The organism is Actinoplanes sp. KI2, assembly GCF_025630775.1.
Taxonomy (GTDB): domain Bacteria; phylum Actinomycetota; class Actinomycetes; order Mycobacteriales; family Micromonosporaceae; genus Actinoplanes.
In genome coordinates this window covers 1-57,671 of record NZ_JAOSZE010000052.1, presented here as the reverse complement: position 1 = coordinate 57,671, position 57,671 = coordinate 1, and the positions used below count along the sequence as shown (strand labels likewise).

The window sequence follows — 57,671 nt, the reverse complement described above, 5'->3', positions numbered from 1 at the left end:
CCCTTGAGCGCGAGCAGTCGTCCACCCGTGCGAGCAAGCGGCAGGCACCAGCCGGCCAGCCGGTCGAGCGGAGCGACCGCCCGAGCGGTGACGACGTCGGCGCCGGCGGGGGTCCCGTCGACGACGTCCTCCGCGCGGCCCCGGACGACCGTGACGGTCGATTCGAGGCCGAGGGCGATCACCGCCTCCGACAGGAATGCGGTTCGTCGTGCCAGTGGCTCGACCAGGGTGATGCTGAGATCCGGCCGGGCTACTGCCAGCACGATACCGGGCAAACCAGCACCAGAACCGACGTCTACGACGGAAGCACCTATAGGTATCATCTCGCCCACAACGGCACAATTGACGAGGTGCCGCTCCCAGATCCGCGGCGCCTCCCGCGGGCCGATCAAGCCGCGCACCACCCCATCGGTGACAAGCAGCCGTGCGTACGCGACAGCCAGCTCCCGCCGCTCCCCGAAGACCCGCGCCGCGGCCTCGGCAATCTCCGCCGACGGCTCGACACCGACCAGCTCGGCAGAGGACGCAGACGAAGCGGAGGAAGCGGAGGAAGCGGAGGAAGGCGACCGCACAGAGGCAGCCGGCGGGGAGCCGGACGAAGACGAGGACGAGGACGAGGACGGCGACGATGACCGCCCAGGAAACGCGATAGGCCGCCGAGGCCCCCGCCGAGAAGACCGGCCCGGGAAAGACGACGGCCCGGACGACGACTCGCCCGGGCCGCTCTCACCCGCGCCGAAGCGCGGCTCGCTCATGCTCAGTCCGCCGCCCGAACCACGATCCGGCGGTTCGGCTCGACGCCCTCCGACTCGCTCTGCACGCCGGGGATCGCGTTGACCACGTCGTGCACGCATTTGCGCTCGAACGCCGACATCGGCTCGAGACGCACCGGGTCGCCGTGCTCCTTCACCTTCTCCACGGCGTTGCGGGCCACCGCCGCCAGTTCCTTGCGGCGAGACGCGCGGTACCCGCCGATGTCCAGCAGCAGGCGGCTCGGCGACCCGGTGGCGCGGAAGATCGCCAGCCGGGTGAGTTCCTGCAGCGCCTCCAGCGTGGCGCCGCGCTGGCCGACGAGCGGCTGCAGCCGGCCGCCGACCACCTCGACCATCGGGCGCCCGGCCGACACGAGTTCGTCGATGTCGCCGTCGTAGTCGAGGATGTCGAGCAGACCCTCGACGTAGTCGGCGGCTATCTCGCTTTGCCGGAACAGGTCACTCTCGGAGGTGACAGTCTCCGACTTCTTGGTCTCCTCGGTCGTCTCGTCCGGGGCCGAAGCCTCGGTCGACGTCGCGGCGGAGACCGTGGAGTCGGGCGTGCTGGTGTCGGTCACGGTCTCATCTCCGTACTCACTCGGGCCGGACCTGCGCGGTCCGCTGTTCCCGCGGCGGCACCCGCGGGCAGGTACTTGGGGTGCAAGGGGAGCGCCGGGGCGCCTTTCGACGCCCGAGCCGCGATCATCCCTTGGGTTTGCTCGCCGGTCGGGCGCCCTTCTTCGGATTCACCGGTTTGGCGCCGGGCCGCGGCGCCAGCTTCTTCGACGTGTCGACGACCGGCGTCTCCGGCTCGGGCTGGGCCTTGCGGCCGAACAGGCCACCGGTGCGGCTGGGCTGCACCGGGCTCTTCGGGGAGTTGTCACCGGACTTCTTGGCCGGGGTGCTCGCGGCCGGCTTGGCCGACGAACCGGTGCCCTTCTTGCCGGCCATCTGCGGCGGCGGGAACTTGCGGAGCACCCACTGCTGCTGGGCCAGGGTGAAGCCGTTGTTCGTGACCCAGTAGATGATCACACCGATCGGGAACAGCGAGCCGGAGACGAGCAGCGACAGCGGGATGCCGTAGAGCATCAGGCGCTGGATCATCTTCTGCTGCGGGTCCTCGGCCCAGCCGGTCTTGAGGATCATCTGGCGGCTGGTCGCGTAGGTGGTGGCCATCATGACCAGCACCAGGATGCCGGCGACGACCTTCACGGTCGTGCTGTTCGCGTGCAGGGCGGCAAGCTCCTGCGGGGTCGAGCCGAACTTCGAGGCCAGCGGGGCGTAGAACAGCGACGCGTGGGTGGCGTCGTGGAACTGGGCGTCGGTCCAGCCGTACAGCGTGGTGTTGGTGTTCGTCGGGCTGAGCCGGCGCAGCACGTGGAACAGGCCCAGGAAGACCGGGATCTGCAAGAACATCGGAAGGCAGCCCATCAGCGGGTTCGCCTTCTCCGTCTTGTAGAGCTCCATCATTTCTTTCTGGAGCGTCTCGCGGTCACCCTTGTGCTTCTCCTGCAGAGCCTTGACCTTGGGCTGCAGCGCCTGCATGGCGCGCTGGCTCTTGATCTGCTTGACGAAGACCGGGAACAGGATGACCCGGACCGTCACGACGAGGCAGATGATCGCGAGCACCCAGGACCAGTTGGTCCCCAGCACCTTTTCGTCCGGGATCCCGAGGGTGTCCCAGAGGGATTGCCAGCGCAGGAGGATCCACGAAATCGCGTAGTAGATCCAGTCGAGGCTCAATTCAGGCTCCAGTCACATCGGCAGGACGGTGACGGATCGGGTCAGGCACCGGGTCGTACCCACCAGGGTGGAAGGGATGGCAACGCAGGAGGCGCCAGATCGTCAGTCCCGTCCCTCGGATCGCACCGTGTTTCTGCAGCGCCTCCAGGGAGTACGCGCTGCACGAGGGGTAGAACCGACAGCGGGCCGGCAGCACCGGGCTCACATAACGACGGTACGCGACGACCATCGCGATCAGCATCCGGGCGAGCACGCTCATCGCTGCCGCCTGGGCCGCCGGGCCGCCGCCAGGGCCGCCTCGAGGTCGGCGCCGAGCGTCGCGAAGGACGCCTCCGCGGCCGCCGGCAGGGCCCGGACCACCAGCGACGTTCCGTCCGGCAGGTCGCCGAGCAGCGGCCTGACCAGGTGGCGCAGCCGACGGCGGACCTTGTTGCGGACCACCGCGTTGCCCACGGCCTTGGACACAACGAAGCCGGCGCGTGCCGTGGAGGCTCGCGCCGGCTCGTCGAGAAGCAGATGAACGACAACCGTGCCCCGGCCGACTCGCCGACCGCCGCGAATCGTGGCGGCAAAGTCGGCACTACGCCGCATGCGCTGCGCCGCGGCCAGCACGACTACCTGGGCATCCCGGCCCGCAAGCGGTCGGCTCAGGCCGACAGCTTGGCGCGGCCCTTGGAGCGGCGGCCGGCGAGGATGGCACGGCCGGCACGGGTGCGCATCCGCAGCCGGAAGCCGTGGGTCTTGGCACGCCGGCGGTTGTTCGGCTGGTAGGTGCGCTTGCTCACGTCAAAACTCCGTCTTCGATACGACGTCTCTAGAAGGACAACGTCGGAGGACAACGTCCAGGGGCATCAGGCTGCAAGACGCCACTTTATCAGAACGCGGCGGAGCAACCGCTCGACCCTACGCAGGGCAGCGATGCAGGTCAACTATACCGTCGGAGGCACGCCGGTCGGCGAGACGACGGCCACACGGAAGGACTCGTCTTTCTGCGCGGGTAGTGAATCTTTTCCGCTCCCGCGTGCTTGTCGACCGGTGGGACAGTTGTAGCTTCGGCGACCTCGCTGTTAGCGTGCCCGTTTGCTGGTCATCACTGCTCTGTGCATACCACGATGTACCGGACCAAAACCGGACAAGCAGGTGAATCGTTCGGCACGGTGAGCCTGTCGAAACCGCGCCGTTTCAGGCTCCGGTAAGTCTGCCGACCGTCCGGCCGGGGAGCGACCATCGGCAAGTGCACAGGTTGTGGATAACCTGTGGACAACCGGTGGCGTCGAGCGTGTTCAGCACGTTGAATGTGGTGCTGGACGGGGGCCGTCGGGCGCCTGAGGTTGGGCGACGGCGGGGCAGAGACGGTAAGCCGGACAAGGTCCACCGGGGGTCGGTGGCGATGGGGGTGGCGCGGCGGTGGCCGATCAGGTCGACCTGGCGGATGTGTGGAAGGCGACGCTGGAGGAGCTTGCCGACGAGATCTCCTCTCCCCAGCAGCGCGCCTACCTGCAGCTGACCAAGCTGCGCGCCATCGTCGAGGACACCGCGCTGCTCGCCGTTCCGGATGCCTTCACCCGGGACGTGATCGAGTCCCGGCTGCGCCCGGCGATCACGGAGGCGCTCAGCCGCCGGCTCCACCGGCCGATCCAGGTCGCCGTCACCGTGAAGCCCCCGGAGGACGGCACCGGCCTGCCCGGCACCGTCTACGGCACCCCGGTCGAGGCCGCGGCCGCCGAGGAGCCGCAGCCTCGGCACTACGCCGAGCCCGAGCCCGAGCCGATGCGGCAGCCGGAGGTCCCCGCGTACGCGCACGACGCGTACCCGGAAAGCCGTCCCTCCTACCGCAACGTGCCCGCCGCCCGGGGTGGGCAGGAGGCCCTGTTCGCCGAGCCGGCCCCGGCCACGATGCCGCCGCCGCAGATCCCGCCGGCACAGATCAGCCCGATGAGCCGGCTCCCCGAGCCGCCGGCCGACTCCAACGAGGCGCCGCCGCATCGGATGGCCACCGACCCCACACAGCTGCGCGACAACCAGCGCCGCCCGGACGATCGCCCGACGCTGATCGAGGACGCGCTGCCCACCCGCGGCGACAACGGCCCCGGCCGGGCCCCGATGGACATCCGGCCGGCGAGCAACCCGCGAGGCACCAACGACGGCAACCGGCTCAACCCGAAGTACATGTTCGAGACGTTTGTGATCGGCTCGTCCAACCGCTTCGCGCACGCCGCCGCCGTCGCCGTCGCCGAGTCCCCCGCGAAGGCGTACAACCCGCTGTTCATCTATGGCAGCTCCGGGCTGGGCAAGACGCACCTGCTGCACGCGATCGGCCACTACGCCACGACCCTCGGCCACGCGCGCGCCGTGCGCTACGTGTCGACCGAGGAGTTCACCAACGACTTCATCAACAGCCTGCGCGACGACAAGACCCAGGCGTTCCAGCGGCGCTACCGCGACGTCGACATCCTGCTGATCGACGACATCCAGTTCCTGGAGAACCGCGAGCGCACCCAGGAGGAGTTCTTCCACACCTTCAACACGCTGCACAATGCCAACAAGCAGATCGTGATCAGCTCGGACCGCTCGCCGCGCCAGCTGTCGACGCTGGAAGACCGCATGCGTACCCGCTTCGAGTGGGGCCTGCTCGCCGACATCCAGCCGCCCGATCTGGAGACGCGCATCGCGATCCTGCAGAAGAAGGCCGCCCAGGAACGGATGTACGCCCCTGACGACGTGCTGGAGTTCATCGCGTCGCGGGTCTCCAACTCGATCCGCGAGCTGGAGGGCGCCCTCATCCGGGTGACCGCGTTCGCCAGCCTCACCCGCTCCGCCGTCCAGCTCTCGCTGGCCGAAGAGGTCCTGCGCGACTTCATGCCGGACGGCGCCGGCCCCGAGATCACCGCCGACCAGATCATGATGTCGACCGCGGACTACTTCGGCGTCAGCCTCGAGGACCTGCGCGGGCATTCCCGCAGCCGCGTCCTGGTCAACGCCCGCCAGGTCGCCATGTACCTCTGCCGGGAGCTGACCGACCTCTCCCTCCCGCGCATCGGCCAGGCATTCGGCGGCCGCGACCACACCACGGTCATGCACGCCGACCGCAAGATCCGTCAGCACATGGCCGAGCGGCGCTCGCTCTACAACCAGATCGCCGAGCTGACCAACCGCATCAAGCAGAACACCTAAGACCCTTTTCGCGTACGCGCAGACGCCGTCCCCAACCGCACGGCGCCCGTCCCGCCCGCGCCACCCCCGCCAGCTGCATCATCAGCCCGCGACGGGCGCATCCGGGCAGAGCTGCCGCTCCCGTGCCCCCAACCGCACGAGCGGAGCCCTCGGCTATCCACAGGCACAGACACCCGAAAGAGTGTCATTTGCCGGTTTTCCATACCTTTTCCCACAGCCTGTGTATAACTCCGGCCGATCGCCCGCCGTCGCTCGGCCGACCCCGATCCACGCTCAGCAGGCGTTGTCAACGTCAGAACGCAACTGTTCCGTGCCAACGTTATCCACAGTAATTCACAGGCGTTCACAGGCCTTTATCCCCAGCAGTGGACAACTCTCGGCGGCGAACTCCACAGATGTGGACGAGCCCTGGGGAAATCGATGTGGACAGACACTCTCCGTGACTTTTCTGTCCACGGCCTGTGGAAGAGTGTGGATTTCCTGTTGAAGGATCTGGGGACGACGAGCCGGTAGCGTCCCGACGCTATGCACAGGCCGGGGGACAAACCCGGTGGATATCCGGTGGATAGTCGGTGGACAACGGTGGACAACCGAAGTCAGGACGACGACTGTGGACACAGACCGGGGTTTGTACCCTGGTTGCCCACATGTGAATCACCGGTGGATAACCCGTTGACCTGCACCAACTTGAGTTCTCCACACTTTGCACAGCCCCGATGAAGACGACTAGAGATTTTTCTAAGACAACAAAAATCAATCAACGGCGTTGGGGAAGGTGTGGATGGAGCCGCCGACGGCTCCCGCCTCCCGGCACCGGCAGGCCCGGGCACACGCGGACTTGCCCGGCGCAATAAAGTTCGTGGGGGTCTCACGCCCTTGAGTTGAGGAAGCGACCGGAGGACAGCATGAAGTTCCGGGTGGAGCGAGACGCACTCGCCGACGCCGTGGCCTGGACGGCGAAGAGCCTGCCGAGCCGGCCGTCGGTGCCGGTGCTCGCCGGCGTCATGCTGCGAGTCACCGACGGCCGGCTGCACGTCTCGGGCTTCGACTACGAGGTCTCCAGCCAGGTGAGCGTCGAGGTGCAGGCCGACGCGGACGGGGCCGCCCTGGTCTCCGGCCGTCTGCTCGCCGAGATCACCAAGGCCCTGCCGAACAAGCCGGTCGACATCGCCGCCGTCGGCGCGCATCTCGAGCTGGTCTGCGGGAGCGCCCGGTTCACGCTGCCGACGATGCCGGTGGAGGACTACCCGACCCTGCCGGAGATGCCGTCCAGCGCCGGCACCGTCGACGCCGCCGCGTTCGCCGCCGCGGTCGCCCAGGTGGCCATCGCGGCCGGTCGCGACGAGACGCTGCCGATGATGACCGGCGTCCGCATCGAACTGAACGGCTCGTCGATGGCGATGCTGGCGACCGACCGCTATCGACTGGCCATGCGCGAGCTGGAGTGGAACCCGGACGACCCGGAGATCAGCCTCAACGCGCTGGTCCCGGCGAAGACGCTGAACGACACGGCCAAGACGCTCGGCCCGCTCGGCGGCTCGGTGACGCTCGCGTTGTCCCAGGGCAACGCCGGCGAGGGCATGATCGGGTTCGCCGGTGGCACCCGGCGCACCACCAGCCGGCTGCTCGACGGCGCAAACTATCCGCCGGTGCGTTCGCTCTTCCCGGCCAGCCACAACGCGGAGGCCCGGGTCGGCGTGGCCGCCCTGGTCGAGGTGGTCCGCCGGGTGGCGCTGGTCGCCGAGCGCACCACCCCGGTGTTGCTGAGCTTCAGCGAGGACGGTCTCGTCGTCGAGGCCGGTGCGACCGAGGAGGCGCGGGCCAGCGAGGCGATGGAGGCGACCTTCACCGGCGAGGCGCTGACGATCGGCTTCAACCCGCAGTATCTGATCGACGGACTGCAGAACCTGGGCGCTCCGCACGCGGTCCTGTCGTTCGTCGACGCATTCAAGCCTGCTGTGATCTCCCCCGCAGGCGAAAACGGCGAAATCGTGCCGGGTTACCGCTATCTGATCATGCCGATCCGGGTAACGCGCTGATACTGAGCGAGGAAGAACCGCACATCTAGGGGGAACACCATGCAGCTTGGCCTGATCGGTCTGGGGCGGATGGGCGGCAACATGGCCGACCGCGTTCGCTCGGCCGGGCACGAGGTGGTCGGTTTCGATGCGCAGCCGGGGAAGAGGGACGTCAGCTCGCTGGCCGAACTGGTCGAGAAACTCCAGCCGCCGCGGGTCGTGTGGACCATGGTGCCGGCCGGCGAGATCACCGAGAGCACCATCGACCAGCTCGGCGAGCTCCTGTCCGAGGGCGATCTGGTCATCGACGGCGGCAACTCGAAGTTCACCGACGACCGCCCGCGCGCCGAGCGGCTCGCCACCAAGGGCATCGGCTACCTGGACTGCGGCGTCTCCGGCGGTATTTGGGGCAGCCAGAACGGTTACGCCCTGATGGTCGGCGGCAGCGCGGCGGACGTGGCGAAGGCCATGCCGATCTTCGAGGCGCTCAAGCCGGCCGGCCCGTACGGCTTCGTGCACGCCGGCCCGGTCGGCGCCGGCCACTACACCAAGATGGTCCACAACGGCATCGAGTACGGCATGATGCAGGCCCTGGCCGAGGGCTGGGAGCTGCTCGAGGCGTCGGAGTACGTGGAGAACGTCCCCGGCGCGATCAAGAGTTGGCGTGAGGGCTCCGTCGTCAAGTCGTGGCTGCTCGACCTGCTCGACCGCGCCCTCGACGGCGACCCCGAGCTGGGCAAGCTGAAGGGCTACGCGGAGGACACCGGCGAGGGCCGCTGGACGGTCGACGAGGCCGTGCGTCTCGCCGTTCCCGCCCACGTCATCGCCGCCTCGCTGTTCACCCGGTTCGAATCGCGCCAGGTCGACTCCCCGGCCATGAAGGCCGTCGCCGCGCTGCGCCAGCAGTTCGGCGGCCACGCCGTCGTCGGCTGAGCGGGACAATCTCAGGATGTACGTCCGCCGGGTCGAGCTCACCGACTTCCGGTCGTACGAGCGGGTGGCGGTCGATCTCGAACCCGGCGTGTCCGTGCTGGTCGGTCAGAACGGCATGGGCAAGACCAACCTGATCGAGGCGCTCGGCTACGTGGCCACACTGGACAGTCACCGGGTGGCCACGGACGCCCCGCTCGTCCGGGCCGGCGCCGGCGCCGGCGTGATCCGGTGTGCGATCGTCCACGAGGGACGCGAGCTGCTGGTCGAGCTGGAGATCGTGCCCGGCAAGGCCAACCGCGCCCGGCTCAACCGGTCGCCGGTTCGCCGCCCGCGCGAGGTGCTCGGCGCGCTGCGGATGGTCCTGTTCGCCCCCGAGGATCTGGAACTGGTCCGCGGCGACCCGGCCGCCCGCCGCCGCTACCTCGACGACCTGCTCGTCGCCCGCCAGCCCCGGTTCGCCGGCGTCCGGAGCGACTACGACCGGGTGATCAAGCAGCGCAACGCCCTGCTCCGGACGGCCTACCTGACCCGCAAGGTCGGCGGCACCCGCGGCCAGGACCTGTCCACCCTGATGGTCTGGGACCAGCACCTCGCGCACCACGGCGCCGAGCTGCTGGCCGGCCGCCTCGAGCTGGTCGCCGCGCTCAGCCCGCACCTGACCAAGGCCTACGACGCGGTGGCGGCCGGGCGGGCGGCCGCCACCATCGCGTACGCCTGCGGCCTCGGCGACGCTCTCGCGCCGGATCGGGTCGCGCTCGAGCAGGCGCTGCTCGCAGCCCTCCAGGAGCGGCGCACCGCCGAGATCGAGCGCGGCGTCACGCTGGTCGGCCCGCACCGCGACGACCTCACCCTGGCCCTGGGCGACCTGCCCGCGAAGGGCTACGCGAGCCACGGCGAGTCCTGGTCGTTCGCGCTGGCCCTGCGCCTGGCCGCGTACGACCTGTTGCGCTCCGACGGCATCGAGCCGGTGCTGGCGCTCGACGACGTCTTCGCCGAGCTGGACGCCGGCCGCCGGGACCGCCTCGCCGCCCTGGTCGTGGACGCCAGCCAGCTTTTGGTGACCTGCGCCGTCCCGGAGGATGTGCCGCCGGCGCTGCGCGGTGCCCGCTTCGACGTGACCCTGGGTTCGGTGACCCGTGACTGACGACCGCCGCTACGACCCGATGGCCGAGCGCTTCTTCCCCAAGGGGGACTTTCCCCAGGCCGATCCACACCTGACCGGCGGCGACTCCTGGTACGACACGCCGCCGCCGGACGAGCCGTACGCCGCCGATCGCCGCGGCGAGCAGCCGGGCGACCGGTACGACGCCCCGTCGAGCTCGAAGCGGCCGGAGCGCCCCGCTACGCCTGGGTGGACTCCGGGGGCAGGAGTGGATCAGGGCGGGGGCGATTCCGCGCCGCAGAGAGGCGCTGAGGGCGCTTCCGGGCCACCGCAAACCTCCGATGGCGGTGCCCGGCGGCGAGGCAGCGCCGGCCGCGCCGGGCGGCAAGGCCCCGGTGATGACGTCGAGCGGCAAAGCGCTGATGGTGACGCCGGGCCCGCCGAAGCCGCCGTCGGTCCGCACGCGGCGGGTTCCACCGACCCGGACGCGGCGGGTTCCACCGACCCGGACGCGGCGGGTTCCACCGGCCCGGAGCTGGCGCGGGCCGTGCTCGACGCGGCGCTCGCCAAGCGCCGGGCCGCCCAGACCAATCCGCGTCGCCGCACCGGCGAGGGCGGCAGCACCGGCCGGCGGCCGCGGGGCTACTCGGGTCCCGGACCGGACCCGCGCGATCCGCAGCTGTTCGGCGACGTGCTGGGCCGGCTGATGAAGGCCCGGGGCTGGGAGAAGCCGAAGGCCGAGGCGACCGTCTTCGGCGCCTGGGAGCGGGTGGTCGGGCCGGACATCGCCAAGCACAGCCGGCCGGTGAAGCTCGACGCCGGCGTGCTGACGGTCGAGGCCGAGTCGACGGCCTGGGCGACGCAGCTGCGCATGCTCGCCGCCACCCTGCTGCGCAACATCGCGTCCGAGGTCGGCCACAACGTCGTGACCAAGCTGAACATCCACGGCCCGGCGGCGCCGTCGTGGAGCCGCGGGCCCCGCCGGGTGCAGGGCCGGGGCCCACGGGACACGTACGGCTGACCGGAACGCAGAGTAGCGCCGGTGCACCCTTCGTGCGGGATTGCGAGTTTGCTCAGTAATCGGCGAAAACGGCGAAGCCCCGGTCCGCGCAGCGACGGTAGAAACCCGCCAGGATTGCCAGCTCGGACCGGGCAAAGGTCCAGTGCGGCGCGTTGCCGGCGTCGTCGCGCAGGGCGGACAGCCGGTTGTCCAGCCACCGCAACTGCTGGTCGGCGAGGCGGCCCTGGGTGACCGCGGCCCGCATCACCTCGGCCACGGTGTCGAAGGTGACCAGGTCGCCGTGCTTCTCGTGGCCCTCGACGAAGCGCTCGAGACCGCCGGCGATCCACGCGCAGCCGTCCGGGTCGATCACCGGGTCCTCGTCCTCGGCCGCGGCGTCGGTCGCGTAGAGGACACCGTCCAGGCCCAGGAGCAGGTCGACCAGCTCGGTGTACGCGGTGGCGCGTACCGTTCCGGTCTTCGCGATGTGCAGGGCCAGCGCGCCGGTGGGTGCGGCGATCTCGGGCGCGTCGGCGATCGCCCCGAAGTCCACGAACTCGGCGGGAGCCACCGGGTCGTAATACTGGTTCGTCCGCGGCCAGTGCACCGCGACGTTCTCCAGCCCCTTGTCATGCGCCATGTTGGGGGCCACCCCTCCTCGACCTGCCACGCTGAGCTTGCCCGCGGCGGAAAACCGAAGCAACTTCGCGATGTGAGTTCGGCTCGCACACCGTCCGCGCGGGCGAGGTTACGACACGACGGGCCGGTGTTGTGAGGCAGTGTCGCAGCGCGTGGCCGCTGGACCCGGCAGGCGCGCGGTGACGATCGACAGCCGGACGACTTGTCGTTGCGCGAAGTGGGACTTCCGTGTAGGGGGAGACGTGGGTGACGGCCCCGACCGCGCTACGGCGATCTGAGGCCACTCCACGGGGTGCCGCACCCTCACCGGCTCGTCCCGGCGAGGTAGAATCGACGGTGACCGGAAAAGCTTTGCGGAGTGGTGACACCGTGTTGACGGTCGTCACGCTACGCGGTTTTTCCAGCCGATCACGATCCGCGGGCCTGCCGCGGCGACCGGCGCGTACGGGCTTCACCGGTGGTCCGCTCCTCCCCGCGGCATCTGCCTGTGGCCCGTCATGCCCACCGGCTGCTGTCCAGCGGGCTCCGCCGACCCCGTTGCGGGGCCTCACCAGGGGCTCGGCACGAGAAAGTGGCCGAGGGTGGCAGAGAAGAAGCAGGAGTACGGTGCTGAGTCGATCACCGTGCTTGAAGGCCTCGAGGCAGTCCGCAAGCGTCCCGGCATGTACATCGGTTCCACCGGTGAGCGCGGCCTCCACCACCTGGTCTGGGAGGTTGTGGACAACGCCGTGGACGAGGCCATGGCCGGCTACTGCGACACGGTCGACGTGGTCCTCATGGCCGACGGTGGCGTCTCGGTCACCGACAACGGCCGTGGTTTCCCGGTCGACCTGCACCCGAAGCTCAAGAAGCCGGGCGTCGAGGTCGCGCTGACCATCCTGCACGCGGGTGGCAAGTTCGAGGGCACGGCGTACAAGGTCTCCGGTGGTCTGCACGGCGTCGGCGTCTCGGTGGTGAACGCGCTCTCCGTCCGGATGCACGTCGAGATCCACAAGAGCGGCTTCGTTTGGCGGCAGGACTACACCAACTCCAAGCCCGGCCCCCTGCAGAAGGGCGAGACGACCACCAGGACCGGCTCGACCGTGCAGTTCTGGCCGGACGGGTCGATCTTCGAGACCACCGACTACGACTTCCAGACGATCTACCGCCGTCTGCAGGAGTACGCCTTCCTGAACAAGGCCCTCACGATCAACTTCACCGACGAGCGCTCGACCGACGAGGAAGGCAACTTCCGCAAGGTCACCTTCATGTACGCGGACGGCATCTCCGACTTCGTCCGCCACCTGAACCAGACCAAGAATCCGATCCACAAGTCGGTCATCGACTTCGGCGCCGAGTCCGCCGAGGAGGGGATGGCCGTCGAGATCGCGATGCAGTGGAACGAGTCGTACGGCGAGTCGGTCTACACCTTCGCCAACTCGATCAACACGCACGAGGGCGGCACCCACGAGGAGGGCTTCCGCGCCGCGCTGACCAGCATCGTCAACCGGTACGGCGCCGAGAAGAAGTTCCTCAAGAGCGACGAGAAGCTCTCCGGCGAGGACATCCGCGAGGGCCTCGCCGCGATCATCTCGGTGAAGCTGCAGAACCCGCAGTTCGAGGGGCAGACCAAGACCAAGCTCGGCAACACCGACATGAAGAGCTTCGTGCAGAAGGTCACCAACGAGCAGCTGGCCGACTGGTTCGACCGCAACCCGGCCGACGCCAAGACCATCATCACCAAGGCGTCGCAGGCCGCCCGGGCGCGGATCGCCGCCCAGCAGGCGCGCAAGCTGGCCCGCCGCAAGTCGCTGCTCGAGTCCGGCTCGATGCCCGGCAAGCTGGCCGACTGCCAGTCCACCGACCCGCGGGTCTGCGAGCTGTTCATCGTCGAGGGCGACTCGGCCGGCGGCTCGGCCAAGCAGGGCCGTAACAGCGCGATCCAGGCCATCCTGCCGATCCGCGGCAAGATCCTGAACGTGGAGAAGGCCCGGATCGACCGGGTGCTGAAGAACAACGAGGTCCAGTCGCTGATCACCGCGCTGGGCACCGGCATCCACGACGACTTCGACATCGCCAAGCTGCGCTATCACAAGATCGTGCTGATGGCCGACGCCGACGTCGACGGCCAGCACATTCAGACGCTGCTGCTCACCCTGCTGTTCCGCTTCATGCGGCCGCTGGTCGAGCAGGGCCACGTCTACCTCGCCGCGCCGCCGCTCTACAAGATCAAGTGGAACAAGCGGGGCGACGACGCCCAGTACGCCTACTCCGACCGTGAGCGGGACGGCCTGATCGCGCTGCGCCAGCAGAAGAAGCCGAACGCCAAGCCGGACGACATCCAGCGGTTCAAGGGCCTCGGCGAGATGAACTTCCACGAGCTGTGGGACACGACGATGGACCCGGCCACCCGGACCTTGCGCCAGGTGACTCTGGATGACGCTGCAACAGCGGACGAGCTCTTCAGCGTCTTGATGGGTGAGGACGTCGAGGCGCGCCGCTCGTTCATCCAGCGCAACGCCAAGGACGTGCGGTTCCTCGACATTTGAGGGTTGTGGATATCCACAGCGTCTACCCGGTTTCCACAGCGTTATCCACAGCAATATGGGTACTTTAGGCGCACTTGTCTGGTTTCACCTTGAGTAAGGGTTAACAGTGACTGACACTCCCGAACCCCCCGCCGGCGACGACTCCCCCGAGGAGACCGGCGGTGGCGTGACCCAGCGAGTCGAGCCGGTCGGCCTCGAGGTCGAGATGCAGCGCTCGTACCTCGACTACGCGATGAGCGTGATCGTGGGCCGGGCGCTCCCCGACGTCCGGGACGGGCTCAAGCCCGTACACCGCAAGATCCTCTATGCGATGTACGACTCCGGCTTCCGGCCGGACCGCGGCTACGTGAAGTGCGCCCGCGTCGTCGGCGACGTGATGGGCAACTACCACCCGCACGGCGACTCGTCGATCTACGACGCGCTGGTCCGGATGGGCCAGCCCTGGTCATTGCGATACCCGCTGATCGACGGCAACGGCAACTTCGGCTCGCCCGGCAACGACCCGCCGGCCGCCATGCGCTACACCGAGTCGAAGCTGTCGCCGCTGGCGATGGAGATGCTGCGGGACATCGACGAAGACACCGTCGACATGCAGGACAACTACGACGGCCGTACGCACGAGCCGACGATCCTGCCGGCGCGCTTCCCCAACCTGCTGGTCAACGGCTCCGAGGGCATCGCGGTCGGCATGGCCACGAAGATCCCGCCGCACAACCTGCGCGAGATCGCGGCGGCCGTGCAGTGGGCGCTGGACAACCCGGAGGCCGACGAGGCCGAGACTCTCGAGGCCTGTCTCGGCCTGGTCAAGGGGCCGGACTTCCCGACCAAGGGCCTGATCGTCGGTCAGCAGGCGATCCAGGACGCGTACCGGACCGGCCGCGGCTCGATCCGGATGCGTGCCGTGGTCGAGGTCGAGGAGGACCCGCGCGGCCGGCCGTGCCTGGTGGTCACCGAACTGCCTTATCAGGTCAACCCGGACAATCTCGCTGAGCGGGTTGCCGAGCTGGTCAAGGAGGGCAAGCTCACCGGCATCGCCGACATCAAGGACGAGTCCTCCGGGCGTACCGGAATGCGGTTGATCATCGTCCTGAAGCGCGACGCGGTCGCCAAGGTCGTGCTGAACAACCTGTACAAGCACACCCAGCTGCAGGAGACGTTCGGCGCCAACATGCTGGCGCTGGTGGACGGCGTGCCGCGCACGCTGAACCTGGCCCAGTTCATCCGGTACTACGTCGAGCACCAGATCCAGGTCATCTACCGGCGTACCGCGTTCCGGTTGCGCAAGGCCGAGGAGCGCGCGCACATCCTGCGCGGCCTGGTCAAGGCCCTGGACATGCTCGACGAGGTGATCGCCCTGATCCGGCGTTCGCCGACGGTGGAGGACTCGCGTCAGGGCCTGATGCAGTTGCTCGACGTCGACGAGGTGCAGGCCACCGCGATCCTCGACATGCAGCTGCGCCGGCTGGCCGCCCTCGAGCGGCAGCGGATCATCGACGAGCTCGCGAAGATCGAGATCGAGATCGCCGACCTCAAGGACATCCTCGCGAAGCCGGAGCGGCAGCGGGCGATCGTCTCCGAGGAGCTCGGCGAGATCGTGCAGAAGTACGGCGACGAGCGGCTGACGCAGATCATCCCGTTCGACGGCGAGGTCTCCATGGAGGACCTCATCGCGCGCGAGGACGTTGTGGTGACGATCACACGGACCGGGTACGCGAAGCGTACGAAGGTCGATATGTACCGGTCGCAGAAGCGCGGCGGCAAGGGTGTGAGCGGCGCCACGCTGCGGCAGGACGACATCGTCTCGCACTTCTTCGTGATCTCGACCCACGACTGGATCCTGTTCTTCACGAACAAGGGCCGGGTATATCGGGCGAAGGCATACGAACTGCCCGAGGCGGCCCGTGTCGCGAAGGGTCAGCACGTCGCCAACCTGCTCGCCTTCCAGCCCGACGAGCACATCGCGCAGGTCATCCAGATCTCGAACTACCAGGTGGCGCCCTACCTTGTGCTCGCCACTAAGAATGGTCTCGTGAAGAAGACCCGGCTCGAGGAATTTGACTCCAACCGAAGCGGTGGCATCATCGCCATCAACCTTCGAGAGGATGACGAGTTGGTGGGCGCGGCCCTGGCGGCATCGGAGAACGACCTTCTGCTCGTCTCCAAGCACGCCCAGGCGATCCGCTTCAACGCCACCGACGAGGCGCTGCGCCCGATGGGCCGTGCTACCTCGGGCGTGATCGGCATGCGCTTCGGTGAGAACGACGAGCTCCTCGCCATGGAAGTGGTTCGCGAGGGGATGGATGTGTTGGTCGCCACCGACGGCGGGTATGCAAAGCGGACGCCGATCGAGGAGTATCCGGTACAGGGGAGGGGCGGCAAGGGGGTGCTCACCGCGAAAATCACGGAGCGTCGTGGTGGTCTGGTGGGCGCGCTCGTGATCAGTCCCGAGGATGAACTATTTGCCATCACCAGCAATGGTGGTGTCATCCGGACTCCCGTGAAGCCTGTACGGCGCACGCGGGATCGGAACACAATGGGGGTCAAGCTGATGGACCTCCCAGAAGGTGTAACCATCGTGGCGCTTGCTCGCAATGCCGACGAGCCTGACGAACAGGACTAGTTGATGCCGGAGACACAGGCGAAGTCGGGGGCCACGGGTGCCTCAGCGACTCCGGACGAGGCGGCCAAGGACGCCGCCGCGATCGGGCGCGATGGGGCGGCTCGCGCCGCGAACCCCGCCGATGCCCCGTCCCCGCCGAAGTTCACCCGGGCGCCGGGCATGGCCCCGCCGCCGGGTGAGCCGGCCGTCGACAGCGACGGTTCGTCCGACGCGAAACGGCCCGGGGGTCCCGGGGTGGTCAAGGGATCGGCGACCGTGCCCATCGTCACCAAGGGCAAAGGTGCAGCGCCGTCCCGGCCCACCGTCACGCCGCCCCCGGCCGCCCCGCAGCGGCCCGTCGGCGCGGCCGGCCAGCCCGGCACCGTGACCGGCGGCAACAAGCCGCAGCAGCGCCCGGGCACCGGCGGCGCTCCCGCCGCCGGTGGGGCAGCCGCCGTCGGCGCCGCCCGGGTCTCCGAGGCGGCCCGCTCGGCGCGGTCCGTCGTCGGCGGCGCGGCCGCCCGTGGCCCTCGGCGGGCCCGACTGAACCTCAAGCGGATCGACCCCTGGTCGGTGATGAAGTTCTCGTTCGCCGTCTCGGTCGTGCTGTTCATCGTCGTGGTCGTCGCCACCTCGGTGCTCTATCTCGCCCTCGACGCCATGGGCGTCTGGAGTGCGGTGAACAACAGCCTCAAGGAGCTGGTGAGCGCCAGCGGCGGCACCGACGGGTCGGCCAGTGGCGGCCTCCGCATCACCGCGTGGGGCGTCATCGGCACGTCGATGCTGGTCGGCGCGGTCAACGTCGTCCTGTTCACGGCCCTGGCCACCCTCGGCGCGTTCATCTACAACGTGTGCGCCGACCTCGTCGGCGGCGTCGAGCTGACGCTCGCCGAGCGGGACTGACCCTAGATCCGGCGCGGGCCACCCCGTTTTGGTGGCCCGCGACCCGGTGCGGTAACCTTCGGTGTCGCAATCGCGCGGGGCTATAGCTCAGTCGGTTAGAGCGCAGAGCTGATAACTCTGAGGTCGCTGGTTCGATTCCAGCTAGCCCCACGAGCGACGGGGGCCGCGTGTCAACGGAGAGCGTTGACCGCGGCCGCTCGTCATATCTATTCCGAGGGCCGAGCCCCCGGAAACCCCGCGACCTGGCGGTTGCGGTGGGTGGATGGCCGCGACCTCGCGGTTGCGGTGGATGGATGGCCGCGGCTTAGTGGTTGCGGTGTAGTGGGTGGGCAACTCGCGCGAGCTTGGGGGGTACCAAACGTGCTGAAGAAGCTCCTGATTGTGGCCGGCATCGTCACGGTTGCTGCGCTGGTGGTCAAGAAGGTCAAGGCCTCCAGCGACGAGCGTGCGCTTTGGCACGAGGCCACCACCGCGCCCGACCTGCGATAGCTCAGGTTCGGTAGGCCGGGGGCCCTAGCTCAACTGGCAGAGCACCGCCTTTGCAAGGCGGGGGTTAGGGGTTCAAGTCCCCTGGGCTCCACATTATCTGGCCCCTGAACAGGCCGGACGTACCGCCAAGATCGTTGGGCCCAGTTCCAGCTGCAACGACGCGTGCCGCAGCGCCAGCTGCACATCCTTCGGATCGACGCGCTCCACGATCAATTTCGTGGCGAACCGGCGGTTGTCCAGGATGGCAACAAGCCATCCTGCTGGTTGTAGCCCAGCGCCATCAGACACGAGTCCGCGGCGTCCCACCGACCAGCCGGTCAACCTCTGAGTGACGAGGCCGTCGTGGATGTCGAGTCGTCGTTCCCAGCGCATGGCGAGGCGGCGAACTGGTGCAACAGGGCGAGGGTCTGCTCGACGACGTAGCGCAGCTCGCCTGGGATCTGGTCTGACGAGCATCGCTCGCCTACAACAGCTGTGCCCGGGGTCACGTTCCGGCGTCCGGACGGAGTAGATTCTCGCGAGACACAGCGAAGAGGATCCAAGCACCTTAGGGATGGCCGTGGATTACAAGGTGGACGTTGACGGTTTCTGGCGCGATGGGTACACGATCGTCAAGGGGGTGTACACCCCGGACGAGATCGAGTCGTTCCGCCGGCGGGCGAGGGAGTCCGTGGGCTGGAACGGTGATCTGCTGTCGAACCCCAAGCTCAAGGACGTGCTGACCGATGGCCGGATGGCCGCGGTCGCCCGCAAGATCCTCGGCACCGACGAAATCGTCTACTCCGGCGACAGCAGCTTCACGATCAACTCGAAGTCGCACAACTGGCATAAGGACAACACCGACCGGGAGGACCCGAAGGGCCCGGACTGGACCCAAGGCCGGTACACGATGCTGCGGTTCGGCGTCTACCTGCAGGATCACACCAAGCACAGCAAAGGGCTCAACCTGCGCCGCGGTTCGCACCTGACCACCGAGCTAATGGCCGGCAAGAACGTGTACGTCGCCACCGCCGTCGGCGACCTGGCCGTGTGGAGCATGGCGATCAGCCACAGCGGCAATGGGACGAAACTGCGGTTCCCCTGGTGGATCGACCCGGAGCCGGCCATGGACGGCAAGTACCCGCGCTGGTGGATCCCGGCCAAGCCCAGCGGCGACCGGATGGCGTTGTTCGTCGGGCTGGGCACGGACGACGCACACCACGCGCGCTACGTGGAATACCTGAAGTCCCGGACGTACATCTGCAACATGTGGCGAGGGCACCCCTGGGACGACGAGACCCTGGCCGAGGCGAGCAAGGCGGGGCTCACCGTGCGCAACGTACCCAAGGAGATCGAGGGCGACGACACCGTCGGCAAGAACCAGTGGTGGCAGCCCATGCCCTACTGACCGGCCCTGCCGAACTCCGTACAGGCGAAGAGCGGGTGCCTCCGGCGGGCGCTCTGGAAAGAGCCTTCCCGTCGCGCGCCGTACGCAAGTCACACCGAGCGGTGGCCGGCAAGCGGTGGAGCATGCTTGCCGGTAACCGCTCGGCATGATTGGGCGTGGCCCGCGCGACGGGAAGCGTCAAAGGACGAGAACCGATGGCAGTGGCGCGGGGAAGCCGCTCTGCTTCGGATCGTCCGGTCAGCCCGCCTTGGTCCGCCACTCGACCCACTCGCCGGACTTGACGTCCCTTCTCGGGACTACCACGCGGCCCCCTCGAACCCTGACCCGGCTGGGCGGGGGCTGCTCGACACCGGCCCAGCGCCGGTTGCGGACAGTCGACGCCCGGCCGGCCACCGCGACGATGAGAGCGACCGCGGCGATCAGGCCCAGGGCCTTGGCAGCGCCGTCGGCGGCCAGCCGGCGCGCCACGAACGCGGCGCCGCCGAGCAACGCGGCCAACCCGACGACGATGGCCGTGAGCCGACCCGTCCAGACGACGATGCCGTCGTCGTCGACCTTCACGATTCGATGGTCGCCCATGGTCGCAATCCGACCCCGCGTTCCATGGCTGCGTGCCGCTGGAGCGTTCGGAGTTACCGTCACGAACCCCAGCGCGGGTGCTGCTCCAGACCCTTGTCCAGCTTCGCGATGAGGTCGCGCAGCGTCCCCAGCATCCGGGCTGCCGACCCGGCCGGCATCACGATGGGCGAGTCCCAGCCGAGCAGTTCCCGCGGTACCGCGAAGGGCAGCCCTTCGACGAGGGTGTCGGTCTCGATGTCCCGCTCCGGCTTGCTGATCATGACCCGGTCGCAGGCGGATCGGGCGGCATTGGCTGCGTCGTAGGACAGCCTGGCCGGTGCGCCGGCCGTGAGAGCGGCAAGGGCCGTGCGTAGATCCTCGCGGGTCTCGGCGGCGCGCTCGTAGCTGAGGTGCCGCCCCATCTCGTGCAGCAGCAGCGTGTAGCGGCGCGCGCCGGCCGCGAGCAGCTCCCGTTCGGCCGCGCTGAGCTCTTCCACCTCCACGAGCGCCGTGTCGGCCGAGGCGCCCTCGGTAGCCTGCTTCTTGTTGAACATGGCCAAAGCCGAGCTGCACCTCGCGGTCATGGCGTGGTCCATGCCCAGCGAGATGGTCAGCGGTCAGCGTCACCCCCTGTCAGGCAGCCTACCGCTCCGAAAGCGGCCTAGACCTGCGCTTACGTTCGGGGCAGTGGCTGAGGGCGCAGACCGAGTGGCGCAGGTTCGGCAGGGTCGGCCGGCGGGCGCCGGCTCAAATGACGTATTAGGGATGGATAGGTCTATTTCCGGCGTTTCGACATCTGCTTACGTTGCCGCAACGGGTCGCCGTCTTGGATGAGGACATGAAACACAGTGCCCTCTCCCGTACGCGCCGGATCTTGCCCCTTGCCCTGGCGATCCTCGGCGTGGCGGCTGCCGCGTTCGTGGCGCGGCGTCCGCTCTTGATGTCCGCTCCGAGGTGCCTGGGCGGGCACTGGCACGGCTGCTACGACACGGAGAACGGCGTGGTCCTCATGACGCTGGTCGCGCTGCCGTTGGCCGCTCTGACGGTGTGGGCCCTGGCGAGCGGGCGGCGTGCCGCCGGCTCCGCCGAGGCGTGGCGGATGTCGCTGGCCGAGGTGGGCATGGTCTACGGGACGGTGCCGTTCGTGTGGATGACCATGATGCCGGGGCCGGCGGCCGGCATCGTCGACGGACGGGTGAGCGTGGTCCCGCTGCGGGACCTGGTCACGATGGGGACGTTCGGGATCGTCGGGAACCTGCTGGTCTTCGCGGCGCTGGGGTTCTTCGCCCCGATGCGGTTCGTGGCGATGGCGTCCCTGCCGCGGATCCTGGCGCTCGGGGCGGCCTGCTCGGTTTTGGTGGAAACCGCGCAATACGTCCTGCGGCTGGATCGGGTGTCCTCCGTGGATGACGTCCTGGTCAACGCGGCCGGCGCCGCGCTGGCCGGGTTGGCGTCGCGCGCCTGGTGGCGTACTTCGACCGAGGTGCCGTCGGACGAGCCTCGCATCGAGAATGAAGAGGCGCTGCTCACCTGAGGTCAGGCAGGCACCACGACGATCATCGGGGGAATGGGGACGCCGTGGGTGGACTCGATGGGAAGCTCGGGGGCGGGGAGCCAATCCAGGCCCAGCGGCTCGGGGCCGGTGCCGTCGTCGGTGCCCGGACGGGGCTCGCCGTCGGCCACCGTGACGGCGAAGACCGAGGTCATGCCGGATGGGTAGGGCATCTCGAGGATGTGCCGGGCAGCCGCGACCACCAGGCCGGTTTCCTCGAAAACCTCGCGGCGTAGCGCTTCCTCGAGGGTTTCGCCCGGTTCGACGCCGCCGCCGGGAAGGGTCCACCACTCGCCGCCACCGGATCGTCGGCTGCGCTCGTGCACCATCAGGACACGACCGTCGCGCACGATCACGGCGGCGGCGCGTTTTCGTTCATCCACGATGCGCAGGCTAACCGCCGGACGCGAATCGCGCTCAATGCTGTGGATAACTTGCGGAGCTATCGGATGGTAACCGGCAGGCGATCGACCGATTTGGACGGTTGGTGAGCCGTGGTGCCCCGTCGGGGCAGGTGACAGAGCACCACGGCGGTCCAGGCCGTAACCGTCAGGCGACGAAGCGCCGTAACCGTCAGGCGACGAAGCGCCGCAACCGTCAGGCGACGAAGCGCCGCAACCGTCAGGCGAAGGGCCGCAGCCGTCAAGCGACGAAGGGCCGCAAACCTCAAGCGATGAAGGCCGATCGGGTCGCGGGCATGTCGCTCACGCCGCTGCGGTGGGTCTTGACCGCCAGCACCTGGTTCACGCCGATCAGGGCCTGCTCGAAGGCGAGCGCCGACGCGGCCATGTACAGGCGCCACACCCGGGCGCGTCCGGGACTGGTCAGGCTCACCGCAGTGGACCAGTCGGCTTCCAGATTCGACACCCAGGCGCGCAGCGTGCGGGCGTAGTGCTCGCGTAGCGCGTGCACGTCGCGTACCTCGAAACCGGCCTGCTCCAGCAGCGAGACCGTGGTGCCGATCGGAGCCAGCTCCCCGTCGGGGAACACGTACGAATCGATGAAGGACTGCGGCTGGTGCGGCCCCTTCTCCGGCAGGCGCAGCCGGCCGATCTGATGGTTGAGCAGCCGGCCACCCGGCCTGAGCTGGCCGTGCAGGATCCCGGCGTACTCCCGGTACGGGTCGGTGCCGACATGCTCGGCCATGCCCACGCTGGAGATCGCGTCGAACGGGCCGTCGTCGAGGTCGCGATAGTCCTGGATGCGGATCTCGACCCGGTCGTCGAGGTCTGCCTGGGCTACCTGCTTGCGGGCGTACTCGGCCTGCTCGCCGGAGAGCGTGATGCCGAGCACCGTGACGCCGTACTTCCGGGCCGCGTGGATGGCAAGGCTGCCCCAGCCGCAGCCGACGTCGAGCAGCCGATCGCCGCTCTGGAGGTCGAGCTTGCGGCAGATCAGGTCGAGCTTGTCGTGCTGCGCGTCGGCCAGGCCGTAGCCGGGTGCGTCCGACGTCCAGTACGCGCAGGAGTAGACCATGCTCTCGCCGAGCACGATCCGGTAGAACTCGTTGCCCACGTCGTAGTGCTGGCTGACCGCCTGACGATCCCGGCGTTTGCTGTGCCGGTCGCCGCTGACGTGCATCTCCTCCGGTGGCGGCTTGGGCTGGGTGCCGAGGATGCCCAGGCGTACGAGATCGGCGGCGACGGTGTGGAACGGCAGGTCCTTGACGTCCGGAGATCGCCAGACCAGCGCGGCGAGGCGGTCGAGCGCGTCGTAGATGTCGCCTTCGAGGTCGAGTTCACCGGCCACATAGGCGCGGGCGAGGCCCAGCTCGTTGGGCTGCCACATGATCCGGCGCATGGCGCGCTTGTGGCGGATGATCAAGGTCGGGGCGTCGGCCGGGCCGGCGGTGGAGCCGTCCCAGGCTCTGATCCGCACCGGCATGGGCGTCTGCAGGACGGTCTCGAGGAGGCTGCTGAGCCTGCTCGCCACGGTCGTGTGAGGGGTGATGGTCGGCATGGAACCTCCCGGGGGCGCAGCCAGTCGCGCTGCGTGGTCGCATCGACGCGGCCGGGTTGAACTGATCCACTATCCGCCTGATGCGGGTCCTTACATAAGGTCCTTTTGTAGCTTTGTGATCGATGACTCACACTGTCCGTAGCACTCGCTCGACTTTCTCGGCGGGCAGCTGACGCGCGCGATCGCGGCGGCTGTCGGCCAGCGCCGCCAGCACCGTACTGCGCTCCACTTCGGACAATATGCCGGTGAACGGTGAAGTGCCACGCAGTTCGATCGCGTACGGGGTGGCCGAGGTCAGCGCGTCGAGCACGGCCTCGGCGCCGTTGTCGAGGATTGCCTCCCATCGATCGAGCCACTCCCAGGAGTGGCCCTCGGGATGCAGCCGGCGCAGCCGTCGGAGAGTGACCGCGGCGGCGGCGAGCAACCCCGTCGGATTCGCCACGAACTTGCCGGCGATCGCCCGGTGCAACCAGAGCTGTTCGAGTTGTTCCCTGGTCAACGCCGGCCGGACCAGCGCCTCCACGTCGGCGCGGCGCAGGCGCCGGTGGGCGCCGACGGTGACGTACGGCAGCAGACCGCGGGCGCAGAGATCGACGACCTGCGCTCGCGAGGCGCGCAGCATGATCGCCGCCTCGCCGACGCTCAGCAACTCTCCGGGACGCATCGCCACGGGTGAATGCTCGCGCCGGTCGATGGCCGATGCAACAACCGAACGGCTATTGGTTCTTTCAGGTCGGCGGGCGTGGGACGCTCGTGAACACGTAGGTGTGCTCGCGCAGCAGGTCCTGGGTCAGCTTGGTACCGGTGAGCCGCTCGGTCAGCGCGAACGCCGCCGCCATGCTCTGCTTCGGGTCGCCGCCGGCGCCGAAGCCGACCGAGGAGATCATCGGAGCCAGCTCGGCGGCCCGGGTCCCGGACAGCTTCGCCGGCGCCATCGGGTCGAAGTCGAGCTGGACCACGGAGTCCTGGAGCAGCAGGAACCGGCCGTGCCCGGTGGGGCCGCGCTGGTGGGCCACCGCCGTGGTGCCGGCCGACAGCGGGCGCACCAGCCGATCGGTGACGCCGAGGTCGCCGGCGTCCTCGACGATCAGCGACCAGCTCTCGAGCCGGGCGACGCCGACGAAATACCGGTCGGCGGGTACGGACGGGCCGTCACCGGAGCCGACCAGTTGCTCCCAGGTGACCCGCTCGAGCTCCTTGCCGCCGAGCCGCTTGAGCACCTGTGGCGGGGTCAGGCCCTGGACCCAGGTGAAGCAGAAGCCCTTGTCCAGGTCCCGTTCGAGGGCGAACCACCAATAGTCGTCGGCGACCGCGGCGTGCGGGGTGGCGGCCGCGGCCGGGGTGCCGGAGTGCCGGGGACTGCATGCCGCGAGGGCGCCCGCGCTCAGCAGAAGGACGAGTGATCGACGACGCACGGCGACAGTAGATCAAAATCCGGGCTTGGACGGGACCCGCTGGGGACGGCCGACAGCGGGTGCCGGCAGCGCCGCGATCGAGCGCCGACGCTCGATGATGAAGTATCCACAGCCTGCGACGTATGCGGCGGCGAGCGCAGCGCCCACCAGCCGCAGTGCGATCGGGCCGGCTTCGATGGCCAGAACGACCGCGGCCGCGGCCCAGCAGGCCAGCAGCACGATGTTGACGGCGTCGGCGCGACACCAGCCCGTCCAGCGGTGGGCCTGCCGGCGGATCTCGACGTGCAGCGAGTGGGTCATGCCGAACGCGAGCAGGCCGAGCAGGATCGTCGCGAAGATCGAGTGGGCGCCACCGGCCACCGCCGCGACCGCGGTGCCCCCGGTAAGCAGCGCGAGACCACTGACGGTCCCGATCCGTGCTCTCCGGCGCTCCTCCATGATCTGTCTCAATCGGCAGGAATCAGGCAAGCCTGAGGAGGATCGGTCCCGTGACCGGCGACACGTCACGTTCTCCCGTGGTCGATCGTCCGAATGTCATGAGCGAACGCGCAGCGAACACGACAGTGCTGGTGACCGGGGCGAGCGGCACGCTGGGGTCCGCGGTGGTGCCCCGGCTGGAGAAGGAGGGCTACCGGGTACGGCCGATGAGCCGCCGGGCCCGGCCCGGATGGGTCGCCGCCGACCTGCGTACCGGTGAAGGGCTGGCCGAGGCGGTGGACGGGGTGGACGTGATCGTGCATCTGGCGTCGGCGCCGGGGCGGCCGCAGCAGACGGACGTCGAGGGCAGTCGGCTGCTGCTGACCGAGGCGCGGCACGCGGGCGTCCGGCACGTCCTGTACGTGTCGATCAACGGCATCGACCGGGTTCCGTATCGCTACTACCAGGCCAAGCTCGACACCGAGGAGGTGGTGAAGGCGAGCGGCGTCCCGTACACGATCCTGCGCGCCGCCCAGTTCCACCCCTTCGTCGAGACGCTGCTGGCTCTGGTCAGCAAGGCCGGCCCGGTGATCATCGACCCGAAATGGCAGGTCCAGCCGGTGGCGGTGGACGACGTCGCCGACCGGATCGCCGACCTGATCGCGGCACCGCCGACCGGCGAGACCACCGAGTACGCGGGCCCGCAGGTGCTCACCTTCGACGAGCTGGCGCGGTCCTGGCGGGCGGCCCGTGGCTCGCGACGGCCGATCTGGCGGCTGCCCTTCCCGGGCGGTATGGCCAGGGCGATCCGGGCCGGCGCGCAGACCACCACCGCCACCCCGACCGGAACCGGGACGTGGCCGGAGTACCTGGCCGCAAAGTACCGATGAGCGGGTCGGCCGTGGCGGGCTACCTGGGCGGCGCGGATTGGGCGAGGATGGCGGGCGTGATGGGAAGCCTCCGACTCGAACCCGCCCAGTCCCGCCCCGACCTGCTCGCCACCCCGGTGGCCAAGGCGCTGGTCGACGCCGACCAGGTGCTGGTCGCGCCGATCGACCCGGACCTGGCCGACACCGCCGCGTTCTGCGAGGCCTACGGCGTCGGCCTGGAGGTCTCGGCGAACTGCGTGGTGGTGGCCGGCAAGCGGGAGGGCCTGACCAGGTACGCGGCCTGCATCATCCTGGCCACCACCCGGGCCGACGTGAACGGCGTGGTCCGCCGGCACCTGGACGTCCGCAAGTGCAGCTTCGCCCCGATGGACGACGCGGTCGCGATGACCGGGATGGAGTACGGCGGCATCACCCCGATCGGCTTGCCCGCCGACTGGCCGATCCTGATCGACGCCCGGGTCGCCGCCACCCCGCAGGTGATCGTCGGCTCCGGCGTCCGGCACAGCAAGATCGCTCTGGCCGGGGCGGCCCTCGGTGCGCTTCCCGGTGCCCAGGTCATCGAGGGTCTGGCGAAAGAGGTTTAACTACGTCGATGAGGTTTCACGTGGAACCTCATTGATCGATGTCGACCGACTCCCGGCGCGTGATCTCCTCGAACGCGGTCAGGATCGTGGCCGCCTCCTGGGCGCCCTGGATCGCGTACTTCCCGTCGATGACGAACGTCGGGACGCTGGTGATGCCGAGCTCGTTGGCCTCGCGCAGGTCGGTGTTGACCGCCTCGGTGCCGGCCGGGGACTCCAGGTACGCCCGCGCCGCCGACGGGTCGAGACCGATCGAGGCGGCGACCTCGGCCAGCGCCGGCCGGGAGCCGATGTCGCGGCCCTGGATGAAGTGCGCCTGCTGGAGCGCGTCGAGCATCTCGGCCTGCAGGCCCTGACCGGCGGCCCAGGCGATCAGCCGGTGCGCGTCGAACGTGTTGGCCGCGATCGCCCGGTCGAAATCCAGGTGCAGACCGTCCCCGGCGGCGACCGCGGTGACATGCGCGAACATCTGATCGGCCCGCTCCCGACCGCCGAACTTCGCCGCCAGCGCGTCCTTGGTGCGCACCGGCACGGGTACCGGGGAGGGGTCCAGCTGGTACGCCCGGAAGGTCACGGTCACGTCCCCCGGGAACTCGGCGATCGCCTTCTCGAGCCGCTTCTTGCCGATGTAGCACCACGGGCACACGACATCGGACCAGACCTGGATATCCACGAACACTCCGTTCAGCGGGGAAGTCAGCGGGCGAGTTGGGCGGCGACCTGCCGTTTGAGCCGCGCGAGGATCGCCGAGCCGCCCCGGATGCGCAGCGGGCTGATCGCCTGACCCAGCCCCATCCGAGCGTAAAGATCATCCGGTACGGCGAGGATCTCGGCCGTCGACGCCCCCTCGAGCCCCTCGGCGAGCACGCCGGCGAACGCCCGGGTCGTCGGCGCCTCGGGCGGGCAGTCGAACCAGGTCCGTACGGTGTCGTCCGGCTGAACGACGGCCTTGAGGAAGAACTGGGTCTGGCACTCGGGCACCTGCTCCATACCGTCGTGCCCGGCCATCTCGGCCGGCAGCGGCGGCATCGCGTCGGCGAACTCGATCAGCATCTCGAGCACGACGTCGCGCGGCGCCGAGGCGAACTCGTCGACGATCTCGGCCAGCTTCGGGGGCATGTCGGTCACCACCGAACCCTACGCGGCAACCTCAGGCCGGTGCCGAGGTCGGAAAGAGGGCCAGGTCACTCAGGCTGATGATGCCCACCACATTGCGATCGGAGTCGCAGACCAGCAGGCGCCGGACGCCGCGCTCGCGCATCGCCTGGACCGCCTCCTCCGCGGTCGCCGACTGCTCCACCATGATCAGCTCGTGCGACGTGATCGACCCGAGCGTGGTCTCCTTGGGCGGCAGGTTCTCGGCGATCGCCCGGATCACGATGTCCCGGTCGGTGACCAGGCCGACCATGGTGGGGCCGCTGGTCACCACCACGTCGCCGATGCCCTGGTCCCGCATCGCCTGGGCGGCCTCGTCGAGCATCGTGGCCTCCGGCAGGTAGACGACCTTGCGGGTCATCACATCGCCGACCGACATTCTCGCCATCGTGGTACCTCCCGTTGAAATGTCGGTTACCCGAGTGTTCCCGTGATTACACGTGGTACGTCCGTGACCGGCAGCTCGGATCGCTCGCCGGTGCGCCGATCGCGGAATTCGACCAGCCCCTCGGCCAGACGCCGGCCCACCACCACCGTGCGCGCGACCCCGATCAGCTCGGCGTCGGTGAACTTCACCCCCGCCGACAGGTGCTGCCGGTCGTCGACCAGCACTCGCAGGCCGGCCGCCACCAGGCGGTGTGCGAGCTCCAGCGCCGCCTCGACCTGGCCGTCCTTGCCGGCCGCGACCACGTGCACGTCGGCCGGCGCGACCTCGTCCGGCCAGAGCAGGCCGCGCTCGTCGTGGTGCTGCTCGGCGATCGCCGCGACCGCGCGGGACACACCGATCCCGTACGAGCCCATGGTCGGGCGCACCGGCTTGCCGTCCACGCCCAGCACGTCGACCTTGAACGCGTCGGTGTACTTGCGACCGAGCTGGAAGACGTGCGCGATCTCGATGCCGCGCCGCACGGTCAGCGTGCCGTCGCCGCACCCGGGGCAGGGATCGCCGGCCCGCACCTCGGCGGCCTCGATCGTGCCGTCCGGTGTGAAGTCCCGGCCGGCCACCACGTCGGTCGCGTGCCTGCCGGCCTCGTTCGCACCGGTCAGCCAGGCGGTGCCCGGGGCGACCCGGGGGTCGGCAAGGTAGCGCGCCTTGATCCCCTGTGGGCCGATGTAGCCCTTGACCAGATCGGGGCGGGAGTCGAAGTCGTCGAAGAGGGTGGCGGTGGCGGGGGCGAGCGCGGCGTCGAGGCGCTTGAGATCGACCTCGCGGTCGCCGGGCACGCCGATCACCAGCAGCTCGTCCTCGCCGCCGGGCCGGTGCACGGTCACCACCACATTCTTCAGGGTGTCGGCCGCTGTCCAGTCGGTGCGGCCCGCCAGCGCCCGCTCGTTGGCCAGGTCGACCAGGGCGGCGATGGTCGGCGTCGACGGAGTGTCGTGCACCGTCAGCGGGCCGGCCGCGGGCGGCACGGCGGCGGGCGCGGGTGTGCTCACCGCCTCGGTGTTCGCCGCGTACGAGCAGGACGTGCACCCGACGAACGTGTCCTCGCCCACGTCGGAGGCGGCCAGGAACTCCTCGGAGGCCGAGCCCCCCATGGCACCGGAGACCGCGGACACGATCGTGTGGTCGAGGCCGAGCCGCTCGAAGATCCGCTGGTAGGCGGCGCGGACCGACCCGTACATCTCGACCAGCGAAGCGTCGGAGAGGGTGAACGAGTACGCGTCCTTCATCAGGAACTCGCGCCCGCGCAGCAGCCCGGCCCGCGGGCGCGCCTCGTCCCGGTACTTGGTCTGCACCTGGAACAGCAGCCGCGGAAAGTCCCGATAGGAGCTGGTCATGTCCTGCACGAGCAGGGTGAACATCTCCTCGTGCGTGGGCGCCAGCAGGTATTCGCCGCCGCGCCGGTCGCGCAGACGGAAGATGTCGTCGCCGTACTCCGTCCAACGGTTGCTCAGCTCGTAGGGCTCGCGCGGCAGCAGCGCCGGGAACGAGACCTCCTGGCCGCCGATGGCGGTCATCTCCTCGCGCACCACCGCGGTCACCCGGTCGAGGACGAGCTTGCCGAGCGGGAGCCAGGTGTACCCACCCGGTGCGGCGCGACGGATGTACCCGGCGCGCAGCAGCAGTCGATGGCTCGGCACCTCCGCGTCCGCCGGCTCCTCACGCAGGGTCTTGAGCAGCAAGGTGGACATTCGCAACAGCATGCGGAGCAGCGTATTCAGGGCGTCCGGGAGAAACCACCGGATATCGCGTGTGTCGCGATCGTCACGCTGCGATGTCTACCGGTCCGGGGCAAACTCACTGTCAAATACAGGTGAAGCCACGTTAAGGGGGCGGGGGATGGTCTGGCACAGCTTCGTGGCCATGGGGGACAGCTTCACCGAGGGCCTCAGCGACGCGTATCCCGACGGCACCTACCGCGGCTGGGCCGATCTGGTCGCCGCGCGGCTGGCGGTGGAGTACGGACCCGACTTCGGCTACGCGAACCTCGCGATTCGCGGCCGCTTGCTCGACCAGATCATCGACGAGCAGCTGGCACCGGCCCTGGCGATGCGCCCGGGCCTGGTCAGCTTCGCCGGCGGCGGCAACGACGTGCTGCGCCCGCGGGCCGACGCGCACGCCCTGGTCGCCCGGATGGAGCCGATGGTCGCCAAGCTGCGCGAGCAGGGCACCGACGTGGTCCTGTTCCGGTTCGCCGACGTCACCGCCCACCTGCCCGGGCAGCGCTTCATGAGCCCGCGCGCGGCGATCCTCAACGACGGCGCCACCATGCTCGGCGAGAAGTACGGCGCGTACGTGATCGACCTGTTCGGCGACGACGCGTTCCACCACCCGCAGATGTGGGCGCCCGACCGCCTGCACCTGTCCGACGCCGGCCACCGCCGGGTCGCCGCGCACGTGCTCGGTGCTCTCGGTGTCGCCGGGGCCGACGAGTGGCTGCTGGTGCCGCCGATGCCCGAGCCGACGCCGTGGCTGCTGGCCCGGGGCGCCGACCTGCGCTGGGCCCGCGAGCACCTGATGCCGTGGGTGGCCCGGCACGTGCGCGGCCAGTCGAGTGGCGATCGCATCACGGCCAAGCGTCCCGCGTTGGCACCCGTCGAGCGGGCAGCGAGGCGCTAGCGTGACAGCCATGTCCGTTGCGAACGATCCGGCGCCTTCGTTGCAGGCGTACGCGCACCCCGACAAGCTCGTCACCACCGAGTGGCTGTCCGCCCATCTCGACACGCCCGGCCTCGTGGTCGTGGAGTCGGACGAGGACGTGCTGCTCTACGACACCGGGCACATCCCGGGCGCGGTCAAGGTCGACTGGCACCTCGAGCTCAACGACCAGATCACCCGCGACTACCTCGACCCCGCCGCCTTCGCCGCCCTGTGCGCGGCGAAGGGCATCGGACGGGACGACACGATCGTCTTCTACGGCGACAACTTCAACTGGTGGGCCGCGTACGCCCTCTGGGTCTTCAGTCTCTTCGGCCACCGCGACGTTCGCCTGCTGGACGGCGGGCGGCAGAAGTGGGTGGCCGAGGGCCGCCCGGTGACCCGGGACAAGACCGAGCGCCCGTCGGCGCAGTACCCGGTGCCGGTACGCAACGACGCCGAGATCCGCGCTTTCCGGGACCAGGTCATGGGGCACATCGCCAGCGGACGCCCGCTGGTCGACGTGCGCTCGCCCCAGGAGTACACCGGCGAGCTGACCCACATGCCGGCGTACCCCCAGGAGGGTGCCCTGCGGGGCGGGCACATCCCGGGCGCGCTGAGCAAGCCGTGGAAGTCGGCGGCGAACGAGGACGGCTCGTTCAAGCCGGCCGACGAGCTCACCAAGATCTACCACGACGAGCTCGGGCTGGACTCGGCCGACGACATCATCGCCTACTGCCGGATCGGCGAGCGGTCCAGCCACACCTGGTTCGTGCTGCACCACCTGCTCGGCTTCCCGCAGGTGCGCAACTACGACGGTTCCTGGACGGAGTGGGGCAACCTGGTGCGCGCGCCGATCGCCACCGGCCCCGAGCCGGGCGGCATGCGCTAAGGGCCGGTCCTGGAAAACGAAACGGGCGAGAAAACTGTCGGGGGCACCCGGTAGCTTTCTCGCCCGTGAGCAACACGTTCCAGGTCGATCTGCGGGGCATCGTCGATCTGCTGAGTCACCACCTCTACGCGAGCCCCCGCGTCTACGTCCGTGAGCTGCTGCAGAACGCGGCGGATGCGATCACCGCCACCGGCTCGACGGAGAGCGGCGAGATCCGGATCACGACCGGCGCCGACGGTCTGCGGATCACCGACAACGGCATCGGGCTGACCGAGGCGCAGGTGCACGAGTTGCTGGCCACGATCGGCCGCAGCTCGAAACGCGACGAGCTGGGGTTCGCCCGGCACGAGTTCCTCGGCCAGTTCGGCATCGGCCTACTCTCCTGCTTCCTGGTCGCCGACGAGATCCGGGTGCACACCCGGCGGGCCGGCGCCGAGCCGGTGCTCTGGACGGGTTACTCCGACGGGCGCTACGAGGTGGGCCCGGGCGAGGCGCGCGAGCCCGGGACCACGGTCACCCTGCTGCCCCGGCGCGGCGCGGAGCATCTTCTCACCGGCTCGGCCGTCCGCGAGCTGGCCGAGCTGTACGGGTCGATGCTGCCGATGAGCGTCGAGGTGGACGGTCGCCCGACGACCGGTGGCGTCGTGCCCTGGTCGGCCGGTCGGGCGGAGCTCTTCGCGTACGGGGAGAAGGTCTTCGGCTTCGTCCCGTTCGACGTGATCGAGCTGGACGTGCCCGAGGCCGGCCTGCGGGGCGCCGCGTTCGTGCTGCCCACCCCGGTCAACCCGGCGACCCGCGGCGGTCATCGGGTCTACCTCAAGCGCATGCTGCTGGCCGAGAGCGTGGAGGGGCTGCTGCCCGAGTGGGCGTTCTTCGCCCGGTGTGTGGTCGACAGCACCGAGCTGCGCCCGACCGCCAGCCGCGAGGCGCTCTACGACGACGGCCTGCTCAACGCCGTCCGCGAGGCGATCGCCGACCAGCTGCGCGGCTGGCTGGTGCGGCTGGCCACGTCCGAACCGCAGCGGCTCGCCCGGTTCCTCGCCATCCATCACCTCGGGGTCAAGGCGCTGGCGCTGCACGACGACGAGATGCTGCGCATCGTCGAGCAGTGGTACCCGATGGAGACCAACATGGGCAGCGTCACGCTGGCCGAGTTCCGCGAACGGCACGGCCTGATCCGGTACGCCGCGACCGCCGACGAGTTCCGCCAGCTCGCCTCCGTCGCCGCGGCACAGGATGTCGGCCTGGTCAACGGCGGCTACGTCTACGACACCGAGATCATCGAGCGGCTGGCCACGGTCGACCCGGAGGTTCGCGCCGAGCGGCTCGAGCCGACCGACCTGGCCACCCGCTTCACCGGGCTGGACGCCGAGACCGAGCTGCGGCTGCGCCCGTTCCTCGCGGCCGCGCAGCGCCGGCTCGACCGGCTCGGCTGCGAGGTGGTCATCCGCGCCTACGACCCGGTCACGCTGCCGGCGCTCTACCTGGTGAGTCGCGCCGCCGCGTTCCACGACGAGCTCACCGCGAGCCGTGACCGCGCCGACGACATCTGGGGCGGCGTGCTCGACGCGCTGGCCACCACCGCGCCGGTCGACCGGCCGCAGCTGGTGCTCAACGCCCGCAACCCGCTGGTCCGGCGGATCACCGCGATCGCCGACCCCGAGCTGGCCGGCCTCGCGGTCGAGTCGCTCTACGGCCAGGCGCTGATGCTCGGCCACCATCCGATCCGGCCGGCCGACGCGGCGCTGCTGACCTCGTCGACGCTCGGCCTGCTCGACCGCGCGCTGCCCGGAGGTGACCGGTGAAGACGACCGACGAGCTGTGGGAGCTGCTGCGGCAGTCCGGCCAGATGCCCTACGGCGCCGCGAGAACCGCATTGATCGAGGAGGTGCTGCGGCACGTCGAGGCGGTCGCCGACCCCGATCTGTCCTTCACCACCCGTCTGCTGGCCACCTCGGCGTACATCTACGGCGGCGAGCCGGTCAAGGCGTTCCCCACGTTCTCGTGGTGCGTGGCCGACTTCGACAACCGGCCGGGCCCGCACCACCGGCGCTGGGCGCACACCCTGCTCTGGGACTTCAAGGCGATGGTCTCCGGCCTGACCCGGTTCCCGGAGATCCCGCTCGACCGGACGTACCGCGTGCTCGACGACATGGAGCGGCGGTACCGCGAGGGCGGGCACAGCCTGCAGGCCGTCTACAAGCGGCGGCAGCTGGTCGCCCGGCATCTCGGCGACATCGAGCGGGAGGACGAGTGGTTCGAGCGGTGGCAGGCCGCCGAGCGCGACGACCTCTCCGACTGCGCCGGCTGCGACCCGACCTCGGTGGTGGTCTACCTGAGCACCCGCGGCCGGCACGAGGAAGCGGTCGCGCTGGCCGAGCCGGTGCTGGCCGGCGAGCTGTCCTGCAACGAGCAGCCGCAGAGCATCCTCACCGAGCTGATGCTGCCCTACCTGCAGACCGGCCGGCTCGCCGAGGCCGTCGACGCGCACCGCCGGGCCTACCGGGTGCACCGGTCCCGGCTGGCCGACCTGGGGGACATCGGCTGGCACATGGCGTTCTGCGCGCGTACCGGGAACGAGCACCGGGGGCTGGAGATCTTGCAGCGCCACCTGGACTGGCTCGACCGGGCGCCGTCGCCGTTCACCGCGATGAGCTTCGCGACGTACGGCTCGCACGTGCTGCGCCGGATCACCGCGCTCGGCCACGGCGATGCAACGGTGCGCCGCAAGGACCGCGACGACAGCACCGCCGCCGAGCTCGCCGAGGAGCTGGCCGCGATGGCGACCGGGATCGCCGCGCGGTTCGACGCCCGCAACGGCACCGACGCGCAGGCCCGGTGGGTGGCCGAGCAGCTGGACGCCGAACCGTACGGGGTGGACCTGATCCTCGACCCGGCGGCCCGGCAGACCCGCCCGGCGCCGCTGCCGGCCCGCGCGCCCGAGCCCGCGCCGGAGATCCCGGCGCAGTGGAGTGTCGAGGAGCTGCTCGACCTCGCCGAGGAGCACCACCGCGCCGAGCGGGACGAAGCCTTCGCCGGGGTGGTCGACGCGCTCGAGAAGCGCGCCGCGACGGACGATCCGCTGCTGGAGGCCCGGCGTCTGCGGGCACTCGGCTATCGGGCGGCGACGACCGAGCGGGACGAGGCGCTCGGCCTGTGGTCGTCCGCGGCCGACCGGTTCGCGGCGGCCGGAGCGGCCGGGGAGGCGTCGGCCCTGCGCGCGCGGGTGGCGCTCGAACGCGCCTACGCCGGCGAGGTCGGCGAGGTCGACGAGGCCCCGATCCGCGACAACGTCGCCGACCAGGAGCAGCACGGCGACACCCGGGAGCGGGCGATCGCCCACGCGCGCCTGGCCATGCTGCACCTGCTGCGCGGCGAGGCCGTCGAGGCGAACGACGCCGGCGACCGCGGCGACGACTATGCCGCGCAGACCGGCGACCCGCGGCTGATCGCCGTGCACGCGATGATGCGGGCCCGCAACCGGGCGGCGGCCGATCGGGACGAGGAGGCGGTCGCGGCGGCCCGCGAGGGCTACGCGTTCTATCGCGAGCACGGCCCGGCGCGCCGGCTGGCCGAGGCGGCGACCGTCCTCGCGCACGCCGTGGCGGACCCGGCCGAGCGGGTCGAGCTGTTCGGCGCCGTGCTCGACACCCGCGACCCCGACCAGGCGCTGGCCGCCCGGGTCGGTCGCGGGCATGCGCTCAAGCGGCTGAACCGGCCCGGCGAGGCGGTCGTCGACCTGGCCGAGGCGGTCGCGCTCTGCGCCGAGCACGGGCTGGAGCGGGGTGGCGCGTTCGCGCGGCACGAGCTGGCCGAGGCATACGCGCAGGACGAGCGCACGGTCGAGGCGGTCGAGGTGGCCGAGGAGGCGCTGCTCTTCTTCGACCGCGCCGAGGAGCATCGGGCCGCGGCCAACACCCGGTACCTGCTCGCCCAGCAGTATCGCCGGCTTGGCGACACCGACGCGGCCCTGGCCCGGTACCGTGAGCTGATCGAGCGGCTCACCGACAACCCGCTGGGTCGCGCCCAAATGGGTGAGGAGGCCGGCGTCCTGCTCTTCGAGCTCGATCGGGACGCCGACGCGGCCGAGGCGTTCGCGGCCGCGGCCACCTGCCTGCACGACGCCGGCGACCTGGTCGCCGAGCTGCGGCTGCTGCGCCGGCGGGTCGCGGCGCTGCACTTCGCGGACGAGGTCGAGGCCGCCGAGGAGGCGATCGGGCTGGCCGACCAGCGGTGGGCCGACCTGCCCACCGACCTGGCCGCCGAGCCCGAGGCGATCTGGCACCATGGCATGACGATGTGGGAGGCGGGCCGGGTGCTGATGTCCCGCGGCCGGTACGCCGAGGCGCTCCCGCACCTGCACGGCGCCGACACGCCGCTGCGGGCGATCGGCGCGACCGACGACGCCGATCACCTCGCCGGGATGTACGGCGAGGCGCTGCTGCGCTCGGGCTCGCCGGCCGAGGCCGAGCCGGTCGTGCGAGAGTTACTTGACCGGATGGCGCCGGACGCGCCGGGGCGAGAGTCCGCCGAGAAGGTGTACGCCGAGATCGTTGAGGCGCTCGGCACATCCTGAACGCCCGTTAAGGCGATCGCTTGACATCAGGCTAGAGTGGCCACGTGACGACGGTTGACCAGCAGCAGCGACTTGGGCCGCCCGCCCCTCGGCGGCGGTCGCGGCGCGACGAGATCCTCGAGATTGCCGTGGGCCTGTTCGCGGCCCGCGGCTATCACGGCGTGTCGATGGACGACATCGGCTCGGCCGCCGGGGTGACCGGCCCCGCGCTCTATCACCACTTCGCCGGCAAAGAGGCGATGCTGGTGGCCGCCCTGATTCCGGTGAGCGAGGGCCTGCTGCACGGCGGCCAGGCCCGGGTCGCCGAACACACCGACGACCCCAGCGCCGCGCTGGCCGACCTGATCGACTTCCACGTCGAGTTCGCCCTGGCCAACCCGGCGGTCATCGCCCTGCACCTGCACGAGCTCGATCGCCTGCCGGACGAGCCGCGCCGGCAGATCCGCCGGTTCCAGCGGCTGTACGTCGAGGAGTGGGTGGTCGTGCTCGGCAAGCTCCGGCCCGAGCTCGAGCCGGCCGAGGCCCGGGTGCTGGCGCACTCGGCGTTCGGCCTGATGAACTCGACGCCGTTCCTGGGTGGCGAGGTCGACCGGCGCCGCCGGGCCGCGCTGCTGCGGGATGCGGCCGGGCACGCCCTGCTGGGCAAGTGACGATGATCGAATCGCTCCTGGTCGCCAACCGTGGCGAGATCGCGCGCCGGATCATCCGCACCGCCAAGCGTCTGGGCATCCGGACCGTCGCCGTCCACTCGGACGTCGACGCCGACCTGCCGTTCGTCGCCGAGGCCGACGAGGCGGTGGCGATCGGGCCGGCCAACCCGGCGCAGAGCTATCGCAACGCCGAGGCGATCCTGGCCGCCGCCAAGTCGACCGGCGCCCAGGCCATCCATCCCGGCTACGGCTTTCTCAGCGAGAACGCCGACTTCGCCCGCGCGGTCGAGGCGCACGGCCTGATCTGGGTGGGCCCGCCGGCCGACGCGATCGCCGCGATGGGCGACAAGATCAACGCGCGCAACCTGATGGCCGCGGCCGGCGTGCCGGTCGCGCCGGGCACGCACGACCCGGTCGCCACCGTCGAGGCGGCGGTCGAGGCGGCCGCCGGCATCGGCTTTCCGGTGATGGTCAAGGCCGCGGCCGGCGGCGGCGGCATGGGCATGGCGGTCGCGACCGACGAGGCCGGCCTGCGCACCGAGTACGACAAGGTCCGTGCGTTCGCCGAGCGGATGTTCGGCGACGGCTCGGTGCTGCTCGAGCGGTACTTCCCCCGGGTGCGCCACGTCGAGGTGCAGATCCTCGGCCTCGCCGACGGCCGGGTGATCGCGCTGAGCGAGCGGGAGTGCTCGGTGCAGCGCCGCAACCAGAAGCTGGTCGAGGAGGCGCCGTCCCCGGCGGTCGATGCCGAGCTGCGGCAACGCTTCCTGGCCGCCGCGGCCAAGGCCGGCGAGGCGGTGGGCTATCGCAACGCGGGCACGGTGGAGTGTCTGCTCGACCCGTCCACCGGCGACTTCTTCTTCCTGGAGATGAACACCCGGCTGCAGGTGGAGCACCCGATCACCGAGCTGATCCACGGCATCGACCTGGTCGAGCAGCAGCTGCGGATCGCTTCCGGCATGGAGCCAAGTTTCACGATAAATCCAACAAGCGGCCACGCGATCGAGCTGCGAATCAATGCCGAGGACCCGAAGCGATTCCTTCCCGGCCCCGGCAAGATCTCGACCTGGGTGGAGCCGGTCGGCGAGGGTGTCCGCGTCGACTCCGGGTACGTCGAGGGCAATACGGTCACCCCGTCCTACGACTCGCTGATGGCCAAGCTCATCGTCTTCGGCGCCGACCGCGCCGAGGCCATCGAGCGAGCGCGTGCCGCGGTGGCCGGTTTCGAGATCGTCGGCCCGAAGTGCAATCTGCCGTTCTTCGCCGAGCTCCTGACGAACGACGAGTTCCTGACCGGCGACTACGACACCGGCATCGTTTCCCGGATGAGGTGAGGTGCGCATGACGACGGTGAGCATTCGTGAGGTCGCGCCCCGGGACGGCCTGCAGAACGAGGAGCCGATCCCGACCGAGGCCAAGGTCCGGCTGATCGACGCGTTGAGCGAGACCGGCGTCCGGCGCATCGAGGCGGTCTCGTTCGTGCACCCGAAGGCCATTCCGCAGATGGCCGATGCGGACGCGGTATGGGAAGTCATCGCGAAGAATCCCAAGGTCAGGTATTCGGCGCTCATCCCGAACACCCGGGGTGCGCAGCGAGCCCTCGCCGCGGGCCTCCGCGAGATCGAGGTCGTGGTCTCGGCGAGCGACACGCACAATCGCCGCAATCTCAACCGGTCCACCGACGAGTCGCTCGACGACATCGCCGGGCTGATCCCGCTCGTGCACGAGGCCGGCGCCACCCTCGAGGTGATCGTGGCGACCAGCTTCGGCTGCCCGTTCGAGGGCGACGTCGACCCCGATCGGGTGGCCGGCATCGTGGCTCGGGTCCGGGCGGACGGCGCCGACCGGATCGCCTTCGGCGACACCACCGGCATGGCGACGCCCCGCCGGGTGCGTGACCTTCTTTCCGCCGTACGCCCGGACCTGCTGCACTTCCACAACACCAGGGGTACGGGGTTGGCGAACATTCTCACCGCCCTCGAGTTGGGGGTGACCGAGTTCGACGCGAGCGTCGGCGGGATCGGCGGCTGCCCGTACGCGCCGGGCGCCTCCGGCAACGTGGCGACCGAGGAGGTCGTCCACATGCTGCACGACATGGGCATCGACACCGGAATCGACCTGGACCGGCTGATCGAAACCGCGGAGATGGCCGAGAAGCTGCTCGGCCGCACGCTTCCGTCGGGCGTGCTGCGGGCCGGACCGCGTACCAGATTGGTCTGATTTTTCGACACCAAACGGACGGGAGTTTCCGCGGTCGGCGGGGACTCCCGTCCGTCGTTGGAGATCCTTGTTCCGATGCGCTACCCTAACGCTCGTTAAGGTCCTAACGGTCGTTAAGGCGGGCCAAGTTCAGGAGGCACAGGTTGACCATCGACGAGGAGGCGCTCGCCCAGGCCCGCAAGCGCGTGCTGGCCGGTGGGGCCGAGCGCTACCACGCGGCCAATGCGGCGAAGGGCAAGCTGTTCGCCCGCGAGCGGATCGCGCTGCTGGTCGACGAGGGCTCCTTCGTCGAGGACGGCCTCTTTGCCAACAGTGTCGCCGACGGCCTGCCCGCGGACGGCGTAATCACCGGCTCCGCCAAGATCGACGGCCGGGACGTCTGCCTGATGGCCAACGACTCCACGGTGAAGGCCGGCTCCTGGGGCGCCCGTACGGTCGAAAAGATCATCCGGGTGATCGAGCGGGCGTATCAATACAGCGTCCCGATGATCTACCTGGTCGACTCGGCCGGCGCGCGGATCACCGACCAGGTCGACCTGTTCCCCGGCCGCCGCGGCGCCGGCAAGATCTTCCACACCCAGGTGCGGGCCTCCGGCTCGATCCCGCAGGTGTGCGCGCTGTTCGGCCCGTCCGCCGCCGGCGGGGCCTACATCCCGGCGTTCTGCGACGTGGTCGCCATGGTCGAGGGCAACGCGAGCATGTACCTCGGCTCCGACCGCATGGTCGAGATGGTCACCGGGGAGAAGACCACGCTCGAGGCGATGGGCGGCGCCCGCGTGCACTGCGCGGAGTCCGGCGTCGGCCACTTCCTCTGCAAGACCGAGCAGGACGCGCTCGACACCGTCCGCACCTACCTGTCGTACCTGCCGTCCAACTGGCAGGAGCTTCCGCCCAAGGCGGAGGCCAAGGAGCCGGCCGGGGTCGATCTCGCCGCGTTGGTTCCGGCGAGCGAGCGCCAGGCTTTCGACATGCGGCGGTACGTCAAGGGCCTGGTCGACGCCGGTTCGTTCGTCGAGATCCAGGCCCTGTGGGCGCGCGAGCTCACGGTCGGGTTCGCCCGGCTGAACGGCGAGGTCGTCGGGATCCTCGGCAACAACTCGATGTTCAAGGGTGGCGTGCTGTTCGTCGACTCGGCGGACAAGGCAACCCGTTTCATCCAGCTCTGCGATGCCTTCAACGTGCCGCTGCTCTTCCTCTCCGACGTCCCCGGCTTCATGGTCGGCTCGGCGGTGGAGAAACAGGGCATCATCCGGCACGGCGCCAAGATGATCACCGCGGTCTCCGAGGCCACGGTGCCCAAGATCTGCGTGGTGGTCCGCAAGGCGTACGGCGCCGGCCTGTACGCGATGGCTGGGCCCGGCTTCGACCCGGACGCCACGATCGCCCTGCCCACCGCCAAGATCGCGGTGATGGGCGCCGAGGCCGCGGTCAACGCGGTCTACGCCAACAAGATCGCCGCCCTCGGCTCGGAAGAGGAGCGCGCTGCGTTCGTCGCCGAGCGCCGCGCCGAGTACGAGCGCGACATCGACATCATGCGACTGGCCAGCGAGCTGGTCGTCGATGCGGTCGTCGAGCCCGGCGACCTGCGTACCGAAATCATCCGCCGCCTCGACGCCGCTCGCGGCAAGGACCGCGGCTTCTCCCGGCGCCGACACGGCGTCACGCCCGTCTGACAGGAGTAGGGACATGGTGGACTTCCGGCTCGACGAGGAGCAGGAGGCGCTGCGCGTCACCGTGCGGGACTTCGCCCGCGAGCAGGTGGCGGCGGTCATCGCCGAGCACTACGAGAACAAGTCGTTCCCGTACGACCTGGTGCGGCAGATGGGCAAGATGGGCCTGTTCGGTCTGCCGTTCCCGGAGGAGTACGGCGGCATGGGCGGCGACTACTTCACACTCTGCATCGCGCTCGAGGAACTGGCCCGGGTCGACAGCTCGCTCGCGGTCACCCTGGAGGCGGCCGTGTCACTGGGCGCCACCCCGATCTACCGGTTCGGCACCGCGGAGCAGAAGGAGCAGTGGCTGCCCCGGCTGACCAGCGGCGAAGGGCTGGCCGCCTTCGGTCTCACCGAGCCGGGCTCGGGCACCGATGCCGCGGCGATCGCCACCCGCGCGGTGCTCGACGAGTCGACCAACGAATGGGTGATCAACGGCAGCAAGGCGTTCATCACCAACTCGGGCACCGACATCACCCTGCTGGTCACCGTGATGGCGGTGACCGGGACGAACCCGGACGGCTCCAAGGAGCTCTCCACGATCATCGTCCCGTCCGGCACCCCGGGCTTCACCGTGGCGCCCGGCTACTCCAAGGTCGGCTGGTGCGCGTCGGACACGCACGAGTTGTCCTTCGACGACGTCCGGGTCCCGGCCGGCAACCTGCTCGGCCCGCGCGGCCGCGGCTTCGCCCAGTTCCTGCGCATCCTCGACGAGGGCCGGATCGCGATCGCGGCGCTCGCCGTCGGCCTCGCTCAGGGCTGCGTCGACGAGTCGGTGCGGTACGCCAACGAGCGGCAGGCGTTCGGCCGTCCGATCGGCAACTATCAGGCCGTCCAGTTCATGATCGCGGACATGGAGTTGCGGGCGCACACGGCCCGGCTGGGCTACTACGACGCCGCGTCGCGGATGCTGGCCGGCGAGGACTTCAAGCGGTACGCGGCGATCGCCAAGCTGCACGCCAGCAACGCCGCGATGGAGAACAGCCGGTACGCCACGCAGGTGCACGGCGGCTACGGCTTCATGAACGAGTCGGCGGTCGGCCGCTTCTACCGGGATGCCAAGATCCTCGAAGTGGGCGAGGGAACCTCCGAGGTCCAGCGCATGCTGATCGCCCGCGGACTCGGCGTTTAACCAGGACATTCACCCTATTTGCTGCCAAGCCTTCGGTCCGTTTTCCGACAGGGTTGGATGTTGGCTCGCCGGTACGGAAATACGTGCATAGGTTCGCACCATGGCGGCAGACGAAGCGGGCCCGGGCGGCTCAGGCTTCGATACCCTGCTGCGTCGAAACCGGCTGCGAGCGAAGCTCACCCAGGACGAACTGGCTGCCCGCGCCGCGGTCGGGGTGCGCACGGTCCGCGACCTCGAACGCGGTCGTGCCTCCCGTCCCCAGCGCACCACGGTCGAGTTGCTCGCCGCCGCGCTCGGGCTCTCCGGCGCCGAGCGGGACGCTTTCCTCGCCGCCGCCCGCGGCCAGGCCGCCGACGAGCCGCTGCCACCCACCTCGTTCCTGCAGATCCCGCCGACCGCCGAGCTGATCGGGCGGGACGACGACGTCGCCGAGCTGGTCGCCCGGCTCACCGCTGCGGACGGGCCACGGGGCTTCACCCTGGTCGGCATCGCCGGGGTCGGCAAGACCAGCCTGGGCGTGGTGGTGGCACACCGGGTCGCGGAGGCGTACCCGGGCGGTGTCGCCGGCGTCGTGATCACCGACGGCGCGTCGATCGGTGAGATCCTCGGCAGCATCGCCGCCGCGTTCGGCGTGGGCCACCCCGACGACCTGGTCGGTCGCTTCGCCGAGCGAGCCGGGCTGCTGTTCGTCGACGCGGTCGAGCGGTCGCCGGACGCGACCACCGAGATGCTCACCCGGCTGCTCGAGCGGATCCCGTCGCTGCGGTTCCTGGCCACCGGGCGGCACCCGGTCGGTCTGCCCGCCGAGCGGGTCTGGCCGCTGGCGCCGCTGGTCGCGCCGCCGTTCGAGACGCCCAACACGCTGGCGGCGGTCTCGGCGTACCCGGCGGTGGGTCTTTTCCTGGAACGTCTCGGCCGGGTCCGCCGCACCGCGCCGGAGCCCGACGAGATCGCCCCCCTGGTCAGCCTGGTCCGCCGCCTGGGCGGGCTGCCGCTCGCGATCGAGCTGGCCGCCGCCCGCGGCCGGGTGCTGACCATCCCGGAGATCCTCGACCGGTACGGCGACCGCGTCCTCGACCTCGACCGCCCGGGCACCGCGTCGGTCACGCTGCGGGACGCCGTCGCGGCCAGCTACCGCCTGCTCAACCCGGGCGAGCAGCGGGCGCTGCGGCTGCTCGCGATGTTTCGCTACCGCTGGTCGCTGGCGCTCGCCGAGCAGCTCACCGAGGGCGCGCAGACCGACGGCGCGGACGTCGTCCACCTGCTCGACCGGCTGCTCGAGCTGGGCCTGCTCAGCGTGCGTGGCAGCCGGACGGTCCGGTTCCGGCTGCTCGAGTTCGTCCGCGACTACGCGTTCGAGCGCGCGGCCGCCGAGGGCGAGCTGACCGAGGCGCGCCGGCGGCATGCCCGAGTGCTGGCCGACCTCGCCCAGCAGATCGCGCCCGATCTGATCGGCACCGGGCTCACCGAGGCGGCGGGCCGGCTCGACGACGTCTCCGGCGACCTCGGCGCCGCGCTCGCCTTCGCGGCCGGCGAGGATCCGCACACCGCGCTGCGGATCGCCGCGGCGCTGCCGCGCTGGTGGCGGTTCCGCGGGCGGGACGTGAGCGGCCGGCAGTGGCTGCGCCGCCTGCTCGACGACCCGCGAACCGCCGACGCCGACCCGGCGACCCGGGCCTGGGCCAAGATCGGGCTGGCCCAGCTCGCGCTCGAACACGGCGCCGGCGCCGAGGAGATCGGGGCGACGACCGCGGCGGTGGCCGAGTTCGAGCGGCTCGGCTCGGTCGGCGGCCAGATCGCCGCGCACACCCAGCTGGCCGGGCTGTTCATGACCGTCGGCGGGTACGACGACGCGCGCCGGCACGGAACCGCGGCGCTGGCCCTGGCCCGCCGGACCAACAAGATCCGGGACATCGCCGTCGCCGAGAACAATCTGACCTGGCACGAGATTCGCGAGGGCGATCTGGCGGCGGCCCGGCGCCGGCTCGCCGCGGTCGACGAGCTGGCCAGCCAATGCGGCGAGGAGCGGCTGCGCGCGCTGGCGATGGCCAACCTCGCCGAGGTGGCCCGGCTGGACGGCAAACCGGAGGAGGCCGAGCGGCTCGGGTGCGGCGCGATGCCGGAACTCGAGCGGGTCGGCGACCCCAACCAGCGGCGGCGGCTGCGGGCCACCATCGGGCTGGCGCTGGCCGAGCTGGGCCGGACCGACGAGGCGCTCGCCATCCTGGAGCGGTTACGCCCGCCGGAGGACCTGCCGCCGGACGGACCGGCCGCGGTGGTCGAGGCGGCGATCGCGCTGAGCCAGGGCGAGCAGAAGCATGCGGCCGAGTGTTTCGCCCGGGCGGCCGAGGCGTACGACGGGGCGCACGACAAGCGGGACGTGGTCGAGGCGCTGGTCGGGCTCATCGTCAGCGCGCCGGACCAGGAGGATCGGGCGGTCGCGCGGCGGCGGCTCACGCTGCTGTGCGAGGCGGGCGGGATCACGCTGCTGCCCCGCGAGCGGGAGCGCCTGGCGACCGTTGGCTGACGTCTCGCGCGTGGGAGTCGCTGCTCGGGAGTCTCGCTCGGCCCTCGCGTGGTGTGGCGGTCGCGTGGTGTGGCGGTCGCGTGGTGTGGCGGTCGCGTGGTGTGGCGGTCGCGTGGTGTGGCGGTCGCGTGGTGTGGCGGTCGCGTGGTGTGGCGGTCGCGCGGTGCGGCGGTCGCGCGGTGTGGCGGTCGCGCGGTGCGGTGCGGACGGCCGGTCGCGGGCGGGCGTGTGGCGCCGTGTGGCGCGGTGTGGCGCGGACGGCCGGCGTTCGTGCCCCCCACGCGCCGGCCGTCGCAACGCCCCACCAGTAACGCGGCGAAAACAAGGCTCCCCCGTTAGCCCCGTACGTCGCCTCGGTCGCGCCGCATCCCCCTTGCGCTGATCACAGTAGCCGCGGGGCGCACACCTGCCGGGCGATATGCCCCTTTGGCGCCACACCCCGGCCTGTTCTGCCGGTACTTCTGCCGGTTTGCGGTCCCCGAAGGTGGGGACATGGTTCGGTGTAGGGAGATCAGGCCACTTCGATCGGAGCCGTGCCGCTGCCGGCGGTGGCGCACGGGTTCACCGCGTCGCGGATCTTCCGCAGCGACTCCAGCAGGCCCGTCAGCTGCTCGGGGGTGAGCTGGCCGATGAACCACTCCTGCGCGAGGGCGAGATGACCAGGAACCGCCGCCTCGAGACGCGACATGCCGACGTCGGTGATCACGGCGTACGAACTGCGACGGTCACTGACGCAGGCCTCGCGCCGGACCAGGCCGTCGCGGTCCATCCGGTCGACCACGCGGGTCACGCCGCTGGTGGAGAGGGAGGTCTGGCCGGCCAGGTCGGTCATCCGCAGCCGGCGGCCGGGCGAGCGGGCGAGGCGCAGCAGCACCTCGAACTCGACAGGGGAAAGGCGGTGCTCCTCGAACTGCGCGGCGAAGCGGGCGGTCAGGCCCGTGTAGGCCTCGGCGAACAGGCCGATCGCGGTGAAACGGGGGTCGTCCAGGTCGGTGCTCACAGCAACGATGCTAGCTCAATCACTTGACAAGTGGAATGTTGCTTGGACTATAGTTGTTTCGTCAGGCAAATATAGTTGCCCAGCGCTTCGAAAGAAGGAACAAGTCATGACCGAGTCCATCGCCAGCACCCGTCCGTTCGAGGGTTTGCAGATCCCTGCCGCCGGCACCTACGTGCTCGACGCCGCGCACAAGCGGGTGGGTTTCGTGGCGCGACACCTGATGGTCAGCAAGGTCCGTGGCCAGTTCGCCGAAGCGACCGCCACCATCACCGTCGGCGAGGACCCGCTGCAGTCGTCGGTGACCGCGTCGATCGTGGCCGCCAGCATCGAGACCGGCCAGGTCGACCGCGACAACCACCTGCGCAGCGGTGACTTCTTCGAGGCCGAGAAGTACCCGACGCTCGAGTTCCGCAGCACCGGCATCAAGTCGCACTCCGGCGCCGAGTTCGTCCTCGACGGCGAGCTCACCATCAAGGACGTCACCAAGCCGGTCGAGCTGGTCGTCGAGTTCGAGGGTGCCGCCACCAGCCCGTACGGCAAGGCCGTCTTCGGCTTCAGCGCGCACACCGAGATCGACCGCGAGGAGTGGGGCCTGACCTGGAACATGGCCCTCGAGACCGGTGGCGTCATGGTCGGCAAGAAGATCAAGATCGAGATCGAGGGCGAGGCCATCCGCCAGGACTGATTTCAGTCAGACCAATCGTCCACAGTCGAGCCGCCGTCCGCATGCTGGACGGCGGCTCGATGGTGTCTGGCGTACCCGGCTATGGGATGGTTAGGTGTACCGAGCGCACATGTTCGCTCACAGGGTGGTGATCGAAGGTTCGTTTCGTCCCTGGCTGTGCCGGGAGGGTACGTGGGCAAGGATGTGGCAACCATCGCCTTTGCACCCGAGGACCGGGTGACCTATCGGCACAAGGTGCGTCGATGTCTCGACGTGCTCGCGCAGCTGCTCGACGACGACGCGTTCGAGACCTCCTACGGGATGACCGGGCTGGAGATCGAGCTCAACCTGGTCGACGACAGCGGGCGGCCGGCCATGCGCAACGCCGAGGTGCTGAGCTACCTCGCCGACCCGACCTTCCAGACCGAATTGGGCCAGTTCAACCTCGAGCTCAACGCGCCGCCCCGACTCATCACCGGGGACGGCTTCGGGTCGTACGAGCGGGAGATTCTCGACACGCTGCGGCGGGCCGCCGACCGGGCCGCGAAGGCGGACAGCGGGATCGTGCTGATCGGCATGCTGCCCACCCTGACACCGGACGACCTGGTGCTCGCCAACCTCTCCGAAAACCATCGATATCGCCTGCTCAACGACGAGATGGCGGTCGCCCGGGGAGAGCAGTTCCGGCTGGACATCCGGGGCGTCGAGCGGTTGCAGAGCGCCAGCGACTCGATCGTGCCCGAGGCCGCGTGCACCAGCGTGCAGTTCCACCTGCAGGTGCCGCCGGACCGGTTCGCCCAGTACTGGAACGCCTCGCAGGCGGTCGCCGGGGTGCAGGTGGCGATCGGGGCGAACTCGCCGTACTTCCACAGCCGGCGGCTGTGGGCCGAGACCCGGATCGCGCTCTTCAAACAGGCCACCGACGTGCGCCCGGACGAACTGAAGGCGCAGGGTGTACGCCCGCGGGTCTGGTTCGGCGAGCGCTGGATCACCTCGGTGTTCGACCTCTTCGAGGAGAACGTCCGCTACTTTCCACCGCTGCTGCCGATCATGACCGACGAGAACCCGGAGCTGGTGCTCGCCGCCGGCGGGATGCCGCACCTGGGCGAGCTCCGGCTGCACAACGGGACGGTCTACCGCTGGAATCGGCCGGTGTACGACGTGATGAACGGCCGGCCGCACCTGCGGGTGGAAAACCGGGTGCTCCCGTCCGGGCCGACGGTGGTCGACCTGCTGGCCAATGCGGCGTTCTATTTCGGGCTGGTTCGCCAGTTGGCCGAGGAGGAGCGGCCGATCTGGTCGCGGCTGAGCTTCACCACCGCCGAGGACAACTTCCACCGCGGGGCGCGGGACGGCATTGCCGCGGTGATGAACTGGCCGTCCTTCGGCGAGGTGCCGGCGACCGAGCTCGTGCGAACGGAGCTGCTGCCCAAGGCGTATCGCGGGCTGGACCGGCTCGGCGTCGATCCCACCTGTCGGGACCGGCTGCTGGGCGTGATCGACGAGCGGTGCCGGGTGGGTCGCAACGGGGCCAGCTGGCAGACCGAGGCGGTCTGCACGGCCGAGGTGCGGCGAGGTCTGTCCCGCCAGGCCGCGCTGCACGACATGTTGATGCGCTACTGGGCTCTCCAGCAGAGCAACGAGCCGGTGCACACCTGGCCGACCGACTGAGTGCGGCGGCCGAGGTGCCGCAAACGGACGCGACACCCCTGGCGTAGCTGCGAGGCTACTCAATGTGAGGGCGCGTCACGAAGCACGGCCGACTCCCCTGGTGATGGTCCAGCGGGTGGCCACCGGCAGCGCCATCGCGATCGGGTTGCTGGTCCTGGCCGGTCACCCGCTGAGGTCGGTGACGCTGGTGGCCATCGTGCCGGGCTGGACGCCGACGACGTGGGCCACCGCGGTGCTCGCCATCGGCGCCGGGTCGGCGCTGTGGTTGCTGGCCCCGCCCTCGGCCGGGCCGACCCGGCGCGTCGCCGGCCGCGTGCTGGCCGGGTTCGTCCTGGTGGGCACGTTGCTGATCCTCTTTCGGCGGGGTACGGCGCTGTCGCTGCCGTTCCTGTCGATCACCGACGGCAGCTCGGCGGCCTTCGGCTACGTCATGCACGGCCGGCCGCCCGTACGGTCGGCGATGGCGCTCCTGATGATCGGGCTGAGCCTGCTCACGCTCGACCTCGACGCCCGGCACGGCCATCGCCCCGCCCAACTGCTCGGAGCCGCGGCACCGCTGCTGGCCGGCGTGACGACGGCGGCCGCGGCGATCGGCGAGGTGTCGGCCGTGCCGGAAGCCAAGATCTCCCCGATGCCGGCGCCCGCCGTTCTCATCCTGGTCGGGCTGGGCGTCGGTGTCGTCACCGCCCGGCCGCGCGGCCTGACCGTTCAGGTGTTCGGCAGCCCCTACGTCGGCGGCCGCACGGTGCGCCGACTCATCCCGGGGCTCTTCGCGGTGGTCGTGCTGATCGGCGGCGTGATGTCCTTCATCGGCCGCACCAAGCGTCCTATCGACGGGTTGATCGTCGTCACGGCGGTCACCGGGATGCTGGTCTGCCTTTACTGGCTGCTGCTCAGCGCCGGTAACCTGCTCAACGAGGCCGACGCTCAGCAGCACGCGCTGATCGACGAGCTGCGCGACCAGCGGGAGTTCAGCGACACCGTGCTCAGCTCGCTGGTCGAGGGCGTTGTCACCGTGGCGCCGGACCGGACCATTCTGAGCGTGAGCCCGCCGTGGTGCCAGATGACCGGCTACTCGGCCGACGAGATCATCGGGCTGAAGCCGCCGTACCCGTGGTGGCCGTCCGGCGAGATCACCGAATGGCGGGAGGTGCAACTGGCCGCGTTCACGGCCGGCACCGTGACCGAGTTCGAGGCCGACATCCGCCGCCGCGACGGAACGCGGATGCCGTGCCTGATCACCGCCCGGCACGTGCAGGCGGTCGGCGAGCGCGGCCGCATACTCGTGGCGACCTACCGCGACGTCACCGAACGGAATCGGAACGAGGCCGACCGCCGCCGGATGGCCCGGCAGCTCGACCACTTCTTCACCATGTCCCGCGACCTGATGTGCATCTCCTCCGGTGACGGCTACTTCGTACGGGCGAACCCGGCCTGGGAGCACACCCTCGGCTACTCGATCGACGAGCTGGTCGGGCGGCGGTTCATCGAGTTCATCCATCCCGACGACCACCAGAGCACCATCGCCGTCGCCGCCCGGCTGGCCGCCGGGCAGAGCCTGTCCGTCGGCTTTGACAACCGCTATCGCACCCGGGACGGCGGCTACCGCTGGCTCAGCTGGACCGCCTCCCCCGCCGACGAGGAAGGCACCATCTACGCCGTCGCCCGCGACGTCACCGAACGGAAGAAGGCGGACGAGGCGCTCGCCTCGGCCCGGGACGAGGCGCTGGCCGCCGCACAGCTGAAGTCGCAGTTCGTCGCCATGGTCAGCCACGAGATCAGGACCCCGATGAACGGCGTGATCGGCTTGACCGCGCTCCTTCTGGACACGCCGCTCGACGCGGCGCAACGCCGCTACGGCGAGGCCATCCGCAGCTCCGCCCGGGCCCTGCTCACGATCATCAACGAAATCCTCGACTTCTCCAAGATCGAAGCAGGCAAGCTCACCCTCACCATCAGCGACATCGACCTCGGCAACCTGATCGAGGAGGTTGCCCAGGCGGCATCCGCCGCCGTCGGCAACAAGGACCTGGAAGTCATCGCCTCCTACCCGCCCGGCCTGCCCGCACGGGTCCACGGCGACGAGGGACGCATCCGGCAGGTCCTGCTCAACCTGGCCGGCAACGCGGTCAAGTTCACCCGAAACGGCCACGTGATCATCCGCCTCGACACCGCGGCCGACGACGGCGATCGATTCACCTTCGCGGTCACCGACACCGGCATCGGCATCGACCAGGCCCGCATCAGCCACATGTTCGAGCCCTTCACCCAGGCCGACGCCTCCACTAGCCGCGAGTTCGGCGGCACCGGACTCGGCCTGGCGATCAGCCGGCAACTCGTCGAGCTCATGGGCGGACACCTCGAAGCCGAGAGCGCCCTCGGCCGCGGCAGCCGATTTCACTTCACGATCAACCTCACCGTGCCCGCCGGCAGTGAACTACCGCCACCACCCGACACCCTGACCGGCCGCCTGCTGTTGGTCGCACCCCAACCCGCCACCCGCCAGTTCCTCACCGAACACCTGCACCACTGGGGACTGATCACCACGACCGTCACCACCGCACAGCAGGCGCTGGCCGAGCTTGCCCGGACCGCCGCCGATGGCCCGGGGTTCGACCTGGCCGTCATCGACGACCTCCCGCCAGAGCTGGACGGCGCCGCACTGCTCACCGCGATCACCAGCGATCCGGCTCTCCCCCAACCCGCCTGCCTGCTGCTGACCCGCGACCCGGCCTCGGTGCGCTCGCACGACATCGCGGGCCGCACCGCCGTGCTGGCCAAACCGGTCGGCTCGGCGACCCTGTACCACGGCCTGGCCGCCCAGCTGCGGCCCGCCGACGAGGACGTCCGTCCCGCTAGCCCGGCCACCCGGGCCACGCCCCGCAAACGTGTGCTGCTCGCCGAGGACAACGAGATCAACCAACTGGTCGCCGTCGGCACGCTCAACGCGTTCGGCTACGACGCCGACATCGCGCGCAACGGTGTCGAGGCCGTCGAACTCGCCAGCAGCCACGAGTACGAAGCCATCCTGATGGACTGCCAAATGCCCAAACTGGACGGCTATCAGGCCACCACCCAACTGCGTAACCAGGAACCCGCCGGGCGGCATATCCCGATCATCGCCCTGACCGCGGGCGCCCTGCACGAGGACCGACGCCGCGCCCGGCAGGCCGGCATGGACGACTTCCTCGCCAAGCCCCTCAACCCGGACGAACTGCGGGTCACCCTGGAACGCTGGACCAGCCACGAGCCGAGCGCCGGCTGACCGGCACGGCAGGTCTAGGGGGTCGGGCGCTTGGGGTTGATCTGTGCCACGGTGGGAGCGGTCGGCGGGGGCGTGACCCTCGATTTCGCCGACTCGGGCTCGGCCTGTTCGGGGATCGGGGCCCCCTTCTTACCGCGCAACCGGCCGGGGCGCGCGGCGGCCGCGATCTCCGGGTCGGGCTTGCCCTCGGCCCTCGGGGACGGCATGCGCTGCGCGCCCGGGTGGCCGGAGAGCGGCGTCGGTGCCTTGGGCGGCTCGGTCACCGGTTTGGGCGCCTTGGGCGGATCGGTGAGCGCGTCCGGGCTGCGCGTCGCCGAGGTGCCGACCGGGCTGGGCTTGGGGGTGCTCGACGGCGTCGGCTCGGGGCGCGGGGCGGGTTTGGGTGTCGCGCGGCCGGTCGCGGGGGACGGGGACTCGGGGGTCCGGGCTCGGGCGCCCTTCGTGCCGGCGGGAAGCTGCTCGGTGGGCTCGTCGTCCCCGGACCCGGCGGCGGGCTCGCCGTACCCGATGGTGTCGATCTCGCCGGTCGGGGTGAGGAAGGACTTGGCGACGGCGACGGCGAGCGCCGAGCCGGCCAGGCCGGACAGCACGGCGTAGGGGGCGATCAGGTACGCCGACTCGATCGGGCCGGGCGTGCCGGTCAGACGCGGGGAGAGAGCCAGGAACGAGACGGCCACCAGCAGCGGGCCGACCGCGCCGGAGATGGCGGCACCCAGGCCGACATCGCCGCGGCGGACGGCCGGGATCACGGCGATCAAGCCGATCGCGAAGGCGGCAGTGAGGGTCAGCAGGGCGCTCGGCCAATAGATGACGCCGTAGCGTGTGGCCGACGTCTCGACGAACTGCCAGCTGGTCAGGTATGTGGCGGTCTCCCGGCCGAGGACCAGCTCGACGACGATCGCGGTGATCGCCAGGGCCCACAGCCAGGCCGCGGTGGCGACCAGGTTGGCGGCCACCGGGCGCGACCAGACCGCCCAGAAGGCGACCACCACCCCCAGGGCGACACCGAGGAGCGCGTAGCCCGCGGCGATCAGCTGCGGCGAGTGCGCGTCGAGGCGTACGGCTGCCCGGGCCGGAAGCGCGATCAGCGCGACGGCCACCAAGGCACCGACCCCCGCGGAGATCGCGAGAGCCAATCGCCACGGCCAGCGTGCCCGCATGCCCTGCGCCCCGCCCAGCCGGCTGGCGATGACCGCGCCGAAGACGGTCGCGCTTGCGGTGATCCAGGTCGCCCAGCCGAGACTGCCCAGCCACTCGCTGCGATCCTCGGCGACGGTGACCGGCCAGACGATCACGCCCAGGCCGTAGCCCAAACCGAGTTGCGCGGCGCCGGTACCCGCGGCGACACCGGCCGCGGTGGCGACCCGTCCTGTCCAGCCCTTGTCGGCCATGCCCGGCACTGTAGCGGTCACTTCCTATACCTGCTAATCATCGGCGGTGGTGATAACGGGGAGCGTAAGCGACATGCGCCCGCAAGATTGGATACGTTGACCCGGGCGGGTGACGACGCGGAGGAGCGGCCATGTCCGAGGAGAGCGACGAGACGCGGCGCGTCCCGCCCGCGGACGCCACGCTGCCCGGCAAGCCGCTCGACGACACGGTCGCGGACGGTGCGCCGCCGGTCCCCGCGAGCGACGACACGGTCGTCGACGGTGCGCCGCCGGTCCCCGCGAGCGACGACACGGTCGTCGACGGTGCGCCGCCGGTCCCCGCGAGCTCGAATGACGACTGGTCGGTCTGGTCGGGGCGGGCCGAGGTGCGCTCGCCGCGTCCGGGCCCGTCGATGTACGACACCGACTGGTCGGACGGGCCGCACCCGCCCACGCCGGGGCAGCGGGACCGGTGGTGGATGCCGATCGTCGTCGGGATCGTCGTGTTGCTGCTGCTGGGCGTGCTGGCCTGGGCGATCTACGTGATCGTGCAGAACTCGAGCGAGCAGCCGTCGCCGGTCACGACGACGCCGCCGACGACCGTGGCGACGACCGCCGCTTCGTCGCCGGCGCCCAGTACGGCGCCCAGCTCGCCGCCGTCGACCGAGCCGTCCACGATTCCGACCACGACCGCCACGACGCAGGAGCCGACGGCCGCGGTGACGGTGCCGGCGTTGCGCGGGTTGCCGTTGGCGGAGGCGCGTGTGGCGCTGAGCCGGACCGGGCTGCCGTATCGGGTGCTCTACCGGAACAGCACGGCCGCGCCCGGGACGGTGATCGACAGTGATCCGGCGGAGGGGCAGGAGGTACCACCGGACACGAGAGTCACCATCGTGGTGGCGCAGCAGAGCGACGCCACCACCACGCCGGCCGGGACGGCCACCGCGACCCGCTAGCGATTCGTGCGGGACTTGGTCGGGATGTTTCCGGTGGCCATGCCGGGCTGACGGGCGTTGCGGGCCCGGGGGTCGGGCGCCTTGCCGACCGCGCGCAGGCCGCTCACCTGCACGAAGATGGAGCGCCGCTCGACCGCGTCGCCGGCCATGTTGAGCTCGTAGCCGTCAAGCCAGATCCAGCCCTCGTACGTCGGCCATTCGTGGACCCGGATGACCCGGAAGAGCATCGGCGCCGCGAATTGGACGCTCGCTGCCTTCGTCACCTGTATGACATCACCGGACCGAGGAAGCACGTCATCTCCTGCCCTTGACACGAAAGCACTTAGTGTGCCCGGTCTTGACTCCATTGCAAGCTCATGACAATGCCAATCGTCAAAAGCGTTGCAGAACGTTACCGCTGCCGATCTGCCGAACGTCGTAAAGTGGATCAGTCCACCCTGGACGAACGGATGACCGGACCCCCCGCGAACGGCGCCGTAACAGCGCGCTGAGCCGGACTCGGCCGCATCACCCGGAGGTGCGCAGTGACACGAGCCATACCAAAAACATTGCACCACGAGTCGTGTCGATGCAAGTTGCATGTACGTCTTCCGTGATTGTTGGTCTTGTCGGACGTGTTGTGTTGAACGATTAAATGATCGACAGAGAGACTGAAGAAGTGAATCAGCGCCGGAGTCCCACGATTCGTCGGCGTCGTCTCGGCGTCGAGTTGCGCCGGCACCGCGAGGAGGCGGGCGTGACGATCGACGTCGTGGCGGATCGGATCGGCTGCTCGCCGTCCAAAGTGTCCAGAATTGAGACGGGGCATACCAGTGCTTCGCCGAGTGACGTTAAGAACATATTGGACATATACGGTGTAGATGATGCGATTAAGGCCGAACTTGTCCACATCGCGGGAGAAGCCCGGCAAAAGGGTTGGTGGCACCCATACTCCACCGTCCTGACCAGTGCATATGTCGGTCTTGAGGCGGCCGCGCGGTCGATCTGGGCGTACGAGCAGCACGTCGTCCCCGGGTTGCTGCAGAGTGAAGAGTACGCAATTGCCCTGATTCGTGGTGCCCGACTGGATGACACCGAGCAGGAAATCGAGCAGCGGGTCCGTGTCCGAATGCAAAGACAAGCGTTATTGATTCAGGACGATCCGATCGATCTTCGGGTGGTGCTCGATGAGGCGGTGCTGAGTCGGCCGGTCGGCGGCGAGCTGGTCATGCTTGATCAAATGAAGAGATTGATCGACGTGGCTCGTCTGCCGAACGTGGCGTTGCAGATCTTGCCGTTTGCGGCCGGCGCCCACGCCGGCATGGACGGCTCGTTCGTGATTCTCGAGTTCGAGGAGGAGGGAGACGCGGATGTGGTGTTCATCGACAACGCGACCGGCGGACTGTTCCTCGAGAAGGCCGAGGAGCTCAGCAAATACGTCCCGATCTTCGACACCGTCCGGGCGGCGGCCCTCCCCCCGGAGGAGTCCATCGAGATGATTGAAACGCTGGTAGAGGAGCCATTGTGGAAGTCGAAGCGAAGGGTTTCCGGGTCGACCTGACCCGGGCACAGTGGTTCAAGAGCACGCGTAGCGGTCCCAACTCCGACAACTGCGTCGAGGTGGCATTCGTCGACGAGGCGATCGTGGTCCGGGACTCCAAGAACCAGGACGGCCCGGTACTGCTCTTCACGGCCGACGAATGGGACGCGTTTGTGGGCGGCGCCAAGGACGGCGAGTTCGACCTCTGACCTCGCAGTACGCCGGATAACGGCCGGTCTGCCCGCCGCGCGGGTGGGCCGGCCGTAGTCATTTCTGTGCTCGCGTCGTTGAACGGCACAAGCGCGGACCGGTCCGCGCCGACGGCCGGACATCTCCGAGCGAGGCAAGGCAGACAATATGACCATTGGTTCCGAAAACCTCAGCAATGGCTCCGCGACGGCGCAGGACCGGTTCAGCGGCGGAGTGAGCGCGTATCGGCAGACCCGGCGCGACGCCGGGCTGCACGGCGACGTGAGCGAGTCCGAGCTGATGTCGCGGGCCGTCGGCTCCGGACTTCCCACCAGGTCGCCCGGCCGGTCGCACAGCATCGAGCCGACCCGGTCGCACAGCATCGAGCCGACCAGCGCCCTCGACCGGGCGCCCCGGCTGCCCTCACTCGACCTGCAGGGACTGACCGAGCCGGTCTTCTCGTCGTCCGGCTGGCCGGACTCGGAATCCAAGTCGATGGCCGACCACCCGCTGCTGCGCGGGCTGCTGATGGAGCTTCCGGCGCGCGGGCAACTGCCGCCGTCGGACTGGCTGGACCGGTGGTTCGAGGCGGCCCGATCGATCCTCGAGCTGCTCTATGTGCAGGAGGCCAGGCGAAACTGAGGTCGCCGCTACCGGGAGGTCGGCACGCGCGGCCGGTTGCGGCCGATCGGGGCCAGCGCCAGCAGACTCAACCGGCTGTGACGCACCGCGGCTCGTACGCCGATCGCCACCACGGTCGCGCCCACCACGGTGATCGCGATGTCGGCCGCGTCAGCGCCGGGAACCGACACCAGCCGGGCCGCGACCGGCAGACCGGCCAGCGCCGCCAGACCAGTGACCTGCATCGGCACCAGCACAAGCGGGTGCGCGGCCGCCGCCCGAAGGGCCGGCGGCACCGGCGTCTGCGGCGCGGCCGTGAAGGCGCCGGCGCCGCGACGAACCTGACCGAGACGGCGTACGCCGAGGGTCAGCACGATCAAGCCGGGCACGGCCGGGAACAGCGCGGCGGCCGGCGCCGCGGACGAACCCGGCACGATCCAGGCGACCAGGGGCACCGCAACCAACACGGCGGCGCCGGTCGCGACCAGTGCGGTCAGCGTGCCGGCCCGGCGGCGCAGCTCGCGCGCCGTACGCGCACCCGGCAGGGCGTCGGCGACCAGGCCGGCCGCGAGCCAGGCCGCGGCGAGCGCGCCGGCGAGGATGGGGTCCGCTGCGATGTCCACATCGACAGCCTTCACCCGTGGCCGGATTACCGAAACCGGGTTATCACCGGACCCGGGTGCGAGGGGTGTCCCCTAGTGGTCCCGGATTCCTGGCCTAGACGGCGAACTTGTCCAGCGGGTCGGTGGCCGGCGGCGGCGGTGTGGCCTTCCACAGTCCACTCTTCTGCGCGGCCAGCCGGGCCAGGTAGGCCGGGTTGAGCAGGACGTAACGCCGCCACAGGCGCTTGGGCTCCAGGCCGAGCCGCCACAGCCACTCCAGCGCGTACTTCTGCATCCACGGCGGCGGGTTCTTCAGCAGGCCGGCGTGGTAGTCGAAGGCGGCACCGACCGCGAGCAGCGGCATGTCGAGGAGCGGGCGCATCGCGTACGCGAAGACCTCCTGCCGCGGGCAGCCGAGCCCGACCAGCACCACACGGGCGCCAGACGCCTTGATCCGTTCGGCGATCTCGGCCGGCTCGCCGCTGTGCGAGGCGCGGAACTTGGACGCCTCGACGCCTGCGATCTTCAGCGCCGGGAACATCCGCTCCAGGGCCGGCACCAGCCGCTCCAGGGTGGGTTCGGTCGACCCGTACAGATAAATCGGAAGGCCCTCGGCGGCGGCCTGCTCGACGACCTTGAGCGTGAGCGTCGGCCCGTAGACACGATCGGTCAGGCCGGCGTGGTGCACCAGGTTGAGCGCCCAGCGCACCGGCTGCCCGTCGGGCGTCACCAGATCGAACGAGTTGAGCCGGGCATTGTGCGCCCGATCCTGGACCCCGGTCATGACGCCGTGCACGGCCAGCGCCGTCACGGCGAAGCCGCGGCGCTCCCGCGCGGCCTGCATGATCCGCTCGGTGGCATCCCGATAGTCGGTGATGTCGACCAGAACACCCAGAACGCTGCGTTTGCCCTGTCCAACACCCGCACGTGCGACCGTCACGACTACGACACTCCAGGATCCGAGACCAGAAAGCCAGCCGCGAGCATAGCCCCCCACCCTCAGAGTCAACCGCGACAGCCAAGCCCGAATTGCGACCATGTCAGCCGTTTTTCACCCGTCAGGGCCCCAAGCCGACTCACCGTTAGAGAAGCGTGACCAAGAACCCACAGTGACCACACCGACCAGAACCCAGGTGTTGATCGGCCCGCGATGTCACGGTCACGTGACAAGCCCCACCCGCCCAGCGTGAGTTAACGCACCGTGGGGGTTTCAGGGGGCTCGGCCCCCT

General features: G+C 70.0%; 53 protein-coding genes and 2 tRNA genes (1 of these 55 running past the window's edge). 32 read left to right on the top strand and 23 right to left on the bottom strand.

The window, feature by feature from the left end:
* The 6 genes from rsmG to rpmH form a co-directional block, all read right to left on the bottom strand.
* Positions 1–512: the 5' portion of a 16S rRNA (guanine(527)-N(7))-methyltransferase RsmG gene (gene rsmG / locus ODJ79_RS39390; protein ID WP_263028806.1), read on the bottom strand. Its footprint begins 247 nt before the window's first position; 512 of the gene's 759 nt are visible here — the first part of the coding sequence; its start codon is at positions 510–512; its stop codon lies off the left edge, out of view.
* A gap of 245 nt (positions 513–757) precedes the next feature.
* Positions 758–1,330, bottom strand: a complete 573-nt coding sequence (locus ODJ79_RS39385; RefSeq protein ID WP_263028798.1) for a protein jag — start codon at positions 1,328–1,330, stop codon at positions 758–760.
* A gap of 124 nt (positions 1,331–1,454) precedes the next feature.
* The gene (gene yidC, locus ODJ79_RS39380) at positions 1,455–2,495 is read right to left on the bottom strand and encodes a membrane protein insertase YidC (RefSeq protein ID WP_263028797.1); all 1,041 of its coding nucleotides are present in this window, start codon (positions 2,493–2,495) and stop codon (positions 1,455–1,457) included.
* Between the two features lies 1 nt (position 2,496).
* Entirely contained in the window at positions 2,497–2,754 is a 258-nt protein-coding gene (gene yidD / locus ODJ79_RS39375) for a membrane protein insertion efficiency factor YidD (RefSeq protein ID WP_263028796.1), read from the bottom strand.
* Positions 2,751–3,107 carry a ribonuclease P protein component gene (gene rnpA / locus ODJ79_RS39370; protein ID WP_263028795.1) on the bottom strand — a complete coding sequence of 119 codons (357 nt, stop codon included), beginning with the start codon at positions 3,105–3,107 and terminating at the stop codon, positions 2,751–2,753. The genes yidD and rnpA overlap by 4 nt, the downstream gene beginning before the upstream one ends.
* Positions 3,108–3,142: 35 nt before the next feature.
* The gene (gene rpmH / locus ODJ79_RS39365; RefSeq protein WP_030440868.1) at positions 3,143–3,280 is read right to left on the bottom strand and encodes a 50S ribosomal protein L34; all 138 of its coding nucleotides are present in this window, start codon (positions 3,278–3,280) and stop codon (positions 3,143–3,145) included.
* Between the two features lie 622 nt (positions 3,281–3,902).
* On the opposite strand from rpmH, the gene dnaA reads away from it, so the two are divergent.
* The 5 genes from dnaA (at position 3,903) to ODJ79_RS39340 (ending at position 10,743) form a co-directional block, all read left to right on the top strand.
* Positions 3,903–5,669: a chromosomal replication initiator protein DnaA gene (gene dnaA, locus ODJ79_RS39360; protein WP_263028794.1), complete on the top strand. Its 1,767-nt coding sequence runs from the start codon at positions 3,903–3,905 to the stop codon at positions 5,667–5,669.
* 905 nt (positions 5,670–6,574) lie between these two features.
* Positions 6,575–7,708: a DNA polymerase III subunit beta gene (gene dnaN, locus ODJ79_RS39355; RefSeq protein WP_263028793.1), complete on the top strand. Its 1,134-nt coding sequence runs from the start codon at positions 6,575–6,577 to the stop codon at positions 7,706–7,708.
* Positions 7,709–7,747: 39 nt separating this feature from the next.
* Entirely contained in the window at positions 7,748–8,620 is an 873-nt protein-coding gene (gnd, locus tag ODJ79_RS39350) for a phosphogluconate dehydrogenase (NAD(+)-dependent, decarboxylating) (RefSeq protein WP_263028792.1), read from the top strand.
* Positions 8,621–8,636: 16 nt separating this feature from the next.
* Positions 8,637–9,764, top strand: coding sequence for a DNA replication/repair protein RecF (gene recF / locus ODJ79_RS39345; RefSeq protein WP_263028791.1), 1,128 nt, complete (start codon positions 8,637–8,639; stop codon positions 9,762–9,764).
* A 493-nt stretch (positions 9,765–10,257) separates the two neighbouring features.
* Entirely contained in the window at positions 10,258–10,743 is a 486-nt protein-coding gene (locus ODJ79_RS39340) for a DUF721 domain-containing protein (protein WP_263028805.1), read from the top strand.
* Between the two features lie 52 nt (positions 10,744–10,795).
* On the opposite strand, the gene ODJ79_RS39335 is transcribed toward ODJ79_RS39340, so the two are convergent.
* Positions 10,796–11,362 (bottom strand): hypothetical protein, encoded by a 567-nt coding sequence (locus tag ODJ79_RS39335; RefSeq protein WP_263028790.1) that lies wholly within the window; start codon positions 11,360–11,362, stop codon positions 10,796–10,798.
* A gap of 580 nt (positions 11,363–11,942) precedes the next feature.
* Between ODJ79_RS39335 and gyrB the strand changes: the two genes are divergently transcribed.
* The 7 genes from gyrB to ODJ79_RS39300 all read left to right on the top strand — a co-directional run bounded on the left by gyrB (position 11,943) and on the right by ODJ79_RS39300 (position 19,267).
* On the top strand, positions 11,943–13,889 hold the full coding sequence (gene gyrB / locus ODJ79_RS39330; RefSeq protein ID WP_263028789.1) for a DNA topoisomerase (ATP-hydrolyzing) subunit B: 1,947 nt from the start codon (positions 11,943–11,945) through the stop codon (positions 13,887–13,889).
* Positions 13,890–13,995: 106 nt separating this feature from the next.
* Complete coding sequence (gene gyrA, locus ODJ79_RS39325) at positions 13,996–16,509, top strand: DNA gyrase subunit A (RefSeq protein WP_411267413.1); 2,514 nt, start codon at positions 13,996–13,998, stop codon at positions 16,507–16,509.
* Positions 16,510–16,512: 3 nt separating this feature from the next.
* Positions 16,513–17,391 carry a DUF3566 domain-containing protein gene (locus ODJ79_RS39320; protein ID WP_263028788.1) on the top strand — a complete coding sequence of 293 codons (879 nt, stop codon included), beginning with the start codon at positions 16,513–16,515 and terminating at the stop codon, positions 17,389–17,391.
* 76 nt (positions 17,392–17,467) lie between these two features.
* Positions 17,468–17,541 (top strand) — tRNA-Ile (locus ODJ79_RS39315).
* A gap of 210 nt (positions 17,542–17,751) precedes the next feature.
* Positions 17,752–17,880 carry a DLW-39 family protein gene (locus ODJ79_RS39310; protein WP_263028787.1) on the top strand — a complete coding sequence of 43 codons (129 nt, stop codon included), beginning with the start codon at positions 17,752–17,754 and terminating at the stop codon, positions 17,878–17,880.
* Between the two features lie 18 nt (positions 17,881–17,898).
* A tRNA-Ala gene (locus tag ODJ79_RS39305) sits at positions 17,899–17,971 on the top strand.
* 480 nt (positions 17,972–18,451) lie between these two features.
* The gene (locus ODJ79_RS39300; protein WP_263028786.1) at positions 18,452–19,267 is read left to right on the top strand and encodes a phytanoyl-CoA dioxygenase family protein; all 816 of its coding nucleotides are present in this window, start codon (positions 18,452–18,454) and stop codon (positions 19,265–19,267) included.
* A gap of 237 nt (positions 19,268–19,504) precedes the next feature.
* Here the strand turns inward: ODJ79_RS39300 and ODJ79_RS39295 are convergent, their stop codons facing one another.
* Positions 19,505–19,846, bottom strand: a complete 342-nt coding sequence (locus ODJ79_RS39295) for a hypothetical protein (protein ID WP_263028785.1) — start codon at positions 19,844–19,846, stop codon at positions 19,505–19,507.
* Between the two features lie 59 nt (positions 19,847–19,905).
* Positions 19,906–20,379 carry a hypothetical protein gene (locus ODJ79_RS39290; protein ID WP_263028784.1) on the bottom strand — a complete coding sequence of 158 codons (474 nt, stop codon included), beginning with the start codon at positions 20,377–20,379 and terminating at the stop codon, positions 19,906–19,908.
* A gap of 284 nt (positions 20,380–20,663) precedes the next feature.
* On the opposite strand from ODJ79_RS39290, the gene ODJ79_RS39285 reads away from it, so the two are divergent.
* On the top strand, positions 20,664–21,359 hold the full coding sequence (locus tag ODJ79_RS39285; protein WP_263028783.1) for a VanZ family protein: 696 nt from the start codon (positions 20,664–20,666) through the stop codon (positions 21,357–21,359).
* A gap of 2 nt (positions 21,360–21,361) precedes the next feature.
* Here ODJ79_RS39285 and ODJ79_RS39280 read toward each other — a convergent pair whose 3' ends face one another.
* The 5 genes from ODJ79_RS39280 to ODJ79_RS39260 all read right to left on the bottom strand — a co-directional run bounded on the left by ODJ79_RS39280 (position 21,362) and on the right by ODJ79_RS39260 (position 25,189).
* Positions 21,362–21,760, bottom strand: a complete 399-nt coding sequence (locus tag ODJ79_RS39280) for an NUDIX domain-containing protein (protein ID WP_263028782.1) — start codon at positions 21,758–21,760, stop codon at positions 21,362–21,364.
* Between the two features lie 283 nt (positions 21,761–22,043).
* Entirely contained in the window at positions 22,044–23,336 is a 1,293-nt protein-coding gene (locus ODJ79_RS39275; protein WP_263028781.1) for a class I SAM-dependent methyltransferase, read from the bottom strand.
* A 127-nt stretch (positions 23,337–23,463) separates the two neighbouring features.
* Positions 23,464–24,000 (bottom strand): helix-turn-helix domain-containing protein, encoded by a 537-nt coding sequence (locus ODJ79_RS39270; protein ID WP_263028803.1) that lies wholly within the window; start codon positions 23,998–24,000, stop codon positions 23,464–23,466.
* A gap of 64 nt (positions 24,001–24,064) precedes the next feature.
* Complete coding sequence (locus tag ODJ79_RS39265) at positions 24,065–24,751, bottom strand: DUF6461 domain-containing protein (RefSeq protein ID WP_263028780.1); 687 nt, start codon at positions 24,749–24,751, stop codon at positions 24,065–24,067.
* 12 nt (positions 24,752–24,763) lie between these two features.
* Positions 24,764–25,189: a hypothetical protein gene (locus tag ODJ79_RS39260; protein ID WP_263028779.1), complete on the bottom strand. Its 426-nt coding sequence runs from the start codon at positions 25,187–25,189 to the stop codon at positions 24,764–24,766.
* Between the two features lie 98 nt (positions 25,190–25,287).
* Between ODJ79_RS39260 and ODJ79_RS39255 the strand changes: the two genes are divergently transcribed.
* The gene (locus tag ODJ79_RS39255) at positions 25,288–26,058 is read left to right on the top strand and encodes an SDR family oxidoreductase (protein ID WP_263028778.1); all 771 of its coding nucleotides are present in this window, start codon (positions 25,288–25,290) and stop codon (positions 26,056–26,058) included.
* Between the two features lie 59 nt (positions 26,059–26,117).
* On the top strand, positions 26,118–26,642 hold the full coding sequence (locus ODJ79_RS39250) for a YbaK/EbsC family protein (RefSeq protein ID WP_263028802.1): 525 nt from the start codon (positions 26,118–26,120) through the stop codon (positions 26,640–26,642).
* A 28-nt stretch (positions 26,643–26,670) separates the two neighbouring features.
* Here the strand turns inward: ODJ79_RS39250 and ODJ79_RS39245 are convergent, their stop codons facing one another.
* The 4 genes from ODJ79_RS39245 to ODJ79_RS39230 are packed head-to-tail and all read right to left on the bottom strand — an operon-like array spanning position 26,671 to position 29,942.
* Entirely contained in the window at positions 26,671–27,312 is a 642-nt protein-coding gene (locus tag ODJ79_RS39245) for a DsbA family protein (RefSeq protein WP_263028777.1), read from the bottom strand.
* 23 nt (positions 27,313–27,335) lie between these two features.
* Positions 27,336–27,767, bottom strand: coding sequence for a SufE family protein (locus ODJ79_RS39240; RefSeq protein WP_263028776.1), 432 nt, complete (start codon positions 27,765–27,767; stop codon positions 27,336–27,338).
* Between the two features lie 22 nt (positions 27,768–27,789).
* On the bottom strand, positions 27,790–28,182 hold the full coding sequence (locus ODJ79_RS39235) for a CBS domain-containing protein (protein ID WP_263028775.1): 393 nt from the start codon (positions 28,180–28,182) through the stop codon (positions 27,790–27,792).
* A gap of 26 nt (positions 28,183–28,208) precedes the next feature.
* Complete coding sequence (locus ODJ79_RS39230; RefSeq protein ID WP_263028774.1) at positions 28,209–29,942, bottom strand: proline--tRNA ligase; 1,734 nt, start codon at positions 29,940–29,942, stop codon at positions 28,209–28,211.
* A 136-nt stretch (positions 29,943–30,078) separates the two neighbouring features.
* Here ODJ79_RS39230 and ODJ79_RS39225 point away from each other — a divergent pair, with 136 nt between their 5' ends.
* The 10 genes from ODJ79_RS39225 (at position 30,079) to ODJ79_RS39180 (ending at position 44,585) form a co-directional block, all read left to right on the top strand.
* Entirely contained in the window at positions 30,079–30,858 is a 780-nt protein-coding gene (locus ODJ79_RS39225; RefSeq protein ID WP_263028773.1) for an SGNH/GDSL hydrolase family protein, read from the top strand.
* 10 nt (positions 30,859–30,868) lie between these two features.
* Positions 30,869–31,768 (top strand): sulfurtransferase, encoded by a 900-nt coding sequence (locus tag ODJ79_RS39220; protein WP_263028772.1) that lies wholly within the window; start codon positions 30,869–30,871, stop codon positions 31,766–31,768.
* A 65-nt stretch (positions 31,769–31,833) separates the two neighbouring features.
* Entirely contained in the window at positions 31,834–33,573 is a 1,740-nt protein-coding gene (locus tag ODJ79_RS39215; protein ID WP_263028771.1) for an HSP90 family protein, read from the top strand.
* Entirely contained in the window at positions 33,570–36,344 is a 2,775-nt protein-coding gene (locus ODJ79_RS39210) for a tetratricopeptide repeat protein (RefSeq protein WP_263028770.1), read from the top strand. The genes ODJ79_RS39215 and ODJ79_RS39210 overlap by 4 nt, the downstream gene beginning before the upstream one ends.
* 44 nt (positions 36,345–36,388) lie before the next feature.
* Positions 36,389–36,994, top strand: coding sequence for a TetR/AcrR family transcriptional regulator (locus ODJ79_RS39205; protein WP_263028769.1), 606 nt, complete (start codon positions 36,389–36,391; stop codon positions 36,992–36,994).
* Positions 36,995–36,996: 2 nt separating this feature from the next.
* Positions 36,997–38,328, top strand: a complete 1,332-nt coding sequence (locus ODJ79_RS39200; RefSeq protein WP_263028768.1) for an acetyl/propionyl/methylcrotonyl-CoA carboxylase subunit alpha — start codon at positions 36,997–36,999, stop codon at positions 38,326–38,328.
* A 7-nt stretch (positions 38,329–38,335) separates the two neighbouring features.
* A complete protein-coding gene (locus tag ODJ79_RS39195; protein WP_263028767.1) occupies positions 38,336–39,214 on the top strand; it encodes a hydroxymethylglutaryl-CoA lyase in 879 nt (292 codons plus the stop codon).
* A 143-nt stretch (positions 39,215–39,357) separates the two neighbouring features.
* Positions 39,358–40,887, top strand: a complete 1,530-nt coding sequence (locus tag ODJ79_RS39190) for an acyl-CoA carboxylase subunit beta (protein WP_263028766.1) — start codon at positions 39,358–39,360, stop codon at positions 40,885–40,887.
* A gap of 16 nt (positions 40,888–40,903) precedes the next feature.
* Positions 40,904–42,058 carry an acyl-CoA dehydrogenase family protein gene (locus tag ODJ79_RS39185; RefSeq protein WP_263028801.1) on the top strand — a complete coding sequence of 385 codons (1,155 nt, stop codon included), beginning with the start codon at positions 40,904–40,906 and terminating at the stop codon, positions 42,056–42,058.
* A gap of 100 nt (positions 42,059–42,158) precedes the next feature.
* Positions 42,159–44,585 (top strand): ATP-binding protein, encoded by a 2,427-nt coding sequence (locus ODJ79_RS39180; protein WP_263028765.1) that lies wholly within the window; start codon positions 42,159–42,161, stop codon positions 44,583–44,585.
* Between the two features lie 511 nt (positions 44,586–45,096).
* Here ODJ79_RS39180 and ODJ79_RS39175 read toward each other — a convergent pair.
* Complete coding sequence (locus ODJ79_RS39175) at positions 45,097–45,585, bottom strand: MarR family winged helix-turn-helix transcriptional regulator (RefSeq protein ID WP_263028764.1); 489 nt, start codon at positions 45,583–45,585, stop codon at positions 45,097–45,099.
* A gap of 106 nt (positions 45,586–45,691) precedes the next feature.
* Between ODJ79_RS39175 and ODJ79_RS39170 the strand changes: the two genes are divergently transcribed.
* From ODJ79_RS39170 to ODJ79_RS39160, 3 genes are all read left to right on the top strand, one after another.
* Positions 45,692–46,270, top strand: coding sequence for a YceI family protein (locus ODJ79_RS39170; RefSeq protein WP_263028763.1), 579 nt, complete (start codon positions 45,692–45,694; stop codon positions 46,268–46,270).
* Between the two features lie 171 nt (positions 46,271–46,441).
* Positions 46,442–47,920: a glutamate--cysteine ligase gene (locus ODJ79_RS39165; RefSeq protein ID WP_263028762.1), complete on the top strand. Its 1,479-nt coding sequence runs from the start codon at positions 46,442–46,444 to the stop codon at positions 47,918–47,920.
* Positions 47,921–48,035: 115 nt separating this feature from the next.
* Positions 48,036–51,185: a PAS domain-containing hybrid sensor histidine kinase/response regulator gene (locus ODJ79_RS39160; RefSeq protein WP_263028761.1), complete on the top strand. Its 3,150-nt coding sequence runs from the start codon at positions 48,036–48,038 to the stop codon at positions 51,183–51,185.
* Between the two features lie 14 nt (positions 51,186–51,199).
* Here ODJ79_RS39160 and ODJ79_RS39155 read toward each other — a convergent pair whose 3' ends face one another.
* Complete coding sequence (locus ODJ79_RS39155; protein WP_263028760.1) at positions 51,200–52,576, bottom strand: Hansenula MRAKII killer toxin-resistant protein 1; 1,377 nt, start codon at positions 52,574–52,576, stop codon at positions 51,200–51,202.
* A 131-nt stretch (positions 52,577–52,707) separates the two neighbouring features.
* Between ODJ79_RS39155 and ODJ79_RS39150 the strand changes: the two genes are divergently transcribed.
* On the top strand, positions 52,708–53,511 hold the full coding sequence (locus tag ODJ79_RS39150) for a PASTA domain-containing protein (protein WP_263028759.1): 804 nt from the start codon (positions 52,708–52,710) through the stop codon (positions 53,509–53,511).
* On the opposite strand, the gene ODJ79_RS39145 is transcribed toward ODJ79_RS39150, so the two are convergent.
* On the bottom strand, positions 53,508–53,804 hold the full coding sequence (locus tag ODJ79_RS39145; RefSeq protein ID WP_263028758.1) for a hypothetical protein: 297 nt from the start codon (positions 53,802–53,804) through the stop codon (positions 53,508–53,510). The two genes, ODJ79_RS39150 and ODJ79_RS39145, sit on opposite strands and share 4 nt — an antisense overlap.
* A 365-nt stretch (positions 53,805–54,169) precedes the next feature.
* Between ODJ79_RS39145 and ODJ79_RS39140 the strand changes: the two genes are divergently transcribed.
* The 3 genes from ODJ79_RS39140 to ODJ79_RS39130 all read left to right on the top strand — a co-directional run bounded on the left by ODJ79_RS39140 (position 54,170) and on the right by ODJ79_RS39130 (position 55,861).
* Positions 54,170–55,051 (top strand): helix-turn-helix domain-containing protein, encoded by an 882-nt coding sequence (locus ODJ79_RS39140; protein ID WP_263028800.1) that lies wholly within the window; start codon positions 54,170–54,172, stop codon positions 55,049–55,051.
* Positions 55,015–55,239 carry a DUF397 domain-containing protein gene (locus ODJ79_RS39135; RefSeq protein WP_263028757.1) on the top strand — a complete coding sequence of 75 codons (225 nt, stop codon included), beginning with the start codon at positions 55,015–55,017 and terminating at the stop codon, positions 55,237–55,239. The genes ODJ79_RS39140 and ODJ79_RS39135 overlap by 37 nt, the downstream gene beginning before the upstream one ends.
* A 148-nt stretch (positions 55,240–55,387) precedes the next feature.
* Positions 55,388–55,861 carry a hypothetical protein gene (locus ODJ79_RS39130; protein ID WP_263028756.1) on the top strand — a complete coding sequence of 158 codons (474 nt, stop codon included), beginning with the start codon at positions 55,388–55,390 and terminating at the stop codon, positions 55,859–55,861.
* An 8-nt stretch (positions 55,862–55,869) separates the two neighbouring features.
* Here ODJ79_RS39130 and ODJ79_RS39125 read toward each other — a convergent pair whose 3' ends face one another.
* Entirely contained in the window at positions 55,870–56,463 is a 594-nt protein-coding gene (locus tag ODJ79_RS39125) for a hypothetical protein (RefSeq protein ID WP_263028755.1), read from the bottom strand.
* A 94-nt stretch (positions 56,464–56,557) separates the two neighbouring features.
* Complete coding sequence (locus tag ODJ79_RS39120; protein ID WP_263028754.1) at positions 56,558–57,382, bottom strand: WecB/TagA/CpsF family glycosyltransferase; 825 nt, start codon at positions 57,380–57,382, stop codon at positions 56,558–56,560.
* Between the last annotated feature and the right edge of the window lie 289 nt (positions 57,383–57,671).

Coding starts and splice junctions, on each gene's coding strand:
- yidD (WP_263028796.1), bottom strand. CDS start 2,754: ATGAGCGTGCTCGCCCGGATGCTGATCGCGATGGTCGTCGCGTACCGT.
- ODJ79_RS39285 (WP_263028783.1), top strand. CDS start 20,664: ATGAAACACAGTGCCCTCTCCCGTACGCGCCGGATCTTGCCCCTTGCC.
- ODJ79_RS39195 (WP_263028767.1), top strand. CDS start 38,336: ATGACGACGGTGAGCATTCGTGAGGTCGCGCCCCGGGACGGCCTGCAG.
- ODJ79_RS39220 (WP_263028772.1), top strand. CDS start 30,869: ATGTCCGTTGCGAACGATCCGGCGCCTTCGTTGCAGGCGTACGCGCAC.
- ODJ79_RS39275 (WP_263028781.1), bottom strand. CDS start 23,336: ATGCCGACCATCACCCCTCACACGACCGTGGCGAGCAGGCTCAGCAGC.
- ODJ79_RS39260 (WP_263028779.1), bottom strand. CDS start 25,189: ATGGAGGAGCGCCGGAGAGCACGGATCGGGACCGTCAGTGGTCTCGCG.
- ODJ79_RS39230 (WP_263028774.1), bottom strand. CDS start 29,942: ATGCTGTTGCGAATGTCCACCTTGCTGCTCAAGACCCTGCGTGAGGAG.
- ODJ79_RS39255 (WP_263028778.1), top strand. CDS start 25,288: ATGAGCGAACGCGCAGCGAACACGACAGTGCTGGTGACCGGGGCGAGC.
- ODJ79_RS39295 (WP_263028785.1), bottom strand. CDS start 19,846: ATGGGCGACCATCGAATCGTGAAGGTCGACGACGACGGCATCGTCGTC.
- ODJ79_RS39225 (WP_263028773.1), top strand. CDS start 30,079: ATGGTCTGGCACAGCTTCGTGGCCATGGGGGACAGCTTCACCGAGGGC.
- ODJ79_RS39335 (WP_263028790.1), bottom strand. CDS start 11,362: ATGGCGCATGACAAGGGGCTGGAGAACGTCGCGGTGCACTGGCCGCGG.
- ODJ79_RS39270 (WP_263028803.1), bottom strand. CDS start 24,000: ATGCGTCCCGGAGAGTTGCTGAGCGTCGGCGAGGCGGCGATCATGCTG.
- gnd (WP_263028792.1), top strand. CDS start 7,748: ATGCAGCTTGGCCTGATCGGTCTGGGGCGGATGGGCGGCAACATGGCC.
- ODJ79_RS39250 (WP_263028802.1), top strand. CDS start 26,118: ATGGGAAGCCTCCGACTCGAACCCGCCCAGTCCCGCCCCGACCTGCTC.
- ODJ79_RS39290 (WP_263028784.1), bottom strand. CDS start 20,379: ATGTTCAACAAGAAGCAGGCTACCGAGGGCGCCTCGGCCGACACGGCG.
- ODJ79_RS39200 (WP_263028768.1), top strand. CDS start 36,997: ATGATCGAATCGCTCCTGGTCGCCAACCGTGGCGAGATCGCGCGCCGG.
- ODJ79_RS39130 (WP_263028756.1), top strand. CDS start 55,388: ATGACCATTGGTTCCGAAAACCTCAGCAATGGCTCCGCGACGGCGCAG.
- ODJ79_RS39150 (WP_263028759.1), top strand. CDS start 52,708: ATGTCCGAGGAGAGCGACGAGACGCGGCGCGTCCCGCCCGCGGACGCC.
- ODJ79_RS39170 (WP_263028763.1), top strand. CDS start 45,692: ATGACCGAGTCCATCGCCAGCACCCGTCCGTTCGAGGGTTTGCAGATC.
- recF (WP_263028791.1), top strand. CDS start 8,637: ATGTACGTCCGCCGGGTCGAGCTCACCGACTTCCGGTCGTACGAGCGG.
- dnaN (WP_263028793.1), top strand. CDS start 6,575: ATGAAGTTCCGGGTGGAGCGAGACGCACTCGCCGACGCCGTGGCCTGG.
- ODJ79_RS39180 (WP_263028765.1), top strand. CDS start 42,159: ATGGCGGCAGACGAAGCGGGCCCGGGCGGCTCAGGCTTCGATACCCTG.
- ODJ79_RS39155 (WP_263028760.1), bottom strand. CDS start 52,576: ATGGCCGACAAGGGCTGGACAGGACGGGTCGCCACCGCGGCCGGTGTC.
- ODJ79_RS39235 (WP_263028775.1), bottom strand. CDS start 28,182: ATGGCGAGAATGTCGGTCGGCGATGTGATGACCCGCAAGGTCGTCTAC.
- ODJ79_RS39320 (WP_263028788.1), top strand. CDS start 16,513: ATGCCGGAGACACAGGCGAAGTCGGGGGCCACGGGTGCCTCAGCGACT.